General features: G+C 60.0%; 54 protein-coding genes. 24 read left to right on the forward strand and 30 right to left on the reverse strand.

What is annotated here, in order from left to right; genetic code table 11:
* Positions 1-33: 33 nt before the first annotated feature.
* Together clpA and clpS are read right to left on the reverse strand one after the other, a co-directional pair.
* Entirely contained in the window at positions 34-2301 is a 2268-nt protein-coding gene (clpA, locus tag ASB58_RS07845) for an ATP-dependent Clp protease ATP-binding subunit ClpA (protein ID WP_118129923.1), read from the reverse strand.
* Positions 2302-2334: 33 nt separating this feature from the next.
* Positions 2335-2688: an ATP-dependent Clp protease adapter ClpS gene (gene clpS, locus ASB58_RS07850; RefSeq protein WP_407920673.1), complete on the reverse strand. Its 354-nt coding sequence runs from the start codon at positions 2686-2688 to the stop codon at positions 2335-2337.
* A 232-nt stretch (positions 2689-2920) separates the two neighbouring features.
* Between clpS and cspD the strand changes: the two genes are divergently transcribed.
* Positions 2921-3187 carry a cold shock domain-containing protein CspD gene (cspD, locus tag ASB58_RS07855; protein WP_096006009.1) on the forward strand — a complete coding sequence of 89 codons (267 nt, stop codon included), beginning with the start codon at positions 2921-2923 and terminating at the stop codon, positions 3185-3187.
* 99 nt (positions 3188-3286) lie between these two features.
* On the opposite strand, the gene icd is transcribed toward cspD, so the two are convergent.
* The gene (gene icd / locus ASB58_RS07860) at positions 3287-4543 is read right to left on the reverse strand and encodes an NADP-dependent isocitrate dehydrogenase (RefSeq protein WP_096006010.1); all 1257 of its coding nucleotides are present in this window, start codon (positions 4541-4543) and stop codon (positions 3287-3289) included.
* Between the two features lie 330 nt (positions 4544-4873).
* Between icd and ASB58_RS07865 the strand changes: the two genes are divergently transcribed.
* The 10 genes from ASB58_RS07865 to ASB58_RS07910 all read left to right on the forward strand — a co-directional run bounded on the left by ASB58_RS07865 (position 4874) and on the right by ASB58_RS07910 (position 15037).
* Positions 4874-5308 (forward strand): NUDIX hydrolase, encoded by a 435-nt coding sequence (locus ASB58_RS07865; RefSeq protein WP_118129924.1) that lies wholly within the window; start codon positions 4874-4876, stop codon positions 5306-5308.
* Position 5309: 1 nt separating this feature from the next.
* On the forward strand, positions 5310-6434 hold the full coding sequence (mnmA, locus tag ASB58_RS07870) for a tRNA 2-thiouridine(34) synthase MnmA (RefSeq protein WP_118129925.1): 1125 nt from the start codon (positions 5310-5312) through the stop codon (positions 6432-6434).
* Positions 6431-7051, forward strand: a complete 621-nt coding sequence (gene hflD, locus ASB58_RS07875) for a high frequency lysogenization protein HflD (RefSeq protein WP_118129926.1) — start codon at positions 6431-6433, stop codon at positions 7049-7051. Before mnmA ends, hflD begins: the two co-directional genes overlap by 4 nt.
* Complete coding sequence (locus tag ASB58_RS07880; protein WP_235827244.1) at positions 7044-7934, forward strand: DMT family transporter; 891 nt, start codon at positions 7044-7046, stop codon at positions 7932-7934. The genes hflD and ASB58_RS07880 overlap by 8 nt, the downstream gene beginning before the upstream one ends.
* A 36-nt stretch (positions 7935-7970) precedes the next feature.
* Positions 7971-9341 carry an adenylosuccinate lyase gene (gene purB / locus ASB58_RS07885; protein WP_118129928.1) on the forward strand — a complete coding sequence of 457 codons (1371 nt, stop codon included), beginning with the start codon at positions 7971-7973 and terminating at the stop codon, positions 9339-9341.
* Between the two features lie 77 nt (positions 9342-9418).
* Positions 9419-10591: a ribosomal protein uL16 3-hydroxylase gene (locus tag ASB58_RS07890; protein ID WP_118129929.1), complete on the forward strand. Its 1173-nt coding sequence runs from the start codon at positions 9419-9421 to the stop codon at positions 10589-10591.
* Positions 10584-11588 (forward strand): GNAT family N-acetyltransferase, encoded by a 1005-nt coding sequence (locus ASB58_RS20435; protein WP_118129930.1) that lies wholly within the window; start codon positions 10584-10586, stop codon positions 11586-11588. Before ASB58_RS07890 ends, ASB58_RS20435 begins: the two co-directional genes overlap by 8 nt.
* Positions 11585-12406, forward strand: coding sequence for a secretin N-terminal domain-containing protein (locus ASB58_RS07900; protein WP_118129931.1), 822 nt, complete (start codon positions 11585-11587; stop codon positions 12404-12406). The genes ASB58_RS20435 and ASB58_RS07900 overlap by 4 nt, the downstream gene beginning before the upstream one ends.
* A 418-nt stretch (positions 12407-12824) precedes the next feature.
* A complete protein-coding gene (locus ASB58_RS07905) occupies positions 12825-14423 on the forward strand; it encodes an isocitrate lyase (protein WP_096006019.1) in 1599 nt (532 codons plus the stop codon).
* Between the two features lie 149 nt (positions 14424-14572).
* A complete protein-coding gene (locus ASB58_RS07910; RefSeq protein ID WP_118129932.1) occupies positions 14573-15037 on the forward strand; it encodes an acyl-CoA thioesterase in 465 nt (154 codons plus the stop codon).
* 65 nt (positions 15038-15102) lie between these two features.
* Here ASB58_RS07910 and ASB58_RS07915 read toward each other — a convergent pair whose 3' ends face one another.
* The 6 genes from ASB58_RS07915 to ppsA all read right to left on the reverse strand — a co-directional run bounded on the left by ASB58_RS07915 (position 15103) and on the right by ppsA (position 20884).
* The gene (locus ASB58_RS07915) at positions 15103-16065 is read right to left on the reverse strand and encodes an OmpA family protein (protein ID WP_118129933.1); all 963 of its coding nucleotides are present in this window, start codon (positions 16063-16065) and stop codon (positions 15103-15105) included.
* A gap of 90 nt (positions 16066-16155) precedes the next feature.
* Positions 16156-16743: an RNA polymerase sigma factor SigX gene (sigX, locus tag ASB58_RS07920; RefSeq protein ID WP_096006022.1), complete on the reverse strand. Its 588-nt coding sequence runs from the start codon at positions 16741-16743 to the stop codon at positions 16156-16158.
* 36 nt (positions 16744-16779) lie between these two features.
* Positions 16780-17601, reverse strand: a complete 822-nt coding sequence (locus ASB58_RS07925) for a mechanosensitive ion channel family protein (protein WP_118129934.1) — start codon at positions 17599-17601, stop codon at positions 16780-16782.
* Between the two features lie 36 nt (positions 17602-17637).
* Complete coding sequence (locus ASB58_RS07930; RefSeq protein WP_065336142.1) at positions 17638-17892, reverse strand: hypothetical protein; 255 nt, start codon at positions 17890-17892, stop codon at positions 17638-17640.
* A 101-nt stretch (positions 17893-17993) separates the two neighbouring features.
* Positions 17994-18482: a ribonuclease E activity regulator RraA gene (rraA, locus tag ASB58_RS07935; protein WP_096006024.1), complete on the reverse strand. Its 489-nt coding sequence runs from the start codon at positions 18480-18482 to the stop codon at positions 17994-17996.
* Positions 18483-18514: 32 nt separating this feature from the next.
* The gene (gene ppsA / locus ASB58_RS07940) at positions 18515-20884 is read right to left on the reverse strand and encodes a phosphoenolpyruvate synthase (protein ID WP_096006051.1); all 2370 of its coding nucleotides are present in this window, start codon (positions 20882-20884) and stop codon (positions 18515-18517) included.
* Between the two features lie 154 nt (positions 20885-21038).
* Here ppsA and ppsR point away from each other — a divergent pair, with 154 nt between their 5' ends.
* A complete protein-coding gene (ppsR, locus tag ASB58_RS07945) occupies positions 21039-21857 on the forward strand; it encodes a phosphoenolpyruvate synthetase regulatory kinase/phosphorylase PpsR (RefSeq protein WP_096006025.1) in 819 nt (272 codons plus the stop codon).
* A gap of 23 nt (positions 21858-21880) precedes the next feature.
* Here the strand turns inward: ppsR and ASB58_RS07950 are convergent, their stop codons facing one another.
* Both ASB58_RS07950 and ASB58_RS07955 read right to left on the reverse strand, forming a co-directional pair.
* Positions 21881-22915, reverse strand: coding sequence for an AraC family transcriptional regulator ligand-binding domain-containing protein (locus ASB58_RS07950; RefSeq protein WP_118129935.1), 1035 nt, complete (start codon positions 22913-22915; stop codon positions 21881-21883).
* Positions 22916-22919: 4 nt separating this feature from the next.
* Complete coding sequence (locus tag ASB58_RS07955; RefSeq protein WP_118130035.1) at positions 22920-23837, reverse strand: GGDEF domain-containing protein; 918 nt, start codon at positions 23835-23837, stop codon at positions 22920-22922.
* A 317-nt stretch (positions 23838-24154) separates the two neighbouring features.
* Here ASB58_RS07955 and ASB58_RS07960 point away from each other — a divergent pair, with 317 nt between their 5' ends.
* The 7 genes from ASB58_RS07960 to ASB58_RS07990 all read left to right on the forward strand — a co-directional run bounded on the left by ASB58_RS07960 (position 24155) and on the right by ASB58_RS07990 (position 32883).
* On the forward strand, positions 24155-26665 hold the full coding sequence (locus ASB58_RS07960; protein ID WP_118129936.1) for a TonB-dependent receptor: 2511 nt from the start codon (positions 24155-24157) through the stop codon (positions 26663-26665).
* Positions 26666-26721: 56 nt separating this feature from the next.
* Positions 26722-28644, forward strand: coding sequence for a phytase (locus ASB58_RS07965; RefSeq protein WP_118129937.1), 1923 nt, complete (start codon positions 26722-26724; stop codon positions 28642-28644).
* Positions 28645-28700: 56 nt separating this feature from the next.
* A complete protein-coding gene (gene tolQ, locus ASB58_RS07970) occupies positions 28701-29378 on the forward strand; it encodes a protein TolQ (RefSeq protein ID WP_096006029.1) in 678 nt (225 codons plus the stop codon).
* Positions 29379-29390: 12 nt separating this feature from the next.
* Positions 29391-29831, forward strand: a complete 441-nt coding sequence (gene tolR / locus ASB58_RS07975) for a protein TolR (protein ID WP_118130036.1) — start codon at positions 29391-29393, stop codon at positions 29829-29831.
* Positions 29828-30625 carry an energy transducer TonB gene (locus ASB58_RS07980; RefSeq protein WP_118129938.1) on the forward strand — a complete coding sequence of 266 codons (798 nt, stop codon included), beginning with the start codon at positions 29828-29830 and terminating at the stop codon, positions 30623-30625. Before tolR ends, ASB58_RS07980 begins: the two co-directional genes overlap by 4 nt.
* Before the next feature lie 7 nt (positions 30626-30632).
* The gene (locus tag ASB58_RS07985; RefSeq protein ID WP_118129939.1) at positions 30633-32597 is read left to right on the forward strand and encodes a PhoX family protein; all 1965 of its coding nucleotides are present in this window, start codon (positions 30633-30635) and stop codon (positions 32595-32597) included.
* A 127-nt stretch (positions 32598-32724) separates the two neighbouring features.
* Positions 32725-32883 (forward strand): YqaE/Pmp3 family membrane protein, encoded by a 159-nt coding sequence (locus tag ASB58_RS07990; RefSeq protein WP_083725226.1) that lies wholly within the window; start codon positions 32725-32727, stop codon positions 32881-32883.
* On the opposite strand, the gene ASB58_RS07995 is transcribed toward ASB58_RS07990, so the two are convergent.
* A complete protein-coding gene (locus tag ASB58_RS07995; protein ID WP_118129940.1) occupies positions 32818-34068 on the reverse strand; it encodes an ABC transporter substrate-binding protein in 1251 nt (416 codons plus the stop codon). The two genes, ASB58_RS07990 and ASB58_RS07995, sit on opposite strands and share 66 nt — an antisense overlap.
* 158 nt (positions 34069-34226) lie before the next feature.
* On the opposite strand from ASB58_RS07995, the gene ASB58_RS08000 reads away from it, so the two are divergent.
* Positions 34227-34649, forward strand: a complete 423-nt coding sequence (locus tag ASB58_RS08000) for a DUF411 domain-containing protein (RefSeq protein WP_096006033.1) — start codon at positions 34227-34229, stop codon at positions 34647-34649.
* A gap of 13 nt (positions 34650-34662) precedes the next feature.
* On the opposite strand, the gene ASB58_RS08005 is transcribed toward ASB58_RS08000, so the two are convergent.
* The 10 genes from ASB58_RS08005 to iscR all read right to left on the reverse strand — a co-directional run bounded on the left by ASB58_RS08005 (position 34663) and on the right by iscR (position 43030).
* The gene (locus tag ASB58_RS08005; RefSeq protein ID WP_090475081.1) at positions 34663-35016 is read right to left on the reverse strand and encodes a YkvA family protein; all 354 of its coding nucleotides are present in this window, start codon (positions 35014-35016) and stop codon (positions 34663-34665) included.
* 33 nt (positions 35017-35049) lie between these two features.
* Positions 35050-36105, reverse strand: a complete 1056-nt coding sequence (locus ASB58_RS08010) for a GGDEF domain-containing protein (protein WP_118129941.1) — start codon at positions 36103-36105, stop codon at positions 35050-35052.
* 161 nt (positions 36106-36266) lie between these two features.
* The gene (locus ASB58_RS08015) at positions 36267-36683 is read right to left on the reverse strand and encodes a SufE family protein (RefSeq protein WP_118129942.1); all 417 of its coding nucleotides are present in this window, start codon (positions 36681-36683) and stop codon (positions 36267-36269) included.
* Positions 36684-36695: 12 nt separating this feature from the next.
* Complete coding sequence (sufT, locus tag ASB58_RS08020; RefSeq protein ID WP_202974600.1) at positions 36696-37229, reverse strand: putative Fe-S cluster assembly protein SufT; 534 nt, start codon at positions 37227-37229, stop codon at positions 36696-36698.
* A 64-nt stretch (positions 37230-37293) separates the two neighbouring features.
* Positions 37294-37650, reverse strand: a complete 357-nt coding sequence (locus ASB58_RS08025; protein WP_083725238.1) for a HesB/IscA family protein — start codon at positions 37648-37650, stop codon at positions 37294-37296.
* Positions 37651-37660: 10 nt separating this feature from the next.
* Positions 37661-38899, reverse strand: coding sequence for an aminotransferase class V-fold PLP-dependent enzyme (locus ASB58_RS08030; RefSeq protein ID WP_118129943.1), 1239 nt, complete (start codon positions 38897-38899; stop codon positions 37661-37663).
* On the reverse strand, positions 38892-40199 hold the full coding sequence (gene sufD / locus ASB58_RS08035) for a Fe-S cluster assembly protein SufD (RefSeq protein WP_118129944.1): 1308 nt from the start codon (positions 40197-40199) through the stop codon (positions 38892-38894). Before sufD ends, ASB58_RS08030 begins: the two co-directional genes overlap by 8 nt.
* 4 nt (positions 40200-40203) lie before the next feature.
* On the reverse strand, positions 40204-40953 hold the full coding sequence (gene sufC, locus ASB58_RS08040) for a Fe-S cluster assembly ATPase SufC (protein ID WP_096006038.1): 750 nt from the start codon (positions 40951-40953) through the stop codon (positions 40204-40206).
* A 51-nt stretch (positions 40954-41004) separates the two neighbouring features.
* On the reverse strand, positions 41005-42441 hold the full coding sequence (gene sufB / locus ASB58_RS08045; protein WP_096006039.1) for a Fe-S cluster assembly protein SufB: 1437 nt from the start codon (positions 42439-42441) through the stop codon (positions 41005-41007).
* 106 nt (positions 42442-42547) lie between these two features.
* The gene (gene iscR / locus ASB58_RS08050) at positions 42548-43030 is read right to left on the reverse strand and encodes a Fe-S cluster assembly transcriptional regulator IscR (protein ID WP_083725248.1); all 483 of its coding nucleotides are present in this window, start codon (positions 43028-43030) and stop codon (positions 42548-42550) included.
* A 264-nt stretch (positions 43031-43294) separates the two neighbouring features.
* Here iscR and ASB58_RS08055 point away from each other — a divergent pair, with 264 nt between their 5' ends.
* Complete coding sequence (locus tag ASB58_RS08055) at positions 43295-44728, forward strand: aldehyde dehydrogenase family protein (RefSeq protein WP_096006040.1); 1434 nt, start codon at positions 43295-43297, stop codon at positions 44726-44728.
* Positions 44729-44785: 57 nt separating this feature from the next.
* Here ASB58_RS08055 and ASB58_RS08060 read toward each other — a convergent pair whose 3' ends face one another.
* The 5 genes from ASB58_RS08060 to ASB58_RS08080 all read right to left on the reverse strand — a co-directional run bounded on the left by ASB58_RS08060 (position 44786) and on the right by ASB58_RS08080 (position 49301).
* Positions 44786-45370, reverse strand: coding sequence for an exopolysaccharide biosynthesis protein (locus ASB58_RS08060; RefSeq protein WP_096006041.1), 585 nt, complete (start codon positions 45368-45370; stop codon positions 44786-44788).
* A 123-nt stretch (positions 45371-45493) separates the two neighbouring features.
* Positions 45494-46921 (reverse strand): NAD(P)(+) transhydrogenase (Re/Si-specific) subunit beta, encoded by a 1428-nt coding sequence (locus ASB58_RS08065; RefSeq protein WP_118129945.1) that lies wholly within the window; start codon positions 46919-46921, stop codon positions 45494-45496.
* 7 nt (positions 46922-46928) lie between these two features.
* Positions 46929-47243 (reverse strand): NAD(P) transhydrogenase subunit alpha part 2, encoded by a 315-nt coding sequence (locus tag ASB58_RS08070; RefSeq protein ID WP_083725301.1) that lies wholly within the window; start codon positions 47241-47243, stop codon positions 46929-46931.
* Positions 47244-47260: 17 nt separating this feature from the next.
* The gene (locus tag ASB58_RS08075) at positions 47261-48385 is read right to left on the reverse strand and encodes an NAD(P) transhydrogenase subunit alpha (RefSeq protein ID WP_096006043.1); all 1125 of its coding nucleotides are present in this window, start codon (positions 48383-48385) and stop codon (positions 47261-47263) included.
* Positions 48386-48458: 73 nt separating this feature from the next.
* Positions 48459-49301 carry a metal-dependent hydrolase gene (locus tag ASB58_RS08080; RefSeq protein ID WP_118129946.1) on the reverse strand — a complete coding sequence of 281 codons (843 nt, stop codon included), beginning with the start codon at positions 49299-49301 and terminating at the stop codon, positions 48459-48461.
* 183 nt (positions 49302-49484) lie between these two features.
* Between ASB58_RS08080 and ASB58_RS08085 the strand changes: the two genes are divergently transcribed.
* Complete coding sequence (locus ASB58_RS08085) at positions 49485-50897, forward strand: alanine/glycine:cation symporter family protein (RefSeq protein ID WP_118129947.1); 1413 nt, start codon at positions 49485-49487, stop codon at positions 50895-50897.
* A 40-nt stretch (positions 50898-50937) separates the two neighbouring features.
* Here ASB58_RS08085 and ASB58_RS08090 read toward each other — a convergent pair whose 3' ends face one another.
* Genes ASB58_RS08090 through ASB58_RS08100 form a run of 3 tightly spaced genes read right to left on the reverse strand, consistent with a single transcriptional unit; the run spans position 50938 to position 54775 of the window.
* Complete coding sequence (locus tag ASB58_RS08090) at positions 50938-51711, reverse strand: SDR family NAD(P)-dependent oxidoreductase (protein ID WP_118130038.1); 774 nt, start codon at positions 51709-51711, stop codon at positions 50938-50940.
* Between the two features lie 11 nt (positions 51712-51722).
* The gene (cysS, locus tag ASB58_RS08095; RefSeq protein ID WP_118129948.1) at positions 51723-53108 is read right to left on the reverse strand and encodes a cysteine--tRNA ligase; all 1386 of its coding nucleotides are present in this window, start codon (positions 53106-53108) and stop codon (positions 51723-51725) included.
* Positions 53108-54775: a glutamine--tRNA ligase/YqeY domain fusion protein gene (locus ASB58_RS08100; RefSeq protein ID WP_118129949.1), complete on the reverse strand. Its 1668-nt coding sequence runs from the start codon at positions 54773-54775 to the stop codon at positions 53108-53110. Before ASB58_RS08100 ends, cysS begins: the two co-directional genes overlap by 1 nt.
* A 195-nt stretch (positions 54776-54970) precedes the next feature.
* Between ASB58_RS08100 and ASB58_RS08105 the strand changes: the two genes are divergently transcribed.
* The gene (locus tag ASB58_RS08105; RefSeq protein ID WP_096006048.1) at positions 54971-55465 is read left to right on the forward strand and encodes a peptidylprolyl isomerase; all 495 of its coding nucleotides are present in this window, start codon (positions 54971-54973) and stop codon (positions 55463-55465) included.
* A gap of 13 nt (positions 55466-55478) precedes the next feature.
* The gene (locus tag ASB58_RS08110; RefSeq protein ID WP_118129950.1) at positions 55479-56201 is read left to right on the forward strand and encodes a UDP-2,3-diacylglucosamine diphosphatase; all 723 of its coding nucleotides are present in this window, start codon (positions 55479-55481) and stop codon (positions 56199-56201) included.
* The last annotated feature ends 375 nt before the right edge of the window (positions 56202-56576 follow it).

A 56576-nucleotide genomic window follows, 5' to 3' on the forward strand; every position in this document is an offset into this window, starting at 1 on the left:
GGGGCGCGCCGCTCCGTTTAGCGACAGGTGCAATCAAGCCATTTCCGCTTCCGGCACCTCGATTTCCAGCTCACCGTCACGCAGCGTCACATGCACGGTACCGCCCTGCTCTGCCAACTCACCAAACAGAATCTGCTCGGCCAACGGCCGCTTGATCTTGTCCTGAATCAGCCGCGCCATCGGACGGGCACCCATCATCGGGTCATAGCCGTGCTCGGCTAGCCAGTTGCGTGCCTCCTCGTCCACATCCAGCAGCACATGCTTGTCTTCCAGCTGGGCCTGCAGCTCGGTGAGGAACTTGTCGACCACGAACTTGATGCTCTCATGGGTCAGTCGGCCAAACTGGATGATGGCATCCAGACGGTTGCGGAACTCAGGCGTGAACGCCTTCTTGATGATCTCCATACCATCGGTGCTGTGATCCTGCTGAGTAAAGCCGATGGACGCACGGGACATGGTTTCTGCACCGGCGTTGGTGGTCATCACAATGATCACATTGCGGAAGTCCGCCTTGCGGCCATTGTTGTCGGTCAGCGTGCCGTGATCCATCACCTGCAGCAGCAGGTTGAAGACTTCCGGGTGCGCCTTCTCGATTTCATCCAGCAGCAGCACGCAGTGCGGGCTCTTGGTCACCGCCTCGGTCAGCAAACCACCCTGATCAAAACCGACGTAGCCCGGAGGCGCGCCAATCAGACGGGAGACGGTGTGCCGCTCCATGTACTCGGACATGTCAAAGCGCAGCAGCTCAACGCCCAGGCTCTTGGCCAGCTGTCGCGTGACCTCGGTCTTGCCCACACCGGTCGGGCCGGCGAACAGGAAAGAACCCACCGGCTTGTCGGCCGATTTCAGACCCGCGCGCGACAGCTTGATCGCCGTTGACAGCGCTTCGATGGCCCCATCCTGGCCAAAGACCACCAGCTTCAGATCGCGCTCCAGGTTCTTCAGCAGTTCCTTGTCGCTGGAGGAGACGTGCTTGGGCGGAATGCGCGCAATCTTGGCGACAATGGCCTCCACTTCGGCCACATCAATAAATTCCGGACGATTCTCCGGCAGCTGCAGCCGCTGATAGGCGCCCGCCTCATCAATCACATCAATCGCCTTGTCAGGCATATGCCGGTCATTGATGTAGCGGCTAGCCAGCTCCGCCGCCACCTTGAGCGCTTCGTCGGTGTAGCGAATGCCATGGTGCTCCTCAAAGCGGCTCTTCAGCCCTTTAAGAATCTGGATGGTGTCGCTGACTGACGGCTCAACCACGTCAACCTTCTGGAAGCGACGTGCCAGGGCACGATCCTTCTCGAAGATCCCGCGAAACTCCTGGAAGGTCGTGGAGCCGATGCAACGGATCTCGCCGGACGACAGCAGCGGCTTGAGCAGGTTGGAGGCGTCCATCACACCACCAGAGGCGGCGCCCGCGCCAATGATCGTGTGAATTTCGTCGATAAACAGAATGGCCTGCGGGCGCTTTTTCAGCGCCTTGAGCAACGCCTTGAAACGCTTCTCGAAGTCACCGCGGTATTTGGTACCGGCCAGCAACGCGCCCAGATCAAGCGAATACACCACCGCCTCAGACAGGGTGTCGGGCACCTCGCCATCAACGATGCGCTTGGCCAGCCCCTCGGCGATTGCCGTTTTACCCACGCCGGCCTCACCGACCAGCAGCGGATTGTTCTTGCGCCGACGCATCAGGATCTGCGCCACGCGCTCTACCTCAGAGGCGCGCCCAACCAGCGGGTCAATGCGCCCCTTGCGCGCCTGTTCATTGAGATTACTGGCGTAACTTTCGAGCGGGTTGCTGGCGGTAGCGCCTTCACCGCCCTCTTCCTCGATGCTGTCTTGCTCTTCGTTCAGTTGCTCGGCATCGCTTTGCACCTTGGAGATGCCGTGGGAGATGAAGTTGACGATATCGATGCGGGCAATCTGCTGCTGCTTGAGGAAGAAAACCGCTTGACTTTCCTGCTCGCTGAAGATCGCGACCAGCACATTCGCGCCGCTGACTTCACCCTTGCCAGAGCTTTGTACATGGAATACAGCACGTTGCAGTACGCGCTGAAAGCCCAGCGTCGGCTGGGTTTCACGCTCCTGATCCTGCTTGGGAATCAGCGGCGTAGTGGAATCAATAAATTCAGTCAGTTCGCGGCGCAGGCGCTCCAGGTCAGCGCCGCAGGCGTTGAGCACATCCACCGCAGCCTGGTTGTCCAGCAGAGCCAGCAGCAGATGTTCGACGGTCATGAACTCATGACGCTTGTTGCGCGCTTCCTTGAACGCCAGATTCAGGGTGATCTCGAGATCTCTGTTGAGCATGTTGCCACCTCGTATGCGATGCAAATCGCCTTGTTACGCTTCCCGTTCAATCTGACACATCAACGGGTGCTGGCATTCCCTCGCGTATTCATTTACTTCTGCCGCCTTGGTCTCGGCAATGTCACGGGTATAAATACCGCAAACCGCTCTGCCCTCAGTATGCACTTTCAGCATGATCTGCGTGGCACTTTCACGGTTATGTGAAAAAAATCGCTCCAGCACCTCCACAACAAAGTCCATCGGAGTGTAGTCATCGTTAAGCATGATGACCTTGTAGCGTGACGGTGGCTTGAGCTGGGGTTTGCTGGTCTCGACCGCAAGGCCGTGATCATCACCTTGCTCAGGCTCTGCCGGCCCTTGCTGTAAGGTTAGTTGAAAATCCGTCATTGAAAACATCTGCACATTCACTGGTTGGGAGAGCCGATCACCTGCACCGCTTATCGCAAAACTGCGCACTGGGACACAGGATTTCCGGACCTGGCTTGACTTGCTCTGAATCACTGTTAAAAGTGTAAAGGTGCGCGACTGACCAGTCATCAAATACATGCACAATGACCTTGCGGTCAGTCCGGAGCGCGACACACTCACATGAAGTGACAGGCTATCAGAGGGATGCAGTATGGAGAACGGTAAGGTCAAATGGTTCAACAACGCCAAGGGTTATGGGTTTATCGTAGCCGACGGCCGGGACGAGGACCTCTTTGCGCATTATTCAGCCATCCATATGGACGGCTATAAAACGCTCAAGGCCGGGCAACCGGTTCAATTCGACATCATCCAGGGTCCCAAGGGGCTGCACGCCATCAACATTCAATCGCAAGCGGAACACGCTAGCAAGAAAGCGGATGAAATTGAAGGCGCCACTGCCAGCTACGCGCATCAATAACGGCGCCTGACAACGGCGGTGCCAGACACAACAAAGCCGGCGATAGCCGGCTTTGTTGTATGCAATGCCAAAACGGGCTGCAGCGCAGCCCGTCAGCAATTACATGGCACCGATGACGTCGTCGCCAAACTCGGAGCACTTGCGCAGGGTAGCACCGTCCATCAGACGCTCGAAGTCGTAGGTGACAGTCTTGTTGGCGATCGCACCATTGACACCCTTGATGATCAGATCAGCCGCTTCAACCCAGCCCATGTGGCGGAGCATCATTTCGGCAGACAGGATCACCGAACCCGGGTTGACCTTGTCCTGACCGGCGTACTTCGGAGCAGTACCGTGGGTCGCTTCGAACATGGCAACGGAGTCGGACAGGTTGGCACCCGGAGCGATACCGATACCACCCACTTCGGCAGCCAGCGCGTCGGACAGGTAGTCACCGTTCAGGTTCAGGGTAGCAATCACGTCGTACTCGGCCGGACGCAGCAGGATCTGCTGCAGCATGGCGTCAGCGATCACGTCCTTGACGATGACGTTCTTACCGGTATTCGGGTTCTTGAACTGCATCCACGGGCCGCCGTCCAGCAACTCTGCGCCAAACTCGTCGCGCGCCACTTCGTAACCCCAGTCTTTGAAGGCACCTTCGGTGAACTTCATGATGTTGCCCTTGTGAACCAGGGTCAGGGAGTCACGGTCGTTGTCGACAGTGTATTGCAGGGCCTGGCGAACCAGACGCTTGGTGCCAGCTTCGGAGACAGGCTTGATGCCGATACCGCACATGTCGGTGAAGCGGATCTTCTTGACGCCCATTTCTTCGGTCAGGAACTTGATGACCTTCTCGGCTTCCGGCGTACCGGCTTTCCACTCAACACCGGCGTAGATGTCTTCGGAGTTCTCGCGGAAGATGACCATGTCGACGTCACCCGGCTTCTTGACCGGGCTCGGCACGCCTTCGAACCAGCGCACCGGACGTTGGCAAACATACAGATCCAGCTCTTGGCGCAGCGCGACGTTCAGCGAGCGGATACCACCGCCTACCGGCGTGGTCAGCGGGCCTTTGATGGAAACAACATACTCTTTAACGGCGTCCAGCGTTTCAGCCGGCAGCCAGGTGTCCTGATCGTAAACCTGGGTGGCTTTCTCACCGGCATAGACTTCCATCCAGGAAATCTTGCGCTTACCGGCGTAGGCCTTCTCAATCGCCGCGTCGACGACTTTGATCATGACCGGGGAAATGTCGTAACCGATTCCGTCGCCCTCGATGAAGGGGATGATCGGATTATCGGGTACGTTCAGGGAAAGGTCGGCATTAACGGTAATTTTGTCGCCGCTGGCCGGCACCTGGATCTTTTGGTATCCCATCTTTGACTCCGTTTGTGTTGTCGTTGCACTGACAGCGTCGAGGGAGGATAACCCTCGCCGCGCCATTGAATACGGATTTTCAGCGGCGTTATTGTTGTAGTTTTCCTACAGATTGTCACGCACTTTTGTCTACAACTGTCCCGCCTGGCTACTTAACACCCCATTCGGCACACCCATCAGGGGTGATTCAGAAAAAATATGTAGTAACACTACAATTCGCACTACACGCACAACCAATCAGCATCCTAGTCGCTTTCTCCGGCTTTACCAAAGCCAGCTTCACCGCCCGAACGCTTTGCGCTACCCTATCGCACCTGCCGAGGAGTCGCGATGCGCTTTTTACCCCACGTCACCGTCGCCACCATCGTCGAGCATCAGTCTCGCTTCCTGATGGTCGAGGAAAAACGTGACGGACGTATTGTGCTAAATCAACCTGCAGGCCATCTCGAGGCCGACGAAACCCTGTTGCAAGCCGCCAGACGGGAAACCCTCGAGGAAACCGCCTGGCACGTCGAACTGGGGGCCGTCATTGGCATCTACCTGTTTCAGGCCGCCAACGGTGAAACCTATCAGCGCGTCTGCTTTAGCGCCAAGCCTATCAGCCATGACGCAGACAGACCGCTGGACGAAGGTATTATTCGCGCCCGCTGGATGACCCTGGACGAGATTGCCGACAATAGCGCCCAACTGCGCAGCCATCTGGTTGCCGACTGCATTCGCGACTACCTGAACAAACCGCACTACTCACTGGATCTGATTCGCTGACATGTCTACCCAGACCACCACGCCCAACTCCGAAATTCGCGTTATCGTCGGCATGTCCGGCGGCGTTGACTCCTCCGTCTCTGCGGCCCTGCTGCTGGAACAGGGCTATCAGGTTGAAGGCCTGTTCATGAAGAACTGGGACGAGGACGACGGCACCGAATACTGCACCGCCAAGGAAGACCTGGCCGATGCGCAGGCCGTGAGTGACCGGCTGGGTATCAAGCTGCACACCGCCAATTTCGCAGCCGAATACTGGGACAATGTGTTCGAACACTTCCTGGAAGAATACAAGGCTGGCCGCACGCCCAACCCGGACATCCTTTGCAACCGCGAGATCAAGTTCAAGGCGTTCCTCGACTACGCCCTGAGCCTGGGTGCCGACCTGATTGCGACCGGGCATTACGTGCGCCGGGCCGAACGCGACGGCCAGACGGTATTGTTGCGCGGCATCGACAACAACAAGGACCAGAGCTACTTTCTGCATGCCGTCGGCGCCGAGCAGATCGCACGCACGCTATTTCCCGTCGGCGAGCTGGAGAAACCGGAAGTCCGCCGCATCGCCGAGCGCTATGAGCTGGCCACAGCCCGCAAGAAAGATTCCACCGGCATCTGCTTCATCGGCGAGCGCCGCTTCAGCGACTTTCTCAAGCAATACCTGCCAGCCCAACCCGGCGAGATCGAGACCACCGATGGCACCGTGATCGGCCGCCACGTCGGCCTCATGTATCACACCATCGGCCAGCGCCAGGGTCTGGGTATCGGCGGCCTGCAAGGCGCCAGTGACGATCCCTGGTATGTGTTGAAAAAGGACCTGACCCGCAACGTGCTCGTGGTTGGCCAGGGCAACAACCACCCTTGGCTGTTTTCCGATGCGCTGACCTGCTCGTCCATCTACTGGGTCAATGAGCTGGATGTGACTGAGCCGCTGCGCCTGACCGCCAAGGTGCGCTACCGTCAGGCTGACCAAGCCTGCACCCTAGAAAAAACGCCCAACGGCTATCTGGTGCGCTTTGACGAACCGCAACGCGCCGTTACCCCAGGACAATCACTGGTTCTCTACCACAACGATATCTGCCTGGGCGGCGGCGTGATCGAGACCGCTATCGCCAGCGAGGCCGCCGCGTGAGCCAGCTTACCGATCAGGTCATCGCCTTGGGCGCTACCTTTGAAGCCGGGTTACAGGTTGATCAACTGGCGCGCAGTGGCAAGCTGAGCGAAGGCCCCGGCAGCTGTCTGGTGGCCAGCATCCTGAACCGCTCCCCCGATCGCGTAGTGGATGTGTACGGCGGCAGCCCGCACCAGATCCGCCGCGGCCTGCAAGCACTGGAAGCGATGCTGGAGCGCGATACCGCTGCGCTCCAGCGCGATGCCCTGCGCTACGTTATGAACCTGCTGACCCTGCAGCGCCAACTGGCCAAGCGTGACGACATGCTGCAGGTGCTGGGCCAGCGTATCGCCCAGGCAGAACACCAGGTCGAGCATTTCGGCCTGTTGCACGACAACGTCATGGCCTCGCTGGGCAGCACCTACCAGGACACCATCAGTACCCTGCGCCTGCGCATCCAGGTTCACGGCGACATGCGCTACCTGCAGCAACCGGAGGTGGCCAACCGGGTCCGCACCCTGCTACTGGCCGGCATCCGCTCCGCCACGCTGTGGCGGCAGTTGGGTGGGCACCGCTGGCAACTGCTGCTACAGCGTCGCAAGCTGCTGGATGCCACGCGCGCGGTGCTGCGTGGTTGAGAGCGTCCGCCTCGACCAACCGCGCCGCGGCGCCCTGCTGCTGGCCCTTTCCGGGCTGCTGTTCGCCATCATGGGCGTGCTCATTCGCGAGGTCTCGACCGGCGTCAACAACGAGACGGTGGTTTTTGCCCGCAACCTGATTGGCGTTTTCTACTTTCTGCCGCTGATGCTGATCCGCGGCATTGCCCCGTTCCGCACCCGGCGCCTGGGCAGCCACTTTCTGCGCACCTTTTACGGCCTGGGTGCGATGTACTGCTTCTTCTACGCGATTGCCCACCTGCCGCTGGCAGATGCCATGGTGTTTACCTATGCCGCGCCGGTATTCACACCCGTGCTGGCCTGGTGGTGGCTGAAGGAAAGCCTGACCGGACGCATGATGCTGTCTGTCGCCATTGGCTTTATCGGTGTCATTCTGGTCGCCAAACCCACCGGCGCCCTGTTTGACCCAAAAGCGCTGGCGGGTGTCGCTGCCAGCCTGCTCGCCGCCTGCGCCTTCGTATCGATTCGCGCCATGAGCGACAGCGAGCCGGCGACCCGCATCGTCTTCTACTTTGCCAGTTTCTCCACGCTGCTCTCGGCCATTCCGCTGCTATGGGCCTATCAGCCGCTGACGCTGCCGCAACTCGGCCTGCTGACGGCAATCGGCATTGTGGCTACCACCAGCCAACTGGTGATGTCCCGGGCCTATGCCCTGGCTCCGCCGGGCAAAATTGGCCCGCTGAGCTATCTCGCCATTGTCTTTTCCGGCGCCTTCGCCTGGGTCTTGTGGGACGAACTGCCGGGCTGGTCCTCCTGGCTGGGCGCCGGACTGATTTTTGCCGCCAGTCTGCTCAGCCTGTATCTGCCGGCAAAGCCGGGCAAAACGCCGCGCGCTGGTGTATGATTTGGCCCTTTTCCGCCAGCCCTTGACGAGAGAACTATGCAACTGACTTCCCTGACCGCCGTATCCCCGGTTGATGGCCGCTATGGCAGCAAAACCGCCGCCCTGCGCCCTATTTTCAGTGAATACGGCCTGATCCGTTTCCGCGTCCAGGTAGAGGTTCGCTGGCTGCAGTGTCTGGCCGCGCACCCAGGCATCAGCGAAGTTGCTCCGTTCTCCGACGCCGCCAATGCCATCCTCAACCGCCTGGCCGAAGACTTTGACCTGGCACACGCCGAGCGCATCAAGGAAATCGAGCGCACCACCAACCATGACGTCAAGGCGGTCGAATACCTGCTCAAGGAGCAGGCCGAACAGCTCGACGAGCTGAAGCAGGTCAGCGAGTTCATCCACTTTGCCTGCACCTCCGAGGACATCAACAACCTGTCCCACGCGCTGATGCTGCGCAGCGGCCGCGATGAGGTGATTCTGCCGCTGATGCGCCAGGTAGCCGATGCCATCCGCGCACTGGCCAAGCAGTACGCCAATGTGCCCATGCTCTCGCGCACCCACGGCCAGCCCGCCTCTCCGACCACCCTCGGCAAGGAACTGGCCAACGTGGTTTACCGTCTGGAGCGCCAGATTGCCCAGATTGAGAGCATTCCGCTGCTGGGCAAGATCAATGGCGCAGTCGGCAACTACAACGCCCACCTGTCCGCCTACCCGGCAGTCGACTGGGAGGCCAACGCCAAACAGTTCATCGAACAGACCCTGGGCCTGCAATTCAACCCGTACACCACTCAGATCGAGCCGCACGACTACATCGCAGAGCTGTTCGATGCGGTCGCTCGCTTCAACACCATCCTAATCGACTTTGATCGCGATATCTGGGGCTACATTTCGCTGGGCTACTTCAAGCAGAAGACCGTTGCAGGTGAAATCGGCTCCTCGACCATGCCGCACAAGGTCAACCCGATCGACTTCGAAAACTCCGAAGGCAACCTCGGCATCGCCAACGCGATCATGCAGCACCTGGCCAGCAAACTGCCGATCTCCCGCTGGCAGCGTGACCTGACGGACTCCACCGTCCTGCGTAATCTAGGCGTTGGTTTTGCCCACAGCGTCATCGCCTACGAAGCCTCGCTCAAGGGCATCGGCAAGCTGGAACTCAACGCCGCACGCCTGGCTGACGATCTGAACAACTGCTGGGAAGTGCTGGCGGAGCCGATTCAAACCGTGATGCGTCGCTTCGGCGTGTCCAACCCCTACGAGAAGCTCAAGGAGCTGACGCGCGGCAAGGGCATCACCCCGGACGCACTGCTGGCCTTCGTTGACAGCCTGGAAATCCCGGATGATGCCAAGGCCGAACTCAAGGCCCTGACCCCGGCCAGCTATATTGGTAACGCAGTAGCCCAGGCCGAGCGTATCTGACCCACGCCGGCCTACGCCGCCATCCTGCCCCACAGCGCCCGGATATACCGGGCGCTGTCCATTCTGGAGCCAGAAAGATGACCATTGAATTCGACTCGCTGTTTGGTGATATCGGCGTCGACCGCTTCCTCGCTGAGTACTGGCAGCGCAAGCCGCTGCTGATTCGTCAGGCCATTCCCGGCTTCGAAAGCCCAATCGAGCCCAACGAACTGGCGGGCCTGTCGCTTGAAGAAGAAGTCGAGTCGCGCATCATCCTCAAACAGGGCTCACACCCCTGGGAGCTGCGCCAGGGGCCGTTTCCGGACGACACCTATCAACAGCTTCCCGAGCGTGACTGGACGCTGCTGGTGCAGGCAGTCGATCAGTTCGTGCCCGAAGTTGCCGACCTGCTGGCTCAGTTCCGTTTTCTGCCCAGCTGGCGCGTGGACGACATCATGATCAGCTATGCCACACCCGGTGGCGGCGTTGGCCCGCACTATGACAACTACGATGTGTTTCTGCTGCAGGGCCACGGCAAGCGCCGCTGGCGCATCGGCCAGCAGTGCAGCGAGGACAGCCCGCTGCTGGATAACCCGGACCTGCGCATCCTGGCCGACTTCGACTGCCAGGACGAATGGGTACTGGAACCCGGCGATATGCTGTATATCCCACCGGGCGTTGCCCACGACGGCGTCGCCGAGACCGACTGCATGACCTACTCCATCGGCTTTCGCGCCCCCAGCCACGCCGAGATTCTGGTCCATTTCACCGACTATCTGGCCCATCACCTGAGTGACGATCAGCGCTACGGCGATGCCGGTCTCAACCGTCCGTCGGACCCTGCCGCCATTGATCCCGCAGCGATCGACCGTCTGCAACAAAGCGTTCTGCGCCTGGTCTCAGACAAAGAGGCACTGGCAACCTGGTTCGGTCGTCACATGACCGAAGCCAAGTATCCGGAACTGGCGCAAGCGTACGCCGGAGAGCCCGAGCCCTTGGCAGACTCACTCAGTGCCGGCATTGGCCTGGAAACCAACCCGGCGGTGCGCCTGGCGTACTGGGAAGCGGCAGATGGCAGCTTGCGGTTATTTGCCAACGGCGAGCACTGCGCGGTAGGTCCGGCCCTGCTGCCGCTGGTTCAGCTAATCTGTAACCAACGCTACCTGCCAGCCGAACTGCTGCTTGGCTGGACACAGGAAGAAGACGCCCAGCAATTACTGGAACAGCTGGTGGCGAAAGGCTTTTTGTTAATGGAGAGACAGGATGAATGACGTCTTTGTTACCACTGCCGACTGGCGCACAGGCAAAGCCCTGCGCGACATACGTCAGCGGGTATTCATTGACGAACAACAGGTTCCCGAGGACCTGGAGTGGGACGCGCTGGATGAAACAGCCACCCACTTCCTTCTGTATCGAGCAGAGCAGCCGGTCGGCACCGGCCGCCTGCTCGCCGACGGCCACATCGGCCGAATCGCCATTCTTCCAGAGCATCGCGGCGCCGGGCTGGGCGACCAGTTGATGCGCGCCATCATCGAACACGCCCAAGCCCAAGGAATGGATGAGCTGTTGCTCAGCGCCCAGACCCACGCCATTGCGTTTTATCAGCGGCTGGGCTTCAGCGTCTGCTCTGACGTGTATTTGGACGCCGGGATTGATCATCAGGACATGTGCTGGCAAGCCCGCGATCAAGTACAAGCGCCGCTGCTCGACATTGAATTTGTTTCCCCCGGGCGCTTCAGCATCCTCAACCCGGACACAGACTCGGAAGCGCCGGCCCGCTACCCCGACGACGATCCGGCACTGACCCCGCTGAATGAAAGCAATGCCCAGTCGCTGCTAAGCGAGCTGGTAACAGGCTGTCGCCAGCAGTTGCTGGTATTCGCCCCGGAGCAAGCCGCCTGGCTGTTCCAGCGCCGCGACTTCATCCGCGCCTGCGAAGCACTTATTGCTCGCAACCCCAAAACGCAGATACGGTTCCTGCTGCAGAGCGTTGACCCGGCGTTCCTCTCCGGGCACACGCCGGTCGCCCTGGCGCATCGTTTCCCCAGTCTGTGCCAGGTGAAACGCCAGCACCCTGACCTGCCGCTCCAGGCCCACGTACAGGTCATCAGCGACGACCGCGGATTTCTCATGTTGCCCAAGGCGCGTCAGCGCGACGGCTTCGTAAGGCACGACAGCCCCGACCAAGCCAAACGCTGGGGTGATCGTTTCAACGAACTCTGGGCCAGCAGCCAAACCGACCCGGCACTGAGGAGGTTTCTACTGTGAAGTCAGGCATGCTCAAACTGCTGTGCTGGATGACGCTCTCGATCGCCACCCTGATGGCCAACGCCGCCCCAACCACCGAGGTTGTGCCGCTTGGCTACAACATGGCCGAGAATATCATCCCCGCCATCCAACCGATGTTGCAGTCCAACGAGCGCGTGTCGGCCTACGGCAACCAGTTGCTGATACGCGCCGAGCCGCAACGCATCGACGAAATCAAGGCGCTGGTCGCCCAACTGGACACCCAGCCCTCACGCCTGATGATCAGCGTCGCCAATAGCGGCAGCAGCAGTGGCAGCAGCGGCGGTTACCGGGTTGACGGCAGAATCGACACCGGGCCAGCCGACATCATCATTGGCGATCCCAACAACCGCGGCAACAGCGCACGTATCATCAACCGGCGCACCTACGGCAGCAACGACGGCGTACGTCAGATCATGGCCAGCGAAGGCTACCCGGTATTGATTCAAGGCGGGCAAAGCGTGCCGATTACCACGACGACCACCAACGTCTACGGCCAAGTCATCGAGCAAACCCAGTACCAGGACGTGACCCAAGGCTTCTACGCTACGGTGCAACTGAGCGGCGATATGGCGACTATCACACTCAGCGCCAACAACAACCGCCTCAACAGCCGCCGCCAGGGCGTGATTGACGTGCAGCAGGCCGACACCGTGGTCACCGCGCCACTGGGCCAATGGGTCACCGTTGGGGGGCTCGACGACGCCTCATCGGGGCGCGACAGCGACATCGGGCGACGCATCAGCACGCAACGCAGCGACAGCGGTTCGATTCGCCTGAAAGTTGACCGCGTAGACTGACGCGTCACTTGTCGAACGTTGTAGTGCCAACCAAAAAACACTACATGCGGCATTGACTTATCCCAGTCGAAGTCCCATCATTGCCCTCGCTCCCGCTAGCCAGAGACCTCAAGGTCTCCGCTTCGCACCCATACCAACGGTTCGATGCGTGTCTTTACAGCCCACAAGGCCGAATGACGAGGTGGCGACTGGAACCAAGTTGTCCTGAGGGACGGGGAAGCAATTTAAGCTGCACAGTTGACGCCAGCAGGCAAACGCCATTACCGATGGCTTAGCGCTCGCACGACTGTCACCTCCTCTCCTCTTGGCACCATGCCAGTCTCCCCCTTTTCATACTGTCCTTTGAGCGTAACCGCAGCAGCGGAGCATTGGGTCGACAAATCGTGCTGAACCTAACGCAAACTTTGAAGGATTGACCATGTCAGCTTATCAAAACGACATCAAAGCAGCTGCCGAGCTGAAAGAACAAGCAGGTAGTGGCTGGAGCGCTATCAACCCTGAGTCCGTCGCTCGCATGCGCGCACAGAACCGTTTCAAGACCGGTCTGGACGTTGCCAAGTACACCGCGGCCATCATGCGCAAAGACATGGCTGAGTACGACGCCGACTCTTCTGTCTACACCCAGTCCCTGGGCTGCTGGCACGGCTTCATCGGTCAGCAGAAGCTGATCTCCATCAAGAAGCACCTGAAGACCACCAACAAGCGCTACCTGTACCTGTCCGGCTGGATGGTTGCTGCCCTGCGTTCCGAGTTCGGTCCGCTGCCTGACCAGTCCATGCACGAGAAGACTTCCGTTGCCGCTCTGATCGAAGAGCTGTACACCTTCCTGCGCCAGGCTGATGCCCGTGAACTGGACCTGCTGTTCACCGCCCTGGACGCTGCTCGCGAAGCTGGCGACCAGGCCAAGGCTGCTGAAATCCAGTCCCAGATCGACAACTACGAAACTCACGTAGTGCCGATCATCGCCGACATCGACGCCGGTTTCGGTAACGCTGAAGCGACTTACCTGCTGGCCAAGAAGATGATCGAAGCGGGTGCCTGCTGCATCCAGATCGAAAACCAGGTTTCCGACGAGAAGCAGTGCGGTCACCAGGACGGCAAAGTAACCGTTCCGCACTCCGACTTCCTCGCCAAGATCAACGCTGTTCGCTACGCGTTCCTCGAGCTGGGCGTTGACGACGGTGTTATCGTTGCCCGTACCGACTCCCTGGGTGCTGGCCTGACCAAGCAGATCGCTGTAACCAACGAGCCGGGTGACCTGGGCGACCAGTACAACAGCTTCCTGGACGGTGACTACATCTCCAGCGCTGACGACATCCAGAACGGCGACGTTGTAATCAAGTCCAATGGCAAGCTGCTCAAGCCCAAGCGTCTGGCTTCCGGCCTGTTCCAGTTCCGCAAGGACACTGGTGTTGACCGCGTTGTTCTGGACTGTATCACCAGCCTGCAAAACGGTGCCGACCTGCTGTGGATCGAAACCGAGAAGCCGCACGTTGGTCAGATCGCTGACATGGTTAACCGTATCCGCGAAGTCGTCCCGAACGCCAAGCTGGTTTACAACAACAGCCCGTCCTTCAACTGGACTCTGAACTTCCGCCAGCAGGTATTCGATGCCATGGCTGCAGAAGGCAAGGACGTTTCTGCATACGACCGCGCCAAGCTGATGAGCGTTGAGTACGACGAGACCGAACTGGCTCAACTGGCTGACGAGAAGATCCGTACCTTCCAGGCCGATGCGTCCCGTGAAGCAGGTATCTTCCACCACCTGATCACCCTGCCGACTTACCACACTGCTGCGCTGTCCACCGACAACCTGGCAAAAGGCTACTTCGACAAGGAAGGCATGCTGGCGTACGTCAAAGGCGTTCAGCGTCAGGAAATCCGTCAGGGTATCGCCTGCGTCAAGCACCAGAACATGGCTGGCTCCGACATCGGCGACAACCACAAAGAGTACTTCGCTGGCGAAGCTGCTCTGAAAGCGGGTGGTAAAGACAACACCATGAACCAGTTCGGCTAATAGCTGACTGGCTCAGAGCCAACAGGCTCGGTGTCGAAGAAGGGGCTGCCACTGGCAGCCCCTTTTTTCTGTAAAGCATCAAACTGCTCAGGTAGAATGCGCAGCACTTCTGCCCCACTACGGTTCACGCAACAAGGCATTATTCAGTTATGGCACGCCTGCAACTCGACTTTCCCGAGAACCAGTTTTACTTCACCACTCAGCTCACGGTGCGTATCACCGATATCAACTCGGCTAACCACCTGGCAAACGACTCAATGATCTCGATGATCTCCGAGGCTCGTGCGCGCTTTCTGTATCAGTTCGGCATCGAGGAAGTCAGCGAGAAAGGCGTCGGCATCATCGTGACAGATCTGGCCACAACCTACCTGCGCGAAGCTTTCGCTCGCGACGCCCTGATCTTTGAAGTCGGACTGATGGACCTGAACAAGTACGGCGGGGATATCATTTTCCGCATCAGCAAGGCCAGCAATGGCGAGCTGGTAGCGCTGGCCAAGTCCGGCTTCGTATTTTTCCACTTCGCCACCGGCAAGGTTCGCCCCATGCCCGAAGATTTTCGCCTGCGCTTTCCTGGCGTCAACTCGGTAGAGCCCGAGGACGGCACTGACGACTGAGAGTCTGTTTTCTGGACACAAAAAAACCCGGCCATTGGCCGGGTTTTTTCTGCTCGGGAGAAGTGTTACTTCACTTCAACCTGCGCTTCGACTTCAGCTTCTACACGACGGTTCATCGCGCGGCCTTCGTCAGTGGCGTTGTCAGCAATCGGGCGAGCTTCGCCGTAGCCGGCAGAGCTTACGCGGGAGCCGTCTACACCTTCGCTGATCAGAGCTTCACGTACCGCGTTGGCACGACGCTCGGACAGGTTCTGGTTGTAGGAATCGCTACCAACGGAGTCGGTGTGACCTTCAACGGTAGTGGTAACCGAAGGATAGGTCTTCATGAATTCAGCCAGGCTCTGGATGTCTTGACGGAATTCAGGACGGATGGTGTCTTTGTCGAAATCGAACAGCACGTCCAGCTCAACGCGAACCGACTGCATTTCCGGAGCGGGCGCCGGAGCAGGTGCCGGAGCAGGTGCCGGAGCGGGTTCAGCCACTGGCTCAGACTTGGAGCCAAAGTTGATACCCAAGCCTACACCAGCTTGCCATTCGGTATTGCCGTGATCAAAACCATACAGCGCATCAACGCCGGCCTTCACGAAGAAGTTTTCGTTCAGGTAGTTTTTGATACCCACGCCAGCCATCGCCATAGTGGTGCGATCATCAGTGTTGTCGCTATCGGCTTTCAGCTCCTGGTGAGCCAGGCCAGCTGAGATGTACGGCAGGACATTGCCAGTGCCGAAGTGGTAAACAGCTTCAACCTGAGCCAGTTTGCCTTTGACATCTTCACCATTGGCCTCGTCTACTTCGAGGTTTTTGTACTTACCCAGGCCGATGTTCAGCAGCGTGTTGTCGCTGACAAAGTAGCCCAGGCTGCCACCCACCAGGGTGCCATCGTTCAAACCGTACATGCTGTCGGTGAAGTAGCGGTCAGCAAAGGCCTCAACCTCTACCGAGCCGGCTTTGCCAGCAGCCAGCGCAGACATACTGGAGGCAGCAATGGCAGCACCAACAACGAGACCCACAGTGTTTTTCAATTTCATCTTTGAATCCCCATCAAATCCATTAAGACGTTTAGCTTTCGCAAAACTCCGACAGAGTATAGCTGAATAACGCTGATAACTATACAAGCCCTATATGAAAGGACTGTCAATCTGGTTTCGCAACTTTTCCAGTGCACGCTTGTATCGCATCTTTGTTGCGCTCAAGCCCATGTGCATGATGTCGGCGATTTCCTGGAACTCCAATTCCGCGACAAACCTCAACACCAGAATTTCCCTGTCGATCGGATTGACGTGCGCCAACAAGCGGCTCAGTCCTTCCGACCCTTCGGATGTGCTCGCTTCCTGCTCCTCGCCCTCTTCCTGAGGATCGAGGCTGAGCGCATCCATCAGCCGACGCTTACGCTTGTCCTTGCGATACTGGGTAATGCACTCGTTGTAAGTGATGCTATAAAGCCATGTTTTAAACTTGGCCTTACCCTCAAACTGCTTGAGGCCGTGCAACACTTTGAGCATTACTTCCTGGCAAACATCGTCCGCGTCACGCTCGTTACCTAAATAACGAACACAGACGTTAAACAAAGTTCGCTGATATCGCCGCATCAGCTCCTCATAGGCAGTTGTGGTGTGAATTAGTTCACTTTTTGCCTTGAGAACCAGCGCATCATCATCAAGATCGGCTGGGTTATAGCGGCGCGGTGTTCGGCTCTGCGTGGTCAAGGTACCAACATCTTCCGTTATCGGCTAAACCGGCGCTCAGCGCCGCACCCGCTGCTCGATCAGCTCGCGATTGGCAACCGAAATCAGCTGCCCGTCAGCGTTCAGAATCTGGGTTTTGACAGTGCCGATTTCCTCTATCACGCCCTCGACGTCACCCACTGCAATGTCATCACCCGGCTGGTACAGCTCGCGCACATAGATGCCGGCGATCATCTGCGCGACCAGATCGCGACTGCCAAGACCAAGCGCCAGAGCCGCCGCCATGCCAAAGGTGATCAGTACGATGGCGATCACCATGTTCAGCAGCGCCGTCTCGATCTGCAACTGGCCGATAGCCAAAGACACGGTAATGATGACCAGCAGCCCCTGTACAAAGCGGCCAATGCCGTTGGCATACTCCACACCGACACTCTCGGCCGTACCACGTACAACCCCGTTTGCCAGGTGCGACAGCAGCAGGCCACCCAACAGAATCAGCGCTGCACCAACCACTTTGGGCAGATACAGGGTGATGGCATCCAGCGTAGACGAGACTCGGGCCAGGCCGAGCGACTCGGACGCCGACACAACAAAGGTCAAGAGGATGAACCAGTAGGCTACCTTGCCCGTGATGGCCGAGACCGGCATGTTGATGCCGATACGTGCGAGCATCTTATTGACGCCCGTGCCGCTCATCAAACGGTCAAGCCCGAGCTTGGCCAGCCCCTTGCCAAGCACCGCATCGGCAATTTTGGCCACAACCAAACCAAGCAGAATGATGATCAATGCAGCGATCAAGTCAGGAATAAAGGACGCTACCTTGCTCCACAGCGTGGTCATGGCAGCAACGAAGCTTTGGCTCCAGACGTCGAACTCCATGGCAGAACTCTCCAGATTTGACAGATGAACCGCTCGTTAGAGCTCAGGCGATTGGGAATTGTCGGCATCTCGCCGCGTCGGACGCGCATGCTTCAAGCCGCGCGCGCCTCCCTCGGACAGCACCCAGCCCCAGCGGCTGAATAGCTCCAGCAGGTCGCCCGCGGCGCCGTGCAGGTGCGCCCGGTGCAAGACACTATCCAAGCGCTGGTCATCACTGCGCCGAGCATGATTGTCCGTATCGTCTTGCAGCATGGCGCGCAATGCGCGCTCCAGGGAATCGTCGTCTGACATAGCGGTCTCCGGGCAGGTTGGCAGCACTTGAGCACCAGCTATAACGCAGCAAGGGGGAGGTATTGCTACGCTCCCCCTCGCCAACTGGTGCCAGCAGGCCGTTACTCGGGCATGCTCAGCGCCGTGGGTGAAACAATAATGCCGTTGTTATCGGCATAGACGTACTCACCCGGGCGGAAGGTCACGCCGCCAAAGGTCACCACAACGTTGAGGTCACCGATACCGCGTTTGTCGGTTTTCATCGGATGGCTGGCCAGCGCCTGGATACCCAGAGCCGTTTGCGCCAACACATCGACGTCACGGACACAGCCGTAGACAATGATGCCTTCCCAGCCATTTTTGGCGGCCTTCTCGGCCAGCATGTCGCCCAATAGCGCGCGACGCAGGGAACCACCGCCGTCAACGACCATGACCTTGCCGGTACCGTCCTGGTCAACCTGCTCCTTGACGATGGAGTTGTCCTCGTGACATTTCACGGTGACGATCTGACCACCAAAGGAGTCGTGACCACCGAAGTTGCTGAACATCGGCTCAACCACCGCGACATCGGGGTAGGCATCACACAGGTCCGGCGTTACGTAGTGCTGCATGGCATTCTCCTTGAACGTGAAGGTAAACCCGCTTACTTGCCATTCTCGGCGAGGAAGAACCAGGTGTCCATGACCGAGTCGGGGTTCAGGGAGACGCTCTCGATGCCCTGCTCCATCAGCCAGCGCGCCAGATCGGGATGGTCGGACGGCCCCTGACCACAGATGCCGATGTACTTGTTGGCGGCGCGGCAGGCCGCGATAGCATTGCTCAGCAGCTTCTTGACCGCAGCATTACGCTCGTCGAACAGGTGAGCGATGATGCCGGAGTCACGGTCCAGGCCCAGTGTCAGCTGAGTCAGGTCGTTGGAACCGATGGAGAAACCGTCGAAGTGCTCCAGGAACTCTTCCGCCAGCAGCGCGTTGGCGGGAAGTTCGCACATCATGATCAGGCGCAGGCCGTTTTCGCCGCGCTTCAGACCGTTTTCACCCAGCAGCTCGACAACCTGCTTGGCTTCGCCGACGGTACGCACGAACGGGATCATGATCTCGACGTTGGTCAGGCCCATTTCGTCGCGCACGCGCTTCATGGCGCGGCATTCCAGTTCGAAACAGTCGCGGAAGGAATCGCTGATGTAACGCGAGGCGCCACGGAAACCCAGCATCGGGTTCTCTTCTTCCGGCTCGTACAGCTTGCCGCCGATCAGGTTGGCGTATTCATTGGACTTGAAGTCGGACATGCGCACGATGACCTTCTTCGGCCAGAACGCGGCAGCCAGGGTGCTGATGCCCTCAACCAGCTTGTCGACGTAGAAATCGACCGGTGCGCTGTATCCTGCGATGCGCTTCTGCACGTTTTCCTTGACGTCCGGCGGCAGGCTGTCGAAGTTCAACAGTGCTTTGGGGTGCACGCCGATCATGCGGTTGATGATGAACTCCAGACGGGCCAGACCAACACCTTCATTGGGCAGGTTGGCAAAGTCGAACGCACGATCCGGGTTGCCCACGTTCATCATGATCTTGAACGGCAACTCCGGCATGGCATCGACGCTGTTGGTTTTGACGTCGAAGGACAACTGGCCGGAGTAGATCAGACCGGTATCCCCTTCGGCGCAGGAAACAGTCACTTCCTGACCGTCTTTCAGCTCGCTGGTGGCGTTGCCACAGCCCACCACAGCCGGGATGCCCAGCTCGCGGGCAATAATCGCCGCGTGGCAGGTACGACCGCCACGGTTGGTGACGATGGCGCTGGCGCGCTTCATCACCGGCTCCCAGTCCGGATCGGTCATGTCAGAGACCAGTACGTCACCGGGCTGTACCTTGTCCATCTCGGCAACGTCATTGACGATACGCACGCGGCCGGCACCGATGCGCTGGCCAATGGCACGCCCCTCAACCAGAACGGTGCCCTTTTCTTTCAGCAGATAGCGCTCCATGACGTTGGCGCTGCTGCGGCTTTTAACGGTTTCCGGACGAGCTTGCACAATGTACAACTTGCCGCTGTCACCGTCTTTGGCCCACTCGATGTCCATCGGGCGACCGTAGTGCTGCTCGATGATCACCGCCTGCTTGGCCAGGCTGACCACTTCTTCTTCACTCAGGCAGAAGCGGCTGCGATCGGCCAGATCAACGTCGACGGTCTTGACCGAGCGGCCGGCCTTGGCTTCATCGCCGTAGACCATCTTGATCGCCTTGCTGCCCAGGTTGCGGCGCAGGATCGACGGACGATCAGCGGCCAGCGTGGGCTTGTGTACATAGAATTCGTCAGGGTTGACCGCACCCTGTACAACGGTTTCACCCAGGCCATACGCGCCGGTGATGAAGACCACATCGCGAAAGCCAGACTCGGTGTCCAGGGTGAACATGACGCCGGCAGTACCGGTTTCAGAGCGCACCATGCGCTGCACGCCGGCAGACAGGGCCACCAGCTTGTGGTCGAAGCCCTGGTGTACGCGATAGGCAATGGCGCGATCGTTGAACAGCGAGGCAAATACTTCCTTGGCCGCGTAGATCACGTTGTCTACGCCACGAATGTTCAGGAAGGTTTCCTGCTGACCGGCGAACGAGGCATCAGGCAGGTCTTCGGCGGTAGCGGAAGAACGCACGGCGACCGCCAGGTCAGGATTGCCTTCGGAAAGGGTTTCAAAGGCATCACGGATGGCCTTGTCCAGCGCCGGCGGGAACTGCGCATCCATCACCCACTGGCGAATCTGGGCGCCGGTCTGGGCCAGGGCGTTGACGTCGTCGACGTCGAGTTTGTCCAGCGCAGCATTGATGCGGTCGTTCAGACCACTTTGCTCGAGAAATTCCCGATAGGCCTGTGCAGTGGTTGCAAAGCCACCGGGAACCGATACGCCGGCATTGGCCAGGTTGCTGATCATCTCACCAAGCGAGGCGTTCTTGCCGCCTACCCGCTCGACGTCGTCAACACCCAGCTGCTCGAAGGACACTACGTACTCTAACAAGGTGATCTCTCCGTCAATCAATTAATAAATCTGGCGGCAGCAGCATACTGGCCTGCCTGCTGCAAATGCGCCACAATGCCGTTCACCGGGGGACACGCAGGCCAAAGGTCCGGGTCATCCTGTCTACGAGAGACGACATATTAAGGCTTCGTAAATGAAACGCACTGCTTTTTTCATTTCTGATGGTACTGGCATCACCGCCGAGACGCTTGGCCAGAGCCTGCTGGCGCAATTCGAGAACATCCAGTTCACAAAGTTGCTGCGTCCCTACGTGGATACCGTGGAAAAAGCGCGTGACATGGTACAACAAATCAATGCCGCTGCCGAGAAAGATGCGGCCCGGCCGATCATTTTTGACACCGTCGTCAATGACGAAATTCGCCGAGAGCTGGCCAAGTCCCAGGGCTACATGATCGACATTTTCTCGACCTTCCTGGCGCCTCTGGAACAGGAATTGGGCGACGGCTCGTCCTATTCGGTCGGCAAGACGCACTCGATCCAGCACAACACGCACTACAAGGACCGGATAGACGCGGTGCACTACGCCATGGACAACGACGATGGCGCCCGCACCCACCACTACGCCCAGGCGGACATCATCCTGGTGGGCGTATCGCGCTGCGGCAAGACACCCAGCTGCCTGTACATGGCGCTGCAATACGGCATCCGCGCCGCCAACTACCCGCTGACCGAGGACGACATGGAGCGTCTGCAACTGCCCAAGGCGCTGAAAGAGCACAAACACAAGCTGTTTGGCCTGACCATCGATCCTGATCGCCTGCAAGGTATTCGCAACGAACGTCGCCCCAACAGTCGTTACTCCAGCTTTGCCCAATGTGAGTTTGAGGTGCGCGAGGTGGAGAATCTGTTCCGCAAGGAGAACATCCCCTACATCAACTCGACGCATTTCTCTGTCGAAGAGATCTCCGCCAAGATCCTGATGCAGATGGGCATTGAGCGACGTCTTAAGTAATCGCTTTAAGCGTCTGATCTAATTCAACTTTTCAACCAGATTCGCAGGCTGTCAGGAGACTTCCCGGTCAGCCTTTTCAGCAAACGGCGGAAGTTGGTGCGGTCGCTGACCTGTAGATTGGCGGCGACCTGATCGTGGCTGTAGCCACGGCTCTGATAGAGCTCCAGCGCACGCTGGGCGTGAACGCTGTCGAGGATCGACTGGAAGCCTGTTCCGTCACGCTGCAAACGCCGTTTGAACGTCGCGGCGCTGAGCATGAAGTGATCGGCCACCTGTTCCTGACCGACACGGCGACCGCCCTCCAGGTAAAGATGATCAAATACCGCCTCGCTCAGGCTGTCGCTGGCGGGTAGTCCCTGCAGTATCTGTCGCGTCTGCTGCGCAGCGATCTGCTCCAGCATCGCCGAGGCAGCCACCGGCTTGCGTACCACATACTCGCGGGGCAAGCGCATACAGCTGACAGGCGCCTCAAAACGCAGCCGCTCCCCCATATGAACCCAGTACTGCTCGACGTAGTCCGGCTGCGCCCAACCCAGCTGGTATTCCCACGGCAGCGCCTGTCCCACCAGGGAGCGACCCAGGCTGGTCACTGCGGTCATCCCCGCTTCCAGCAAAAACCGCCGATTACGCCCTAACCCAAAAGTCTCTCGCCAGTAAAGGTAGACGTGATGATCATCCAGATGCAGACGCGGTGCCAGCAGAGGGCTGAGCAAGGCGCGGCAACTCGCCAGACGCTCCAGCGCCTGCAACAGCGTATCGGCATGCAGCAACAGATTGCTGGCGGCGCCGTAGTGTCCTGGCAGCAAGCGTTGACCAAGCAGGAAGCTACTATCGGCAGCATCCAGCAAGGTGCGGGCGTTATCGAGCAGGCGCAGATACTGCGCGGCACTCAACCGCGTATCCGGCAGCAACAGGTCTTCGTAAAACAGACCGCTGCCACGCAGCAGTCGATGGCTGTCAATGCCGCGCCCCAGCGCCAGGTCGATCAGACAGGCAGGCTGGTGACCGGCGAGAATCACGCGCGAGTCGATGTCTAGCCAGGTAGCGTCGCTGCTCATCGCCTCAGGCCCGCTTGCGCTGCAACGTCTGCTTGGCGTGCGCCAAGGCCAGATTAGAGCGTTTCAGCAACGACTCCGCGTCATCGTGGCGTGCCATCAAGGCTACGGCTGTCGCCGTCAGCACAATACGCTCGCCCTGTACGCTGCTCTTGCAGGCCAGGTGCGCGATGGATTGGCTCAGCTCCTGCGCGAGCACCTGCGCCTGCGCTTCCAGGGTATTGGGCAGCAGTACGGCAAAGCGGTCACCCGCCAGACGGCAAAGCAAGTCATGTCGACGCAGATTGAGCAGCATCTGCTGACACACCAGTTGCAGCACCCGGTCCCCTTCCTGGTGGCCGTAGCGCGCGTTGATCTGGTTGAAGTCGTCCAGATCGACAATCACCAGCGACAGCGGCTGCTGACTTTCCTCGGCCTGAGGCAGGGCAACGGCGAGCTGGCTGCGTAAATAGCCCGCTCCAGCCAAAGGCGTGACCTTGTCAAACTGCCGGTGTTCGCGAAAATGCCGTTCACGGTTGATCATTTGGGCATTGATGGCCAGTTGCTCACGGTGCCAATGGTAGATACCGACGGTCAGCAAGATGAAGCCGATCGGCATGGGCGCGGATTCCAACCAGTGATCCCAGGTCCAGGCTTCCGGCAGCGCAACAAACTCATCCAGCGTGTCCATCCACAAAGACAGGAATAGGCAGGACAGGCCGACAAACAGCAGGTTGGTCACCCGCCCCGAAGGTCTCCCCTTGAGCATCAGCGCGAGCCACAGCAGCACCAGCAACGCCGACCCACCCTCCCCGGCAATATCTGTCCAGTCCCAGATGGATGCCGGCTTAAGGTCTCCAAGGCTGAGATACAGCAGTAACCCGGCGTTGGCGACCAGCAGCAGCCCGGCCCATTTCAGCCGGTGCAGAAAAAACATTGAGTTCATCAGCATCTCTCGCAAGCACAGGGGCGCCAGCTGACCAAACCAAGATGACGCTTGTATTGCAGCACAGCGGGTCAAATTGGCTCATGCCAGTGCGCGCCTGAGCATCATTTTTCTGCAGCAAGCGGCCAGAAGCCCCGGAACAGAGGCGCCAGGTAGCCTAAAACCGGGTCAAATCAGCTCATTTTCGCCGCTTATTGCGGTCTATCGCCGGCAAATCAGGCCACCCTGGCCAACACTGTCACAGAAACGCCATCTGCCCTGCCTAAGTTCCCCTCCCCAACGGGACACGAAACCCATTTCGCCAGGAGAGGAACCCCATGTCTGCCCGCCATTCACGTTTGCACGCAGGCTTTCGCATCAGCACGCTAGCCCTTGCCATCGCCGGCAGTAGTGCCAGCTGGGCGCAAGCCACCACCGAGGTCATGACCATCATCGGCCAAGCCGCCCAGATGGAACAGGCGCTCGAAGAACAGCGCCTGTCCAACAACACCGAGAGCGTGGTGCACGCCGACGCCATCGGCCGGCTACCCGACGACAACGCCGCCGAAGCGCTGCAGCGTGTCCCCGGCATTTCAGTAGAGCGCGATCAGGGTGAAGGGCGCTTTGTTCGTGTTCGCGGTCTGGGCGCCGACCTGAACAGCGTGACCATCAACGGCACCCTGGTGCCTGCGCCAGAAAGCGACCGCCGTGCGGTCGCCATGGACGTTCTGCCCAGCGAGCTGATCCAATCGCTGTCAGTGGTCAAGACCCTCACCCCCGACATGGACGCCAACTCGCTCGGAGGCACCATTGAGGTCGAAAGCCTATCGGGCTTTGACCACGATGAACTGTTCTACAGCCTATCCACTGAAGCCAGCTACGACGACAACACCGGCGACACCAGCCCCGAGGTTTCCGGTGCCTTCAGCAACCGCTTCAGCGTCGGTGACGGCGTCGACAACCTGGCCATTGCCGCCGCCCTGAGCTGGGAGGACCGCAGCTTCGGCTCCGACAATGTGGAAACCGGTGGCGCCTGGGACTTTGACGACCCGGCCGGCGCGCGCCTCGAGGAGCTCGAAGAACGTCGCTACGACATCAATCGCGAGCGCGCGGGTGTCGGTTTCAACGTCGACTACCGCCCCGACGAAGACACCGAGCTGTATGTGCGCACGCTGTATAGCCGCTTCAAGGACAGCGAAACCCGCCAGGCCAACATCATCGAATTTGCCGATCCGCAGCTGCCCGGTGAGCGCGGCGATGCCGAAGGCAGCCGGGAGATCAAGGACCGCGAGGAAACCCAGGAGATCAAGAGCCTGGTACTCGGCGGCGAGCGGCAGCTGGGTGTCTGGAAGGTCGCCGCCCAGTATGGCTACAGCCAGGCCGAAGAAGACAGCCCGCTGCACACGCCGGGCGCCGTGTTCGAGGGCAACGACGACTTTCTCAACGCTGGCTACAACGACAGCAAGCAACCCAATGTGAGTGTCGATAACGCCTTCTACGATCCAGCCAATTTCACCCTGGCCGAAATCGAACGGGAAAAAGGGCTGACCACCGATACGGAACAGAACATCCGGCTTGACCTGACCCGCGACTGGTTCATGGCTGACCTGCCCTCGCAGCTGCAGTTTGGTGCCAAGTTCAGCACCCGCGAAAAGGACAATAACCTTGATGTCTGGGCCTACGAGGACTTTGACGCCTACGGGTTCACCGACGACCAGCTCAGCCTTGCGCAATTTGTCAGCGGCACCACCCGTCTTGGCCCGAAGATCTCCGCCAGCGCGCTGGAGCGTCTGCTCAGCGGTCTCAATCCGGCCGATTTCTATGATGATGAAGAGTCGCGCATCAACGATTTCACCATCCAGGAGAACATCAACGCCGCCTACCTGATGAACACCGTCGACATTGACGACCTGCGCATCATTGCCGGCCTGCGCTACGAAGGCACGCGCCTGGAGACCGAGGGTACCGGCCTGAATGAGGGCGTATTCGAAAGCGTTGACACCCGCAACAGCTATCACCACTGGCTGCCCGGCCTGCATGCCATCTACCAGCTTGGCGCCAACAGCCAGCTGCGTGCCAGCTGGACCAACAGCGTGGTGCGCCCCACCTTCGGCCAGCTGTTCCCGGGCTTTGTCATTGACGGCAATGAGGCCGAGTTCGGCAACCCCAACCTGAAGCCGCTGGAGTCGAGCAACCTGGACTTGGGTATCGAGCATTACATGGGCCGCGCCGGCGCCGTCTCGGCCTTTATTTTCTATAAGGACATTGAGAACTTCGTCTACGACGCTGACCTGGCAGGCACCGGCGAGTACGCCACCTATGACGAGGCGATGACCTACGTCAACGGTGACAGCGCCACGGTCTACGGTCTTGAGCTGGCCTATGCACAAAAATTCAGCTGGCTGCCGAGCCCCTGGAACGGTCTGCTGGTCAACGCCAATACGACCCTGAGCCGATCCGACGCCGACATCGAACAGTTCAATCCGGATACCGGACGCATGCAGTCGCGCAGCATCGACCTGCCGGGCCAGTCGGATCTGACCGGCAACCTGACCCTCGGCTGGGAGAACGACCGGCTAAGTCTGCGCGTCTCCGCCAACTACAAATCCGATTACCTGGACGAAGTGGGCGATGTGCTGGACAAGCGCTACGACTACCGCGTCGACGACCAGCTGTTCGTCGACCTCTCGGCCAGCTACTTCCTGACCGAGCATCTGCAAGTCTTCATGGCCGCCCAGAACATCACCGACGAGAGCTACTACGTCTACACCGGCGACCGCAAATACAACGCCCAGTACGAAGAGTACGGCCCAACCTACAAGGTCGGCCTGACCCTCACCCACTTCTGAGCGACTGCGGCGGGCCGCCAAACCCGCCGCTACCCGATAGATCAACGAGAATTCCCATGCGTCCAGTAACATCCATTATCGCGGTCGTTGGCAGCACACTGCTGCTGGCTGCCTGCACCGAGCAAGACAGCGGCGAGCGCCCGCAACCGCAGGCAGCAACGACTGCCGCGCCTAGCGAACTGGCCCTGCAGGTCCGCAGCGCCAGCGGCATCAGCGCGCAGCACCTGATCGCTGGCGACCTGGCCGGCAGCCTGGTCATCAACAGCCAGGGCATCCAGCGGCTCGACAGCAATGACAGCCCGGTGGCCGCCGCCCTGCCCGGCTACTACGACACGCTCGCCGTAGCGCAAGACGCTGCAGGCCTGATCGCCGCCAGCCACGATCTGCAGCGGGATCAACCCGTCATTCTGCGCTGGAACGCCGCTGGCGCCGCGTCCGCGCCTGAATACCTGCCGAGCACTGGCTATCCGTTGGAGGATCTGTGCTTTTATCAGGATCAGAGTGACCATCGCTACCTGTTCCTGATCGGCGAAGAAGGCCTGGGGCAGCAATGGTTGATTGGCGAACAGGGCGGCCCCTCGCGCCTGGTACGCAACCTCCACCTGCCGGTAGGCGCCAAGTCCTGTGCGGTAAACAGCGCGCTGAGCGCTTTGTTCATCAGTGAAGAAGAGGTTGGCATCTGGCAATACGCCGCCCACCCCGAAACCGACAGCACTCGCCGCATCGTTGACCTGATCCAGCCGTGGGGCGCGCTACCCGAAGGGCCGGAAGGGCTCGCAGCCAGCCCAGACGGGCTGCTTGCACTGGACACCGGCAGCAACAGCCTGCACCGCTATCGCTGGCAGCAGGAGCAGTGGCAACACGACAGCTGGCAGCTGAGCGAAGGCAGTAAGCCCGAACAGCTATCAGCACGCACGGTGAATGACACACTGCAGCTGTTGATTACGGACGACAGCGGCGTCCAGCTACTCACCGAGCTGACCGGCGTCACCCGCCTTGCCGCCCCAGCGTCACTGCCCGAGGTAGTCGCCCTGGCGCAAACGGAACCCGTGCCCCATGGCGGCGACGCCGCCGACGACCCGGCAATCTGGACGCACCCAAATATCCCTGAACTTGCCCGGGTGCTGGGTACGGACAAACGCGGTGGCCTGGGCGTATACGACCTGCAGGGGCGTGAGCTGCAATACCTGCCGGTCGGCCGCATCAACAACGTGGACCTGCGCAAGGGCTTTACCCTGGGCGAGCGGGAGATTGACCTGGCCGTGGCCTCTAATCGCGACCGCAACAGCCTGGAACTGTTCGCCATTGATCCGGCGAGTGGGCAGGTAAGCGGGTTGGGCGACCTGCCTACCGAGCTGACCGATATCTATGGTCTGTGTATGGCGCAGAGCCCGGAGGGGGCTGTCTACGTCATCCCCAACGACAAGGACGGGCGCTTTATCCAATACCGGCTCGATGGCAGCAGCGGGCTGGTCACCGCCAAGGCTGTTCGCCAGTTCAAGACTGAAACCCAGCCAGAGGGATGCGTGGCTGACGATGCGCGCCAACGCCTGTTCATTGGAGAAGAAGGCGTCGGCATCTGGACCCTTTCGGCCGCAGAAGATCAGCCCACAGAACTGACCGAAGTTGCCCGTCTCAGCAAGCTGCTGCACGACGACGTCGAGGGCATGGCCGTCTACCAGCATCAGGAGCGCCCTTACCTGGTTGTCTCCAGCCAGGGTAACGACAGTTATGTGGTGTTCGATGCCGCGCCGCCCTACACCGCTCGCGGCGCCTTCCGCATTGGCCTGAATGCGGCGGACGGCATCGATGGCGTATCGGAAACCGATGGCCTTGAAGTCAGCTCCGCCGACTTTGGCGCCGCCTGGCCCGGTGGCCTGCTGGTTGTGCAGGACGGCCGCAAGCGTCTGCCCGAAGGCAACCAGAACTACAAGCTGGTGCCCTGGCAGCCCATCGCCGAACTGCTGCAGCTGCCCTGAACCTTCCTATTCAACCGATACGACAAGACCGGCCACTCGCCGGCAGAGAGGCAACTATGAGTGCAACCGATCACAGCATCTGGAGTCTGGTGATGGAGGCCAGCCTGCTAGTCAAAGGCGTTATGTTAACGCTGCTGCTGGCATCCATCGCCACCTGGTTCCTTATCGCTCAGCGCGGCCGCCTGTTCGCACAGGCGCAGGCCGCACTCAAGCAGTTTGAAAATCAGTTCTGGTCAGGTACCGAGCTGGCTCAACTCTATCGCCTTGAAGGCAGCGCCCCCGGTGTTGAGCAGATATTTCGCGCAGGCTTCAAGGAATACACCCAGCTGAACCAACGTGGCAACGGTGAGCCTGAGGCGGTGATGCAGGGCGTACAGCGCGCCATGCGGGTAGCGATCTCCCGGGAAGAGGAGCGACTGGATCGTCATCTGCCGTTTCTTGCCACCGTCGGATCCGTCAGCCCTTATATCGGGCTGTTCGGCACCGTTTGGGGCATCATGAATTCGTTCATCGGCCTGTCCCAGGTCCAGCAGGCGACCCTGGCCACCGTTGCGCCCGGCATCGCCGAGGCACTGATCGCAACCGCCATTGGTCTGTTCGCCGCCATTCCGGCCGTTATCGCCTACAACCGCTTCAGTACCCGCAGCGAGAACCTGCTTGGGCACTACTACAACTTTGCGGACGAGTTCAGCGCCATTCTCCATCGTCGCCTGCACAGCCAGCACGCGGGGTAAGCCGTCATGGACATGCGAGCAACCAGAACCAAGCGCAAGCCAAAGGCAGAAATGAACGTGGTGCCCTACATCGACGTCATGCTGGTGCTACTGGTGATCTTTATGGTTACCGCGCCGATGATGACGCAGGGCGTGCAGATAGAGCTGCCCAAAGTGGCTGCCGAAGCGCTTGAGCCGGACAACCCCGCCTCAATCGTGACCTTGTCGGTCGACGCCGGCGGTGGCTATCACTGGAATCTTGGCGAGAACGTTGAGACCGATAACTACGAGCACAGCGCCGCGACGCTGGACGACCTGACTCACGAGCTGTCCGCTGTCACCAGCACGCAACCGGACACTCAGGTCTTTATCCGCGCCGATGCTGCCGCCGGTTACGGTTTGGTTGTAGCCGCCATGGCGGCGCTGCAGCAGGCGGGCATCAGCCAACTCGGCCTGATTACGGAAGCACCATGAGCACAGCAAGCCCTATTCTGACCGATTCAGAGCACCGCTGCAGCGTGCCCGGCGAGGAACGCAGCAGCATGGCCCTTCCGCTGCTGGCCACCGCGCTGCTGCATACGGCGATTGCGGGCATGCTGTGGCAGGGCTGGGCGCCGGCAAGTCTGCCTCCCGCAGCGCAGACGCCCAGTCTGCGTACCCAGCTCATTACCCTGCCCACACCGCAGCCTGAGCCGGTAGTCGAGCCGCCCGCGACAGCGCCGCCGCCTGAGCCGGCCCCGCCGCCACCAGTGGTCGAAGCCCCTGCCCCCGAGCCGGTAGTGGACGAAGCGGCCGTTGCCCGCCGACGGGTGGCCGAGGAGCAGCGACGGCAGCGCGAGCTGCAGGAGCAGCAAGAAGCGATAGAGCGCGAGCGCAATGAACAACAGCGAGTGGCGGAGGCGGCCGCAGCGGAACAACAGCGCCGCGATGAACTGGCGCGGCAGCAGGCCGAAGCGCGCGCCGCAACAGAGGCTGCAAAAGCCGCAGCCGCGCGGCAGTATCGACCACTCAACAAACCCGAACCTGACTACCCCCGACGCGCCCTGGCGCAGAAGCTGGAGGGAGATTGCACCGTCGAGTACGACGTCACAGCCAGTGGCCGTGTGGACAATCCGCGGCTGGTGGAAGGCGCCTGCGATAGCCCATTGTTCGCGCGCCCTTCGCTGGCTGCCGCCAAGGATTTCATCTATCAACCCCGCCTGGTCGATGGCCAGCCGGTTACCGTAGCCGGAGTGCGTAACACCTTCCGCTACCGCTTGTCACAGTGAGGCATGCATGAGTTGGCCCAACCCGGAATTTCACCGTCAGCTGGAAGCAGTCGACGACCACTCGATCAATCCAACCAGCAGCCATGGCCTGGACAGCGTCGCCCTCAGCCGGCGCACGCTGCTCAAGGGCCTGGGTGCAGCCTCATTGTCGACCCTGCTGCCATCACTGCTCAGCGCGTGCAGTACGGGCAAGAAGCCCCAAGCCACTCTGCTTGGTTTTCAATCAGTTGCAGCACAAACCTCCAGCACATTCGATTCTGTAGTCGTGCCAGCAGGTTACCAGGCCACGCCCTTCTTCAGCTGGGGCGACGCCGTCTTGCCCGGCGCGTCGGACTGGCACAGCGATGCCAGCAACAGCTGGGAAGACCAGCAAATGCAAGCGGGCGACAACCACGACGGCATGCACTACTTCCCCTTTGCCGACCAGCCCAACGAACACGGCCTGCTGGTGGTCAATCACGAATACGTCAACCCGACGCTGCATCCTGAGGGCATGCAGTTCACCGGCGGGCCTGACAATCGCCGGGAGCGGCCCGCCGAACAGGTGCACAAGGAAATAGCGGCGCATGGCCTGAGCATTATCGAAATCCGGCGCAACGCCAACGGCCAATGGCAGCGGGTTGCAGACTCACCGTTCAACCGCCGTATTACGGCATCAACGCCCATGGCCGTCAGCGGGCCGCTGGCCGCTCACCCGGCGATGCGCACCGAAAGCGACCCTACCGGACTCGAGATTCTGGGCACCATCAACAACTGTTCGATGGGCGCGACACCCTGGCAAACCTATCTGGCCTGCGAAGAGAACTTCCACAACTACTTCGTCAACCGCGACGAAGCCGATTACGACGCACGCCCTACCCATAAGCGCTACGGAATCGGCCTGGGCGGCAGCAGCCGCTACTACGCCTGGGAGGCAATCGAGCCGCGCTTCAACGCAACGCCCGACGCCAGCCGTCCCTATCAGGGGCATGTCAACGAACCCAACCGCTTTGGCTGGGTCGTCGAAGTAGATCCATTCGACCCGGATCATACGCCGCGCAAACGCACGGCCATGGGCCGCCTTGGCCGCGAGTGCGCCACCTGCGTGATCGACAACAACGGCCACATGGCCGTGTACTCCGGCGATGACGCGCGCGGTGAATACGTGTACAAATTCGTCCCGCAACAGCCCTACAGGGCTGGTGACAGCGCCCACAACCGCGACCTGCTGGACGCTGGCACACTCTACGCAGCCCAGTTTGACGCCGATGGGCGTGGACGCTGGCTGCCGCTGCACTGGGGTGAACCCGGCCTCACGCCGGAAAACGGTTTCGCGGATCAACACGCAGTTTTGCTCAACGCCCGCGGCGCTGCTGATGCCGTTGGCGCGACCCCGATGGATCGCCCCGAATGGGTCGCGTCACACCCGACGACCCGCGAGATGTACGTCAGCCTGACCAACAACACCGAGCGCGGCAAGACAGACCCGACCGACGCAGCCAACCCCCGCGAGGAGAACGTCCACGGGCAGATTCTGCGCTGGCGCGAGGACGGCGCTGACCCATGGGCAACTGAATTCGAATGGGAGCTGTTCGTCCTGGCCGGCGAGCGCCAGAAAGCGGATGGCAGTGTTACGCCCAATCGCATCGGCAACATCAACGGCGACCTGTTTTCCTCACCGGATGGCATGGCCTTTGACCCGGACGGTCGCCTGTGGATCTTGACCGACGCCGACGAAGAAGCCCCCTACACCGCCGACATTGGCTGCAACCAGATGCTCTGCGCCGACCCAATCAGCCGTGAAATACGCCGTTTTCTGGTGGGCCCGCGTGGTGCCGAGATCACCGGCATCACCTGGACTCCGGACGCCCGCGCCATGTGGGTCAACGTCCAGCACCCAGGCATCAGCTACCCGGCCAGCGACGGCAAAACACGCCCGCGCTCGACAACAGTGCTGATCACCCGAGAAGACGGTGGCGTCATCGGCAGCTGAACAATCGGCCACCAAGCGAGTCACACAAGGAAGCGCTGATCCATTTCATCCGCCCTCTGCGCGCTTTCAGGCCTGAGGGCATGCGGAACCAATCAACGCTTTCTTCAACTACAAAAGGAAATGACACATGGACCTGATTCGCATCCTGATCGCGATTTTGCTGCCGCCCCTCGGCGTATTTCTGCAAGTCGGTTTTGGCGGCGCCTTCTGGCTGAATATCCTACTGACGCTGCTCGGCTACATTCCCGGCATCGTGCACGCCGTTTGGATCATCGCCAAGCGTTGACCTGCGTGCGGTTGAGCGCAGTGTCGCGGCTCGCGCAGCGCTCAACCAGTTGCCGATCGAGAAGTCGTACCCCTTCAGCGCCGGGTTGCATACCTTGCTGAAACGGCAGTAGTCCACCTCGGGGTGCCCTGCGGCCAGGTAGCCCAGATAATCCTGTGCCATCTCCTGATCAAACAGCGCAAACATGCTCTTGCTCATCTCCAGACCGTCCGACTCGGCAAAATCGACACCATTGTGGTAGTCGTACAGCACCACCAGCGCCCAGGCCGCAGCCAGGTGGTGACCACCCACCATGGCATGCAATTCGCCATTGAGCAGCGCCCGCGTGGCCCTTTCGGTCATGTTGATCGTCGATAGCAAAACGTCCTGCCCCGGCACCCGGCCGCTGGCGCGTACCCCATCGCTGGCGCCAAAGGCCATCAGATCGCTGCCGGTCCAGATCAGGCGGGTGTGTGGATAACGGTCAAGCAAAATAGGGGTTTGATAGCGGGCCAGCTCCTGCTGCCAATCGCCATATACGTTCTGCCGCAACCGCACACGGGGGAAACGGCTGACGGCATGCACCATTCCTCGTGTGCGCCGTTGCGAGCTGTCGGTCCCTCGGTCACCGGAGATCGCCACCAGCTCGAGTACGTCATCTTCTGTCCCTGGCCAGCGCGCTTGAGCCTCCTTGATCAGAGCACGCGCACTGAGGAACCCGGCCTCTTCAGCGTCAGGCACCAGGCTGCCAAGCCAGTACTGAAAGCGCTGACGCGGGTACCCCAGCAAGTCACGCTCTTTAGGTTGCACACCGTTGTAGGCGGTAAAAATGGGAATGCCCGCGCCCTCAGCCAGTTCCAGCTGGCCCGGCAACACCTGTTTATCAGCAGTAACCAGCAGGTAGTCAGGCCGTTGCTCGACTGGGCGCTCTGCCACGTCACGCAGCAGACTCAGTTGGGCCAGGTGATCACGTTCAGCGTGCAGCAGCTCCAGCTCAATGCCCAACGAGGCGGCGGCGTGCTGCAGCCCCTCATCGGCATCGCGCCAGAAAGGCTCGTCCAACTTGCCTGGGCTGACAAACACCACATGCATTGCCCAGGAGGGCTGGGCCAGGATCACGCCCAGCAAGAGGATCGCCGAGGTAAACAGGCAACGAGGGCGCCCGTGCGGGCACGCGACGAAATAGGACGGAAAAGAAAGGGTCATGCAGTATTAACACACAATTTGAACTGGCAGCCGGCGTGACACAGGTCACTCGACGAACTAGCCTAGGCGACCGCATAAGATACCAGAAGTGGCCACCCTCTGGGGAATCATCGGTTGATACCCTGGCGCTGCGGTGCCACGCCCCTAAGGAGCCTTGAATGATGAAAACCCTGCTCGCCGGCGGCTTGCTTTTGATCGGTGGTCTAGCCCAGGCCGCCAGCATCGACGTCTACCGTGACCCCAATTGCAGCTGCTGCCACGCCTGGATCGAACACCTGGAAGCAAACGGGTTTGAGGTCACGGACCACGTCACCCAACAGGTTGTGCCACTCAAGCAACAGCTGGGCATCACGCCAGATCTGCGCTCGTGCCACACTGCCGTGTATAAAGACATGTTTATTGAAGGACATGTGCCAGCCAGCGATATTCTGGCCCTGGATGCCGCAGAGAATGTGCGCGGCCTTGCGGTTCCCGGCATGCCGATAGGCTCACCCGGCATGGAAATGGGCGATCGGCGGGACAACTACGACGTGATTGCGGTAGGCAGCGACGGGCAGCGGCGGGTGTTCAACCGCCACTGACCCAAGTGATAGCTCAACGACCTTCGAACACTTCCTCGATGTGCGGGCCGAACCAGCTTTCGGCTCGCTCACGCGCCTGGATCTGCACATCGCGGTCAATATACATGGCGACCATGGCCAGCGCAGATGCAAACACCCCCAGGTCATCGGTAAACCCGACCAGCGGCGTGAAATCCGGAATCGCATCCAGAGGAGCAATAAAGTACGCCAGCACACTGACAATCACTGCCTTCGCCCACGTAGGAGTCTCGGGGCGCCGCGCCGCGTAATACAGGCAAAGGGCCTTCTCCACGACTTCACGGCCTGCCAGGCGGGCATGATTGGACAATTTTTGCCAGAACTCTCGATCAGTAAAAGTCGATTTCATGATGACTGACTCCCATTGGCTGCCAGTAACGGCTCAACCCTGATGGTAATCAGGTCGTCCGGTGGCTGCAACCGCCCGATTGGGTGCGGAGGGCCGGATGACCGTCTGGTCGCGACCCGCGCGCTTGGCGTCGTACATGCACTCATCTGCGTGTTTCAGCCAACCATCACGGTCAACATGGCCCCGTAACAGACTGCCGCCGATCGATACCGTAACAGCAGCCCCGTCCGGACGCTGAAGCTGTTTGCGCACTTGCCGCTGAACATGTTCGGCCATCGCCTCCAGGCTAACCACATCAGTCTTGGGCACCAATAACACGAACTCCTCCCCGCCCAGGCGAAACAGCCTGTCGGACGGACGGCAAACCTCGCGCACACAATCTACAAAATCGATCAGCACCTGATCGCCCGTGCCATGTCCGAAGCGGTCATTGATCTGTTTGAAGTGATCCAGATCGAGGACCAGCAGGCCAAAGTCAATGCCGTAGCGCTTGCTGTCGGCCATGGCAATATCCAGCTCGGCATCCATGGTACGCCGATTCCCGACACCGGTGAGCGGATCAATGGTCGCCTGACGGGCCAGCAGCCGGCGTTGAACCCTTGCCCGATGAGCAAACACGAACGCAAACAGGCCTGACAACAAGCAGGTGACGATAAAGGACGCCATCTGGTAGTGACTCTCGAATACCCGCTCAGGGTTCAGCCAGCCGTAAACACAAATTGCCACCAGCGTACTCATCGTCGCAATCAGGCTTTGCAACGGAGGCACAACAAAAAAGTTGAAGAGAATCAGGACATACATCCAGAACAGGCCGTTGGCACCCAGCTTCACGGAGACCAGAAAGGCACCAGCAGAATAGATCAGCGCGAGAAACTGCCCGGGCCGAATGGTATCCCCTGTGCGCCAGGCATACACCACGGCAAGCAAGGTGCTGACCACCAGAAAGGTATCGGTGGCCCCCACCAGCCAGCTGCCTTCGCCGAGCCGGAAAACCGCGTAGGGGGAGACGCCGACGACAGCCAGCAGGCCGACGAGCGTGATGATGGAGAGCTGAAAGTCGTCCTTCAGCCTGGACCAGAATGTCCGCATGCAGTGAACTCTGCAGTTGTTGTTTTTGTGGTTACAGCGATCATGTGGCAGGCCGCACAACACACTTCAGTCTGCCACTCAGTCGCAACGCGACCATAACCGCAGCCGCAGTCAAGCACAACCATTGATTGCCGCGCGCCATCACTTGGCGCAACGGCGCTTCAGGCTGCGGCGCTGGCCTGAATGCGTTGCACCATCGCGCGCAGGCCATTACCCCGCGTCACACTCAGGTGCTTAAGCAGATTGAGGCTCGAGAAATAGCCCTCGATATCAAAATCACGAATGTCCTCTGCCCGCTTGCCATTGTAGGCAGCCAGCACTACGGCCAGCAGCCCCTTCACAATGAATGCATCGCTGTCAGCATCAAAATATAGCCTGTCGCCCTCGCGGCGGCTTACCAGCCATACCTGACTCTGGCAACCGCGCACCAGGTTGTCCTCGGTGCGCTGATCGGCCTCAAGCTCGGGCAGCTCGCGCCCGAGGTCGATGATGTACTTGTAACGGTCTTCCCAACTATCAAAGAACGACAAGGTATCAACGATATCGTCGCTGGTGATGTCCGTGCCAAATCGGCTCATGTATCGCTGTCCTCAGAAAAACATACCGGTTTCAAGCTGCGCTTCTTCGCTCATCATGTCACGCTGCCAGGGCGGGTCAAATACCAGATCGACCTTCACCTCGTCCACGTTGGGCACCAGCTTGACGCGGTATTCCACGTCGCCTACCAGCACCGGCCCCATACCACAGCCAGGTGCGGTCAGGGTCATTTCGATGGTCACCCTGTGCGCCTGCTGATCCACCGCCACCCGGTAAATAAGCCCCAGATTAACCAGATCAACCGGAATCTCCGGGTCGTAGACGGTTTTCAACGCCTCCCAGACCTGCTCCTCGCAGATCTGATCATCGGCAGGCTCGGGGAAAGACAGCAGCTCCGGCTCAAGGCCCAGCGCTTCTGCATCCGTACCATCAACCCGTACCATCTGCCCGTTGTAGGTAACCGTATAGTTGCCACCCAGCGCCTGGGTAATGGTGACAAAGGTATCCTTGGGGATGGTCAGGGGGGTTCCGTCGGGAACTCGGCGGGCCGGACAGTCAGCCCGTGCCACCACCATGCGACGTTCCATCAGATTTCCTCACAGCAAGACAAAAGGGTGCGACGCAAACCGCCGCACCTTGAACAGCAACGGATCAATCGACGCTGAAGCTTTCGCCGCAGCCGCATTCGTCCTTCACGTTGGGATTGACGAACTTGATCTGCTGGTTGATACCCTCGCGCACCAGATCAATTTCCGTTCCGGACAGCACCTGCAGGCTCTCACCATCGACCAGCAGCTCTACCTGCTCGTCAAGCTGGTAATGCAGGTCACTGGCACCGGCCTGCTCAACCAGGTCAATGACATACTTGAAGCCGGTGCAGCCGCTTTTTTTCACACTCAGGCGCACTGCCTTGCCCTGCTGGCCGCCTAACTGGCGACGGAAATGCGCCAGCGCGGCCGGCGTCACGGTCACTGCCTGTTGTTTGGGGTCGAAAGACTCTACGCTCATCTGCTGACTCCTATAAAAACAGCCGTACTTTTTCCAGTGCGGCAAACAACCGGTCGATGTCTGCCCGGGTGTTGTAAAAGGCCAGACTCGCACGCACCGTACCCGGTATGCCGTACTGCTCCATGATCGGCTGCGCACAGTGATTGCCGGTACGTACTGCCACCCCCTGCTGATCAAGCAGCATGCCCACATCGTTGGGGTGCGCACCTTCGAGCAGGAAGCTCATGACGCTGGTCTTGTTTGCCGAGGTACCAATCAGCCGCACACCGGGTGTTGCCCTGGCACGCTCTTCGGCATAGGCCAGCAGCGCCTTCTCGTGAGCAGCGGCACCGGCTCGGTCGAGCTGGTTGAGATAATCAATGGCGGCACCAAAGGCGATCACACCGGCGATATCCGGGGTGCCCGCCTCAAACTTGTAAGGCAGCTGGTTGTAGGTGGTACCGGCAAAGCTGACCGATTCGATCATTTCACCCCCGCCCTGGTAGGGCGGCATGGCTTCGAGCAACGCGACTTTGCCATACAGCGCACCCAGGCCGGTCGGGCCAAACAGCTTGTGCGCGGAAAAAACATAAAAATCACAGTCAAGCGCCTGCATATCGACCGGCCAGTGGCTGACCGCCTGGGCACCGTCAATCAAGGTCAGCGCACCCGCGCCGTGCGCCAGGCGAATAACCTGCTCCACCGGGTTTACCGTTCCGAGTGCGTTGGAGACGTGACCGCAGGCCACCATCTTGACGCGCTCATCCAGCATGCCCTGCAGTGCGGCAAGATCCAGCACACCATCAGCATCGACCGGAATCGCTTCAACCGTGGCGCCCTTCTCCGCCGCCACCATTTGCCACGGCACAATATTGGAGTGATGCTCCATCGCCGAGACCAGCACCCGGTCACCGGCCTTCAGGTTCGCGCGCCCCCAGCTGGCCGCCACCAGGTTAATCCCCTCGGTGGTGCCACGAGTCCAGATGACCTGACGAGCCTCCGGCGCGCTGATGAACTCGGCGACCTTGATCCGCGCCGCTTCAAACTTCTGCGTTGCACGGTCAGCCAGCGCGTGAGCGCCGCGGTGAACGTTGCTGTTGTCATGCTCGTAGTAATCCACCAGCGCCTGAATCACCGCGCGCGGTTTCTGCGTGGTCGCGGCGTTGTCCAGGTAAACCAGCGGATGGCCGTTGACCTCCTGATTCAGAATCGGGAAGTCGGCACGCACACGCTCGGCGTCAAAGGACTGCGGCTTGACCTGCTCATTCATAACCGATCTGCCCTACCGTCTCGCTGGCCTGCCCAAACAGCGACACCAGGCGCGGCCGCAGATAGTCCTGCACCGCCTGCTCCGGCACCTGGTTGAGCAACTCGTTGATAAAGCCAAAGCTCAGCATGGTGATGGCGTCAGCCTTGGAAACACCGCGGCTCTGCAGGTAGTACATCGAGGTCTCGTCCAGCTGGCTGATGGTCGCACCATGAGCGCAGCGTACATCGTCCGCATAGATCTCCAGCTCGGGCTTGGTATTGATCTCGGCGGTGCGAGAGGTCAGCAGGTTCTTGTTGCTGAGTTCGGCAAGGGTTTTCTGCGCCTGCGGGTGGATATGAATACGGCCATTGAATACCGCCTTGGCAGAGTCACCGATGATGCCGCGGAACACCTCATTGCTGGTGCAGTGGGGCACGCAGTGCTCGACGTTGGTGTGGTAATCGATTACCTGACGGTTGCGCGGCAGATAAATGCCGTTAAGGTCCAGATGAGCGCCCTCACCCAGCATGTTGACCTGGTAGTCGATGCGCTTGAGACGACTACCCTGAGCCAGGGTAAAGCCATGGAAACGCGCATCACGCTGCAGGTTTACGTGCACGCCACCAACGTGCAACAGGTCTTCCTGTTCCAGGTTGATGCGATAGTGCTGCACCTGGGCGTTGTTGCCGACCACGACCTCGGTCAGGCTGTTGACGAAGCCGTTCTGCGCATGCACATCAGAGGCGTAATGCTCGATCAGCTCCGCCTCGGCGTTGTCTTCCAGCACGACCAGCAGGCGCTGACTGGCAGCCACCGGGGTGCGCTGTGGCGTGCTGATATTGACCACGTAGATCGGCTTTTCCAAGCGCTGACCACGCGGCACATGCACCAGCACACCGTCGGCAGCCCAGGCATTGCTCAGGGCGGCAAACAAGTGGCGCTCACTGTCGACGACACGGCCCAGGTGCTGACTGATCAGCGTGCGCTGCTCGTCATCGGCCTCGCCAAACCGCACGACGCCAGCCGGCAACGCGCTGGAGTGCTCACTGCTGAAGCGACCGTTGATAAACACCAGACGGGTAGCATCGAGCTGCAGCTGTTCAACCTCATCCAGCGCATGGCTGTCAGCCGCAGCGCCCCAGCCCAACTGCTGATATTGCTGCAGCGGAGCCAGCGACAGGTACTTCCAGTTCTCGGTCTTGCGCGTTGGCCAGCTTGCCTTCGCCCAAGTGCTGGCGCCCTGCTCGCGCAGGCTATTCAGCCACTCGGGAGACTGCTGCTGTTCTGCCAGCTGCAAGGCCGTCTGTTGAAAATCGCTCATCGGATCAGACTACCTCGCTTTCCAGCCAGCCGTAGCCCTTGGCTTCCAGCTCCAGAGCCAGGCTCTTGTCCCCGGATTTGACGATGCGGCCGCCCGCCAGCACATGCACGTAATCGGGCACGATGTAGTCCAGCAGACGTTGATAGTGGGTGACCACCAGGAAGCTGCGCTTGCCGTCGCGCATGGCATTGACGCCATCGGCAACCACCTGCAGGGCATCGATATCCAGGCCGGAGTCGGTCTCATCGAGAATGCACAGTTCGGGCTCAAGCAGCATCATCTGCATGATCTCGTTGCGCTTTTTCTCGCCGCCGGAAAAGCCCTCGTTGACACCGCGCTTGAGGAAGCTGGCATCTAGGTTGACGCGTTTGCAGGTTTCACGAGCCAGCTTGAGGAAGTCGACCGAGGACATCTCCTCCAGCCCCTGATGCTTGCGCTTGGCATCGACTGCTGCCTTGAGAAATTCCATGTTGCTGACACCGGGAATTTCCACCGGATACTGGAATGCCAGAAACAGGCCTTCGCGCGCACGTTCTTCGGTTTCCATTTCCAGCAGGTCCTGGCCCTTGAAGGTCACCGAGCCGGCGGTAGCTTCGTAGCCAGGGCGACCGGACAGCACATTGCCCATGGTGCTTTTGCCCGAGCCGTTGGGCCCCATGATGGCGTGCACTTCGCCTGGCTTGACCTCGATGGACAGCCCTTTAAGGATATCCTTCTCTTCAACTTTCGCGTACAAGTCTTTGATATTTAGCATCATTTATGCCTAATAAATTACTTTAACCATTGCCGGGCGGCGTCACTGCGCTCAGCCCACGGATCCTTCGAGGCTCACCTCAAGCAGCTTGCCGGCTTCAACCGCAAACTCCATCGGCAGCTCCTTGAACACCTCACGACAGAAGCCATTGACGATCATCGAGACGGCCTTCTCGGCATCCAGCCCCCGCTGCTGGCAGAGGAACATCTGGTCATCACTGACCTTGGAGGTGGTGGCTTCGTGCTCCACGACGGCGCTGGGGTTTTTGCTTTCGATATAAGGGAAGGTGTGCGCCCCGCAACGGTCACCGATCAGCAGCGAGTCGCACTGGGTGTAGTTGCGTGCGCCATCGGCACCCGGGTTGATCCGCACCAGGCCACGGTAGGCACTGTCGCTGCGGCCAGCCGAAATACCCTTGGCCACGATGGTCGAACGTGTGTTCTTGCCCAGGTGGATCATCTTGGTGCCGGTGTCGGCCTGCTGGAAGTTGTTAGTCAGGGCTACCGAGTAGAACTCACCGACACTGTTATCGCCCTTGAGCACGCAGCTGGGGTACTTCCAGGTCACCGCAGAACCGGTCTCGACCTGCGTCCACGAAATCTTCGCGTTGGTGTGCGCGATACCGCGCTTGGTCACGAAGTTGTAGATACCGCCCTTGCCATTGGCATCACCCGGATACCAGTTTTGCACCGTCGAGTACTTGATCTGCGCATCGTCCAGAGCGACCAGCTCAACAACCGCAGCGTGCAGCTGGTTCTCGTCACGCATCGGCGCTGTGCAGCCTTCAAGGTAGCTGACATGAGAACCCTCGTCGGCGACGATCAGCGTGCGCTCAAACTGCCCGGTGTTCATTTCATTGATACGGAAATAGGTAGACAGCTCCATCGGGCAGCGTACGCCCTTGGGGATATAGACAAAGGAGCCATCGGAGAACACGGCAGAGTTAAGCGCGGCGTAGTAGTTGTCCTTCTGCGGCACGACACTACCAAGATACTTCTGCACCAGCTCGGGATACTTGTGTACGGCCTCGCTGATCGGGCAGAAGATCACGCCTGCCTCATACAACTTCTCGCGGAAGGTGGTGACAACCGACACCGAGTCAAACACCGCGTCAACCGCCACCCCGGCGAGCATTTCCTGCTCGTGCAGCGGGATACCCAGCTTTTCATAGGTTGCCAGCAGCTCGGGGTCAACCTCGTCGAGGCTCTTGGGCTTGCTGTCCATGCTCTTGGGCGCGGAGTAATAGGATACCGCCTGGAAGTCGATTTCCGGGTAATGCACGTGGGCCCAGGTGGGCTCTTCCATTTCCTGCCAGGCACGGAAGGCCTTGAGACGCCATTCCAGCAGCCACTCGGGCTCTTCCTTCTTGGCAGAAATGAAACGGATCACGTCCTCATTCAGCCCTGGAGGCAGGGTCTCGGACTCGATGGCAGAGTGGAAACCTGCCGCATAGTCCTTTCTGATAAGGCTTTCGACTTCTTCAGTCACGGTATCACCTCAGATTCTGCAATCACGATCATGCGATCGCCAAAGCTTGATTCAGGCCTGTGCCGGCACGGGCCGACACATGAAAATGGAGAGCTCTGCGGCTCTTTCAGATAATGCGTTCCAGTTCGCTCACAGTGTGACGTGCCCTGGAAATGCAATGATCCTGACGCGAACTGACGCGACGGATGTCTTCACGCGATACCAGCTCCGCCAGCGTAATGTCGTTGAGGAACTGTCGCAGCCGCGCACTCAGGTCAGACCACAGGTGGTGAGTCAAACAGACCTCTCCATCCTGACAGTCGCCCTTGCCAAGGCAACGCGTCGCGTCCATCGAGTCGTTCACCGCCTCAACAATCTGCGCCACGCTGATCGCAGCGGCGCCGCCAGCCAGGCGGTAACCACCACCGGGACCGCGCACACTCTCGACCAGCTTGCCGCGCCGCAGCTTGGCAAACAGCTGTTCCAGATAGGAGATGGAGACACCCTGGCGCATCGAAATATCGGCCAGCGTGATGGGGCCCTGGTCTTCATGCAACGCCAGATCCAGCATGGCTGTAACGGCGTAACGACCCTTGGTAGTCAGTCGCATAGACGCTCTCAAGCGGTTGATTTCACCGCGACACTATGCAATATCCAAGCAATTCAGTCAAGTATTACGCCACCCTTGGCCGGCGCATTATAGAGGCTGCAGCGCCCCTTCGGAAGGCGAACGGCCTCACCCGCGAGACACTTACACAGATACACAACAAATGTCGCCAAATTGCGTGAGTTCGCGCTGGCAGCGATGTTATGGTTTGGCGATTAAAGAAGCGCTGATTAAGTAACACCCGTCAATAACAAGGAGCCATGTGCAATGAGCCACCACCAGCAGTTCTATATCAACGGCCAATGGGTTGCCCCCAAGGGGGATCAGCAACTGGACGTTATCAATCCCGCGACCGAAGAAGCCGTTGCCACTATCGCGCTGGGCACCAAGGAAGACGTTGACGCCGCGGTCGCCGCCGCCCGCGCCGCCTTCCCAAGCTACGCCGAAACCAGCCGCGAAGAACGCATTGCCCTGCTCGAGCGTGTGATCGAGGTTTTCAAAAAGCGCATGGGCGACGTCGCCGAGGCCATCTCCCTGGAAATGGGCGCGCCGACCAAGCTGGCGCAAGCCGCCCAGGCCCCCTCCGGTCTGTCGCACTTCATGACCGCTCTGGAAGCACTCAAGCATTTCGAATTTGAAGAAGAAATCGGCACCACCCTGGTAGTCAAGGAGCCGATTGGCGTCTGCGGCCTGATCACGCCTTGGAACTGGCCGATGAACCAGCTCACCTGCAAGATCGCGCCGGCACTGGCAACCGGCTGCACCATGGTGCTCAAGCCGTCTGAAGTCGCGCCGCTGTCAGCCCTGATTCTTGCCGAGATTCTCGACGAAGCCGGCGTTCCGGCCGGCGTATTCAACCTGGTCAATGGCGATGGTCCCACTGTCGGCGCAGCCATGTCCGGCCACCCGGATATCGACATGATGTCCTTTACCGGCTCCACCGCGGCTGGCCGCCAGGTCATGACCAATGGTGCACAAACCATCAAGCGCGTTGCCCTGGAGCTGGGCGGCAAGTCGGCCAACATCCTGCTTGACGACGTCAACTTCGAGAAAATGGTCGCCCACGGCGTCATGTCCTGCATGAACAACAGCGGCCAGTCCTGCAATGCGCCTACCCGCATGCTGGTTCCCAACAGCCGTATGGATGAAGTTGCCGCCATCGCGCAAGCGGCCGCAGCCAAGGTCAAGGCAGGCGATCCGAAGGCCCCCGATACCGTCATGGGTCCGGTGGTTTCCAAAGCCCAGTGGAGCAAGATTCAGGACCTGATCAGCGCCGGTGTTGAAGAAGGCGCTAAAGTCGCCGCCGGCGGCCCTGGTCGTCCGGAAGGTCTGGACAAGGGCTACTACGTCAAACCGACCGTGTTCACCCACGTCACCAACGACATGACCATCGCCCGCGAAGAGATCTTCGGACCGGTCCTGTCGATCATTGGTTATGAAGATGAAGACGACGCCGTGCGCATCGCCAACGATACCCGTTACGGTCTGTCTGGCTACGTCTCCTCGGGTGATCTGGATCGTGCACGCAATGTTGCTCGCCGCATCCGTACCGGCATGGTTCACCTCAACGGTGCGCCGCTGGATCCGAAAGCCCCCTTTGGTGGTTACAAGGAATCCGGTGTTGGTCGCGAGTGGGGCCACTACGGCTTTGATGACTTCCTGGAAGTGAAGTCCATCTACGGCTACGCCGCCAAGGCCTGAGCCTGACTGTGCCCGGCCGCCGCGGCCGGGCACATCCCCTTTCTCCCCGCCCTCGTATTAAAGCAATTTGCTCAAGACCAGCGTGGCCGCCGTCACGATCAGCGTCACGGCAATCAACACCAGCAAACCATCCCGCGCCACCAGCGCCAGGCCCATGATGGCCAGCGCCAAACCAACAATCGACGATGAGAACGGCACCAGCTCCAGCAGCGGCAAAGCGGCGGCGACCGCCACACAGAGTCCGGCGATCAGAAAGGTCGAGGTGCGATGCAGCATGAAGTCCAGACGCGGCTTGATCAGGCGATCAATTCTTCGCGCGACCGGTGTCACCCAGGCAATTGCCTTGCGCAGACGGGCCTGAGGTACCGCCCGATCCAGAATGAATGCAGGCAGCCAGAAGTTGCTGCGCCCGCATAACATCTGCAGCGCAATCAGCATGACAAAGATACCGGCGAAGATCGCCATGCCCGGGATACCGCTCAGTGGCGAAAACAGCACCACCCCCATGATCAGCAGCAATGGTCCAAACGAGCGACGGCCGATGGAGTCGACCACCGCCCGCATCGAGACCTGCTCCTGCTCGGCGGCGAGCCCGTCTACATGCTTGAGTAACTGCTCCAGATTCTGCGGTGATTCATCCACCTCACACACTCCTTCTGCGGGCGATCTACGCTCAAGCTGACCAGATAGCGCGCTTATTGGTTCCTACAGAATGCAAAAAGGCCCCTGCCCTTGCGGGCAGAGGCCTGATTGGTCGGCAAGGGATCAACCCAGCGACTTGACCGCTTCGATCATCTGAACCATGACTTTCTGGGCATCGCCGTACACCATGGAGGTGTTGTCGAGGAAGAACAGCTCGTTCTCGACACCGGAGTACCCCTTACCCTGACCACGCTTGACCACATAGGCCTGACGCGCCTGGTCCACGTTGAGAATCGGCATGCCGTAGATCGGGCTGGACTTGCGCGTGCGCGCAGCGGGGTTAACCACGTCGTTGGCACCCAGCACGATGGCGACGTCAGCCTGGGCGAAGTCCTCGTTGATATCTTCCAGGTCGAAGATGATGTCGTAGGGCACGCCCGCCTCGGCCAGCAGCACGTTCATGTGGCCCGGCATACGGCCGGCAACCGGGTGAATCGCAAAGCTCACCTCAACGCCCTGCTTCTGCAGCAGCTTCACGAATTCGTACAGCTTATGCTGCGCCTGAGCCACCGCCAGGCCGTAACCCGGCACGATGATGACCTTGTTGGCGTAATACATCGCGATAGCGGCATCGGACGCATCGGCGGACTTCATGGTGCCCTGAATCTCGCCGTCGGCACCGTCATCCTCGCCACCAAAGTCGCTGAAGATGATATTGCTGACCTGACGGTTCATCGCCTTGGCCATCATCAGCGTCAGCAGCGTACCGGCGGAGCCCACAACGGTACCGGCAATGATCATCGCCGGGTTCTGCAGCACGAAGCCCTCAAAGGCGACAGCCAGACCGGTAAAGGCGTTGTACAGCGAGATGACTACCGGCATGTCCGCGCCACCAATCGGCGTGGTGAGCAGCACGCCCAGCGCCAGAGCAACGGCAAAGAACAGCATGATCAGCAGCACCGGCGTGTCAGCCGCACCGGCAATGGCCATGACGCTGATGATCGCACCAATGAACAAGGCACCACCCAGCAAGCAGGCGTTGACGTACTGATGCTTGGCCAGACGCCAGGTCTTGTTCATCCGGCCATCGAGCTTGGCCCAGGCAATCAGCGAGCCCGACAGTGCAACGGCACCGATCAGACCACCAAGGATGGCCAGCACGGTCACCACAACACCGTGAGCCAGAGCGTTGCCTGACAGCAGTTCGGTGGCGGCAATCGCCGCGGCCGCGCCGCCGCCCATACCGTTATACAGCGCAACCATCTGCGGCATGTTGGTCATGGCAACGCGCTTGCCACTGAACCAGGCCCAGCCGGTACCCAGCCCCAGAGCCAGAATCAGCAGAAACAGGTTGGTGCCCAGGTGCGCTTCGGCGCGCGGACTGACATCAAAGCCATAAAGGAAGGCCGCAACCACCGCCACCAGCATACCGCCGCCGGCAACAACGATGCCCGAACGCGCAGTGACCGGGCTGGCCATGCGCTTGAGACCATAAAGAAACAGAAACGCTGCGACAAAGTAGGCCGCGTCAATCAGAAAAGCACTGAACATGGTCTACTTACTCCTTGTCTGCGCCGGGCGCTTTGTTAGTCGGCTTGAACATTTCCAGCATGCGCTCGGTGACCACGTAACCACCCGCCGCGTTGCCCGCGCCCAGCAGTACGCCGACAAAACCGATGACCTGTTCCAGCGTGGAGCCCGCATTCAGCAGGGCCCACATTGCCCCCACCACCACGATACCGTGGATGAAGTTGGAGCCCGACATCAGCGGGGTGTGCAGAATGGCCGGTACGCGGCCGATGATTTCATAGCCGGCAAAGGCTGCCAGCAGGAAGATATACAGGGCTACAAAGCCTGTGATAGTGACGCTCATATCCATTTTTTAAATCCTCAAGCCTGCTCTTCAACAGCAGCGCGCGCTGCATCGTTGCGGATCTCGCCATCGTGGGTCAGCACCGAACGGGCCAATACTTCATCCTCCCAGTCCAGAGACAGCTCACCGTCCTGCACCATCAGGCCGACCAGAGCCAGCAGGTTGCGGGCGTACAGCTCAGATGCGTGCTCGGCCAGATGGCTGGCGATATTCAACGGCGCGACAATGGTCGCCGGGCCGACTTCCACGGTGTCGCCGGGCTGGGTCAGCGGCGTGTTGCCACCGCCTTCAGCGGCCAAGTCAATGATCACGGAGCCACTCTTCATACCCATGATCTGCTCTTCGGTGAGAATCTTGGGGCTTGGCTTGCCAGGAATAGAGGCGGTGGTGATGATCGCATCCGCTTGCTGCACGTGGCGCGTCAGCACCTCTTGCACCTGCTTCTGCTCGTCTTCGGTCAGCTCACGGGCGTAACCGCCCTCACCCACTGCGGAAACACCGGTATCGACGAACTTGCCACCTACCGACTGAACCTGTTCGCGCACTTCCGGGCGTACGTCGTAGCCTTCGATCATGGCCCCCAGGCGCTTACCGGTCGCTAGCGCTTGCAGCCCGGCAACCCCGGCGCCCATGACCAGAATTTTGGCCGGGCGCAGCGAGCCGACGGCGGTGGTCATCATCGGCAGAATGCGATTCAGGTGGGTGGCAGCCAGCAGCGCGGCGTAGTAGCCGGCCAGTGCCGCCTGGGAAGACAGCGCGTCCATTGCCTGGGCACGCGTGATACGCGGGATCAGCTCCATGGCAAAACAGGTGATACGGCGATCGCGCAGCGCCTTGACCACCTCTGGCTCGCGCTGTGCGTAGATAAAGCTGCACAGAATGGAGCCTTCGGGCATCAGCTGAATGTCAGCGAGGCTTGGCGGCTGGACGCGGAAAAACAGGCGGGTCTCGGCCGGCGCAGCGCCGATGGTGGCACCGGCAGCGGTGTAGTCGGCGTCCGGAATACGGGCCGCCTCACCGGCGCCCGGTTCCAGGTGCGGTTCAATGCCGAGCTTTTGCAGCTTGGCAACAACCGCCGGCACCAGGGCCACGCGATTCTCGTGGCGCCGGGTTTCTTTTGCGATGTGTAGTTGTATTGGCATGGTAGCTCCTCACAAGAGATTGCGCGCAAGGATACACCAGTAGCGACGACTCGTCGCCTCAGACCGAGACAATTCAGCAGTTTGTTCGCAACGTATTAGCGGCGTCAAACTCGCGCTGACACTCGCGCATCAGCGCCTCATTATCGTGCTGCCAGGGGTGAAAGTCCTCCCGATAGAAATCACGATAGGCACCCCAGAGGCTGGAAAAGAATCCTCCGCGCCCCCACAGCCAACGCATCCCTCGCCACCAAAGGCGCAGGTCCCACTGATGTCCGTCGCGCTTGAGCATGTGCCAGACACCACGAGTAACATCGCGCAGGAAGAACCAGGTCGAGAACCGCATGGCCTCGCGCAACAACTTGCGATCACCGCACACCTGCATGTACAGATCGAAGGCGACCGCCTTGTGCTCTGTTTCTTCCAGCGCGTGCCAGCGCCAGATGCGCCGCATCGCCTCATCAGAGCCCTTGAACCAGCGCAGTTCGCGCAGCACCGCATCAGCCATGATGGCGGTGAAGTGCTCCATGGCCACTGTGCCGGCCAAACGGCGCTCAGGAGAAAGATGTTTGTTTGCGTAGGCGATGCGGCGACGCACCGGCTGGGTCAGCGCCTCGACGTCATAGCCGAGCGCCTGCAAGCGGTTGTTATATTCGATGTGCTCACGGCTATGATGCCCTTCCTGGCCGATAAAGCCACGAATCAGAGCCTGCTGCTGCGGATCGGTCACCTGATCACGAAAATGCCTGACTGAGTCGATAAAAAAACGCTCGCCATCGGGGAACAGCAACGACATGGCGTTGAAGAAGTGGGTTTTGAAAGGGTCGCCAGCAAGCCAGTGTCGCGGCAGCGGGTCCGGCAGGCCGAAGTCAATGCGGCGGGGTTTGATAGTCAGGTTTTCAGGCGTTACCACAGTCATGACTCACCTCACGTATTGTGCATTTTTATTATCGTCGTTACGTCGAGCACTCCTCCCATCCTCTGCCCTTTCGACACTTTTGACAATAGACATTATCAGATCATCGACTGGCGCCCCGACGCAGGGCCGCTACAGTGACAGTAACAATCTATTTCAAAAGTATTAAAACCTTGGGGGACAACCATGAATGCGATCATTGACGCGCTGAACACGATTTTCTGGGGTTATGTCCTGATCTACGGGCTACTGGCGGTCGGGATCTTCTTTACTATCCGTCTTGGCGCCCTGCAGTTTCTTCACTTTGGCGAGATGATTCGCTCGGTGCTGGGCGCACGGCAGAGTGACAAGTCCGGCATCTCTCCCTTCCAGGCCCTGTGCACCAGCCTCGCCTCGCGAGTCGGCACCGGGAACCTGGCCGGCGTAGCCGTCGCGCTATATCTGGGCGGCGCTGGAGCCATCTTCTGGATGTGGATGGTGGCGCTGGTCGGCATGGCGACCGCGTATGCTGAAAGCACCCTGGCCCAGCTGTACAAGGTGCGCGATGGTGAGGGGCAGTACCGCGGCGGACCGGCCTTCTACCTCTCCAAGGGCCTCAAGGCGCCGTGGGCTGGCAGCATTTTCTCGGTCTGCCTGATCATTTCCTTCGGCCTGGTATTCAATGCCGTTCAAGCCAACTCGATTGCCGACGCGATGGAAGGCGCCTTCGGCTTCAATAAACTGGTCGTCGGCATCGCCATCGCACTGGTGGCCGCGGTGGTGATCTTCGGTGGTCTGCGCTCCATCGCGCGCTTCGCTGAATTCGTCGTCCCCTTTATGGCTGCGGCCTATGTGCTGATGGCTCTGGTGGTGCTCGCGATGCACTATGACGAGGTGCCCGGCGTGCTGGCGACCATTGTCAGAAGTGCCTTCGGTCTCGAAGAAGCCGCAGGTGGCGTGGCAGGCTCGGTCACCGCTGCCATGTTAAACGGCATCAAACGCGGCCTGTTCTCCAACGAGGCCGGCATGGGCTCAGCGCCCAACGTCGCGGCAACGGCCACTCCCAACCCTCACCATCCCTCCTCGCAAGGGTTTGTGCAGGCAACTGGCGTATTTATCGACACCCTGGTGATCTGTACCGCGACCGCGGTGATGATTCTGCTCTCGGGCGTACTGGAACCAGGCAACGGCGTCACCGGTACCCAGCTGACCCAGGCTGCGATGGAAGCCCACATTGGGGATGCAGGCCGCTATTTCATTGCCTTTGCAATCCTCTTCTTCGCCTTTACCTCCATCGTCGCCAACTACTCCTATGCAGAGAACGCGATGATCTTCCTGGGGCTTGGCGGCAAGATGGGGATGCTGAGCCTGCGCTGTGCGGCGCTGGCTATGGTGGTTTGGGGGGCATATCAGGCGGTCGGTACGGTATTCAATGCAGCAGACGCGTCCATGGGGCTCATGGCAACCATCAACCTGATCGGCATACTGCTGCTATCCGGCACGGTGGCCAAGCTGACCAAGGACTATCTGGCCCAGCGCAAAACCGGCGTCGAGCCGGTATTTCGGGCTGACGAGTACCCCGAGCTGAAGGACAAGATCAATTCCGACATCTGGTATTGATTGGCTTGCCAGCCGTTTTAGCCCGCTGCGTTGCAGCGGGCTATCCCTTGATTTCCTGCAACGAATTACCGCCGTCCACCACCAGCATCTGACCTGTCATGTAGCTGCAGCCTTCGCTGGCCAGGAACAACGCCACGCGGGCCACCTCATCCGGCCGCCCCGGGCGCCCAACCGGCGTATGCCTGCCCGCTTCCAGCTCGGCAGGCAGGCTTGACGGCGTGTGAATCCAGCCCGGTGCAATGGCATTGACGGTAATCCCCTGCCCGGCCACCTCGTGCGCAATGGAGCGGGTTAGCCCCACCATCGCGGACTTGGCCGCGCTGTAACCTGCGGTACCAGGAAAGGTCACCAGCGGACCGGTGACCGACGCGATATTGATGACACGCCCGAACCCAGCTGCCAGCATGTGCTCCAGCACTGGCTGACTGACGTGCACACAGGTATTGAGATTCAGGTCAATCTCACGTTGCCAGTGTTCAAAGGCCATACAGTGAAACAGATCACCAATCGGTTGTTCGATACCGGACTGCGACATCCCGGCGTTGTTCACCAGAATGTCGATCCGTCCAAACTGCTTCATGACCTGCTGGACCAGCTCTGCAGCCTGCTCCGGGTGCGTCAGGTCGGCTACCGCAGCCAGACTGCGGCTGCGCTCCGGGTCGAGCTCATTCTGCCGCTGGAAGATCCGGTTGGTCGTGGACGTGAGAACCACCGACGCACCGGCCGCGTAAAAAATCCGCGCGATGGCAAAACCGATACCATCGGCGCTGCCCGCCCCCGTAATCAGAGCGACGCGGCCATGCAGGTTGGTCATGCTGTGCGGCATTATTCCGCCAACCGCCAGGTGGTACCGCCCTTGCCATCCTCCAGCACGATTCCCATGGCGGTGAGTTGATCACGAATGCGATCAGACTCTCCCCAGTTCTTGTCGGCACGCGCCTGAAGGCGTGCTGCGATCAGCGCTTCGACCTCGGCGGCGTCAACCTTACCGGCAGCACCGGCCTGCAGGAAGGCGTCAGCATCCAGCTGCAGCACACCCAGCACTTCAGCCAACTGACGCAGACGCGCCGCCAGCCCGGCGGCTGCGGCTACATCAGATTCTTTCAGGCGATTGACCTCGCGCACCATTTCGAACAACACGGCGCAGGCCTCAGGGGTATTGAAATCATCGTCCATCGCCGCCGCAAAGCGCTCGGCAAAGGCGTCGCCACCGGCAGGAGCGGCTTCGGGCAGACCTTTCAGAGCGTTATAGAAACGCTCCAGCGCACCCTTGGCTTCCTTGAGGTTGTCTTCGGAATAGTTGATGGCGCTGCGGTAGTGGCTGGAGACCAGCAGATAGCGCACCACTTCAGGATGGTACTTTTCCAGCACCTCGCGAATGGTGAAAAAGTTGCCCAGACTCTTGGACATCTTCTCGCCGTCCACACGCACGGCGCCCGCGTGCATCCAGGCTGCTGCGTACTGCTCGCCCGTTGCCGCTTCGCTTTGGGCAATCTCGTTTTCGTGGTGCGGGAACACCAGATCCGGGCCACCGCCGTGGATATCAAAAGTATTGCCCAGGCAGCAGGTCGACATCACCGAGCATTCGATGTGCCAGCCAGGGCGGCCTTCACCCCAGGGAGAAGTCCAGCTCGGCTCACCCGGCTTGGCGGCCTTCCACAGGACGAAATCAAGCGGGTCCTGCTTGGCTTCGTCCACCTCGATGCGCGCGCCGATCTTCAGGTCTTCGATCTTACGACGCGACAACTTGCCGTAGCCTTCGAACTTGCCGACGCGGTAATAAACGTCGCCGTTACCCGGCGCGTAGGCATAGCCCTTGTCGATCAGCGTCTGAATCATGGCAAACATGCCATCGATATGTTGACTGGCACGTGGCTCCTGATCCGGACGCAGCACATTCAGCCGAGCCTCGTCTTCGTGCATGGCCGCGATCATGCGCTCGGTCAGTTGCTCGAAGGTTTCACCATTCTCGTTGGCGCGCTTGATGATCTTGTCGTCGATGTCGGTGATGTTGCGCACGTAAGTCAGGTCATAGCCGCGGTGGCGGAACCAGCGCGCCACCACGTCGAACGCAACCATCACCCGTGCATGGCCGATGTGGCAGAAGTCGTAGACCGTCATGCCGCAGACGTACATGCGCACCTGGTTGCCAACCAGCGGCTTGAAGGCGTCCTTGGTCTTGGTCAGGGTGTTGTAAAGTGCGAGCGCCATCAGCCCCCCCAGGAGTCGCGCAGAGTGACGGTGCGGTTAAAGACCATTGCACCAGCCTTTGAATCGCGTGAATCAACGCAGAAGTAGCCTTCACGCTCAAACTGGAAGCGATCGTCCAGCGTGGCATCAGCCAGCGACGGCTCGGCACGGCACCCAGTCAGCACCTGCAGGGAATCCGGATTGATATTGTCGAGGAAGGTGGTGCCCTCTTCGCCCTTGTCCGGGTTCGCCGCGTTGAACAGGCGATCATACAGGCGTACTTCACATTCGATGCTGCTGCTCGCCGGTACCCAGTGGATAACGCCCTTGACCTTGCGGCCTTCCGGGTTCTTGCCCAGCGTGTCCGGGTCGTAGCTGCACAGCAGCTCGACAATGTTGCCGTCGGCGTCGGTAATGGCCTCATCTGCACGGATCACGTAACTGCCGCGCAGGCGCACTTCGCCACCCGGCACCAGACGCTTGTAGCCCTTCGGCGGATCGACCATGTAGTCCTCACGGTCGATATAGATCTCGCGTTCGAACGGCAGCACGCGCTCGCCGATATCCTGTTTGGGATGACGCGGCAGGCGCAGTTCTTCGGTCTGACCTTCCGGGTAGTTGGTGATGGTCACTTTCAGCGGCTTGAGCACGCACATGGCACGCGGCGCGTTGGCATCCAGGTCATCACGGATACAGAACTCCAGGACGCCCATATCGACCACGCCGTCAGAACGGGTCACGCCAATGCGCTCGCAGAACTCGCGAATGGCCGCCGGGGTATAGCCGCGGCGACGGAAAGCGCTGAGCGTCGACATCCGCGGGTCATCCCAGCCATCGACATGCTTTTCGTCAACCAGCTGCTTGAGTTTGCGCTTGCTGGTCACGGTGTAGTTGAGGTTCAGACGGGCAAACTCGTACTGACGTGGCTGCGCCGGCACCGGCAGATTGGCCAAGAACCACTCGTACAGCGGGCGGTGGTCTTCAAACTCCAGGGTGCAGATCGAGTGCGTGATGCCTTCCAGGGCGTCAGACTGACCGTGGGTGAAGTCATAGCTCGGGTACACGCACCATTTATCGCCAGTCTGGTGGTGATGTGCGTGACGAATACGGTAGATGATCGGATCGCGCAGGTTCATGTTTGGCGCGCTCATGTCGATCTTCGCGCGTACCACTTTGGCACCGTCAGCAAACTCGCCGGCGGTCATGCGCTGGAACTGATCCAGGTTTTCGTCGACGCTGCGCTCGCGGAAGGGGCTGTCCTTGCCTGGCTCGGTCAGCGTGCCACGGTACTCACGGGCCTGTTCAGGTGTCAGCTCGCAAACATAGGCCTTGCCGGCCTTGATCAGCTCGATGGCCCAGGCGTGCAGCTGGTCAAAGTAATCCGAGGCGTAACGCACATCACCGCCCCATTCAAAGCCCAGCCACTCGACGTCGGCCTTGATTGCGTCGATGTACTCCTGCTCTTCCTTGGCCGGGTTGGTATCGTCAAAGCGCAGGTGACAAACGCCGCCGAACTCGCGAGCCAGGCCAAAATTCAGGCAGATCGACTTGGCATGCCCGATATGCAGGTAGCCGTTAGGCTCCGGCGGAAAACGCGTGACAATGCTGTTGTGCTTGCCACTGTCCAGATCCGCTTGAACGATCTGGCGCAGGAAGTGACTCGGAGGGGTAGCGTCGGGCTTGTTCATAAGGTCGGCAAAACTCGCTCAGGTGATGTTTTTCGCATCAGGGATAACTCGGGACAGCGCCGCTATTGCAATAGTCTGCGCATCCCTAGGCCATCATGGCCAAAACCCGTATCATACCCGAAACTTGCAGGTGCCTGAATGCAGCAATGCGGCAGGCGTCTCACCCTATTTGCCCGACTGTCTGAGGATTACCCCATGGTCAAACTGCATACCAACTACGGCGTCATCACCCTGGAACTCTTTGCCGACAAGGCACCGGTGACCGTTGAGAACTTCAAGCAGTATGTGCGTGACGGCCACTATGACGGCACTATCTTCCACCGCGTCATCGGTAACTTCATGATCCAGGGCGGCGGTTTTGCGCCCGGCATGCAACAGAAGGACACCCGCGACCCGATCAAGAACGAAGCCGACAACGGCGTTGGCAACAGCGTGGGTACCGTCGCCATGGCGCGCACGCCTGATCCGCACTCCGCCAGCGCGCAGTTCTTCATCAACGTGGCTGACAACGACTTCCTGAATTTCTCCGCACCCACCATGCAGGGCTGGGGCTACGCCGTGTTCGGCAAGGTCTCCGAGGGCATGGACGTGGTCGAGAAAATCAAAGCGGTACGTACCACCTCACGCGCCGGTCATCAGGACGTGCCAGCCGAGGACGTGATCATCGAGCGCGCCGAACTGGTCGACTGAGACCTCCGCCACGATGCGCTATCTGTTTATCTCGGATCTGCATCTGGAAGCACAACGCCCGGATATCACCCGGGCGTTTTTGCGTCTGCTGGAAACCCGCGCCCCGGACTTTGACGAGTTATATATCCTCGGCGACTTCTTTGAAGTCTGGCTGGGTGACGACACCATCGATGAACTGGGCCAAGACGTTATTCGCGCCCTCTCCCATTTGAGATCACAAGGCACCCGGGTCTACCTGATGCACGGCAATCGCGACTTTCTGCTCGGCAAGCGCTTTTGTCGCGCCGCCGGCTGCACGCTGCTGAACGATCCCACGGTGGTCAAGTTGAACGGTGAAGCGGTACTGCTGATGCACGGCGACAGCCTCTGCACCGACGACCTTGAGTACATGCGCATGCGCCGCTGGCTACGCAACCCTGCCAGCCGCCTGATACTGCGAAATCTGCCCAAGCGCACCCGTTACAAACTGGGCCGCAAGCTGCGCGACGAAAGCCAGAACCGCACCCGCATGAAAGCGGCCGAGATTACCGACGTTAACCTGGGCGCGGTTGCCCACATCATGCGCGAGAAAGGCGTAAAAACGCTGATCCACGGCCACACCCACCGCCCGGCAATACACGACCTGATGATCGACGGCAAACCAGCCCAGCGCATCGTGCTTGGCGACTGGGACCAGGCCGGCTGGGCGCTTGAAGTCGACGAAAACGGCAAGCGCCTCGAAGCCTTCGCGCTATAGAGCCGGCAGCTGGCTGGAAGCTGGAAGGTGTTGATCGGTGGGGTGCTGGGGATCTGCGCCCCGGGGCAGCTTGCGGGGCGCCCTTGTTAGATGGTTTTGGCTGGAGGCCAGAGGCTGAAGGCTGGAAGTTTTGGCTCCGAGTAGACGGCAAGCCGCTCGGCAAAGGTCCTTCCCATAGCCCAGCCACTCACTGAGAATTATGGCTTCCAGCCTCCAGCCTCCAGCCTCCAGCCAACCCTCAACCCTTTCCCCAAAAACAAAACCCCCAACACTTACGCGTCAGGGGTTTGTTTAAACCGAAAAAACCAGCCACTCACGCGGCGGTGGTCTTCCAGTTTTCAGCTTCTAGCTTCCAGCCGCCGGCCCAAGGGCCGG

The sequence above is a fragment of the Pseudomonas abyssi genome, assembly GCF_003444685.1.
Lineage (GTDB): Bacteria > Pseudomonadota > Gammaproteobacteria > Pseudomonadales > Pseudomonadaceae > Halopseudomonas > Halopseudomonas abyssi.

Excerpts from the sequence above, each read along its gene's own strand:
- clpA (WP_118129923.1), bottom strand. The coding sequence starts at position 2,301 with ATGCTCAACAGAGATCTCGAGATCACCCTGAATCTGGCGTTCAAGGAA.
- clpS (WP_407920673.1), bottom strand. The coding sequence starts at position 2,688 with ATGACGGATTTTCAACTAACCTTACAGCAAGGGCCGGCAGAGCCTGAG.
- cspD (WP_096006009.1), top strand. The coding sequence starts at position 2,921 with ATGGAGAACGGTAAGGTCAAATGGTTCAACAACGCCAAGGGTTATGGG.
- icd (WP_096006010.1), bottom strand. The coding sequence starts at position 4,543 with ATGGGATACCAAAAGATCCAGGTGCCGGCCAGCGGCGACAAAATTACC.
- ASB58_RS07865 (WP_118129924.1), top strand. The coding sequence starts at position 4,874 with ATGCGCTTTTTACCCCACGTCACCGTCGCCACCATCGTCGAGCATCAG.
- mnmA (WP_118129925.1), top strand. The coding sequence starts at position 5,310 with ATGTCTACCCAGACCACCACGCCCAACTCCGAAATTCGCGTTATCGTC.
- purB (WP_118129928.1), top strand. The coding sequence starts at position 7,971 with ATGCAACTGACTTCCCTGACCGCCGTATCCCCGGTTGATGGCCGCTAT.
- ASB58_RS07890 (WP_118129929.1), top strand. The coding sequence starts at position 9,419 with ATGACCATTGAATTCGACTCGCTGTTTGGTGATATCGGCGTCGACCGC.
- ASB58_RS20435 (WP_118129930.1), top strand. The coding sequence starts at position 10,584 with ATGAATGACGTCTTTGTTACCACTGCCGACTGGCGCACAGGCAAAGCC.
- ASB58_RS07905 (WP_096006019.1), top strand. The coding sequence starts at position 12,825 with ATGTCAGCTTATCAAAACGACATCAAAGCAGCTGCCGAGCTGAAAGAA.
- ASB58_RS07910 (WP_118129932.1), top strand. The coding sequence starts at position 14,573 with ATGGCACGCCTGCAACTCGACTTTCCCGAGAACCAGTTTTACTTCACC.
- ASB58_RS07915 (WP_118129933.1), bottom strand. The coding sequence starts at position 16,065 with ATGAAATTGAAAAACACTGTGGGTCTCGTTGTTGGTGCTGCCATTGCT.
- ASB58_RS07925 (WP_118129934.1), bottom strand. The coding sequence starts at position 17,601 with ATGGAGTTCGACGTCTGGAGCCAAAGCTTCGTTGCTGCCATGACCACG.
- ASB58_RS07930 (WP_065336142.1), bottom strand. The coding sequence starts at position 17,892 with ATGTCAGACGACGATTCCCTGGAGCGCGCATTGCGCGCCATGCTGCAA.
- rraA (WP_096006024.1), bottom strand. The coding sequence starts at position 18,482 with ATGCAGCACTACGTAACGCCGGACCTGTGTGATGCCTACCCCGATGTC.
- ppsR (WP_096006025.1), top strand. The coding sequence starts at position 21,039 with ATGAAACGCACTGCTTTTTTCATTTCTGATGGTACTGGCATCACCGCC.
- ASB58_RS07950 (WP_118129935.1), bottom strand. The coding sequence starts at position 22,915 with ATGAGCAGCGACGCTACCTGGCTAGACATCGACTCGCGCGTGATTCTC.
- ASB58_RS07955 (WP_118130035.1), bottom strand. The coding sequence starts at position 23,837 with ATGAACTCAATGTTTTTTCTGCACCGGCTGAAATGGGCCGGGCTGCTG.
- ASB58_RS07960 (WP_118129936.1), top strand. The coding sequence starts at position 24,155 with ATGTCTGCCCGCCATTCACGTTTGCACGCAGGCTTTCGCATCAGCACG.
- ASB58_RS07965 (WP_118129937.1), top strand. The coding sequence starts at position 26,722 with ATGCGTCCAGTAACATCCATTATCGCGGTCGTTGGCAGCACACTGCTG.
- tolQ (WP_096006029.1), top strand. The coding sequence starts at position 28,701 with ATGAGTGCAACCGATCACAGCATCTGGAGTCTGGTGATGGAGGCCAGC.
- tolR (WP_118130036.1), top strand. The coding sequence starts at position 29,391 with ATGCGAGCAACCAGAACCAAGCGCAAGCCAAAGGCAGAAATGAACGTG.
- ASB58_RS07980 (WP_118129938.1), top strand. The coding sequence starts at position 29,828 with ATGAGCACAGCAAGCCCTATTCTGACCGATTCAGAGCACCGCTGCAGC.
- ASB58_RS07985 (WP_118129939.1), top strand. The coding sequence starts at position 30,633 with ATGAGTTGGCCCAACCCGGAATTTCACCGTCAGCTGGAAGCAGTCGAC.
- ASB58_RS07990 (WP_083725226.1), top strand. The coding sequence starts at position 32,725 with ATGGACCTGATTCGCATCCTGATCGCGATTTTGCTGCCGCCCCTCGGC.
- ASB58_RS07995 (WP_118129940.1), bottom strand. The coding sequence starts at position 34,068 with ATGACCCTTTCTTTTCCGTCCTATTTCGTCGCGTGCCCGCACGGGCGC.
- ASB58_RS08000 (WP_096006033.1), top strand. The coding sequence starts at position 34,227 with ATGATGAAAACCCTGCTCGCCGGCGGCTTGCTTTTGATCGGTGGTCTA.
- ASB58_RS08005 (WP_090475081.1), bottom strand. The coding sequence starts at position 35,016 with ATGAAATCGACTTTTACTGATCGAGAGTTCTGGCAAAAATTGTCCAAT.
- ASB58_RS08010 (WP_118129941.1), bottom strand. The coding sequence starts at position 36,105 with ATGCGGACATTCTGGTCCAGGCTGAAGGACGACTTTCAGCTCTCCATC.
- ASB58_RS08015 (WP_118129942.1), bottom strand. The coding sequence starts at position 36,683 with ATGAGCCGATTTGGCACGGACATCACCAGCGACGATATCGTTGATACC.
- sufT (WP_202974600.1), bottom strand. The coding sequence starts at position 37,229 with ATGGAACGTCGCATGGTGGTGGCACGGGCTGACTGTCCGGCCCGCCGA.
- ASB58_RS08025 (WP_083725238.1), bottom strand. The coding sequence starts at position 37,650 with ATGAGCGTAGAGTCTTTCGACCCCAAACAACAGGCAGTGACCGTGACG.
- ASB58_RS08030 (WP_118129943.1), bottom strand. The coding sequence starts at position 38,899 with ATGAATGAGCAGGTCAAGCCGCAGTCCTTTGACGCCGAGCGTGTGCGT.
- sufD (WP_118129944.1), bottom strand. The coding sequence starts at position 40,199 with ATGAGCGATTTTCAACAGACGGCCTTGCAGCTGGCAGAACAGCAGCAG.
- sufC (WP_096006038.1), bottom strand. The coding sequence starts at position 40,953 with ATGCTAAATATCAAAGACTTGTACGCGAAAGTTGAAGAGAAGGATATC.
- iscR (WP_083725248.1), bottom strand. The coding sequence starts at position 43,030 with ATGCGACTGACTACCAAGGGTCGTTACGCCGTTACAGCCATGCTGGAT.
- ASB58_RS08055 (WP_096006040.1), top strand. The coding sequence starts at position 43,295 with ATGAGCCACCACCAGCAGTTCTATATCAACGGCCAATGGGTTGCCCCC.
- ASB58_RS08065 (WP_118129945.1), bottom strand. The coding sequence starts at position 46,921 with ATGTTCAGTGCTTTTCTGATTGACGCGGCCTACTTTGTCGCAGCGTTT.
- ASB58_RS08070 (WP_083725301.1), bottom strand. The coding sequence starts at position 47,243 with ATGAGCGTCACTATCACAGGCTTTGTAGCCCTGTATATCTTCCTGCTG.
- ASB58_RS08075 (WP_096006043.1), bottom strand. The coding sequence starts at position 48,385 with ATGCCAATACAACTACACATCGCAAAAGAAACCCGGCGCCACGAGAAT.
- ASB58_RS08080 (WP_118129946.1), bottom strand. The coding sequence starts at position 49,301 with ATGACTGTGGTAACGCCTGAAAACCTGACTATCAAACCCCGCCGCATT.
- ASB58_RS08085 (WP_118129947.1), top strand. The coding sequence starts at position 49,485 with ATGAATGCGATCATTGACGCGCTGAACACGATTTTCTGGGGTTATGTC.
- ASB58_RS08090 (WP_118130038.1), bottom strand. The coding sequence starts at position 51,711 with ATGACCAACCTGCATGGCCGCGTCGCTCTGATTACGGGGGCGGGCAGC.
- cysS (WP_118129948.1), bottom strand. The coding sequence starts at position 53,108 with ATGGCGCTCGCACTTTACAACACCCTGACCAAGACCAAGGACGCCTTC.
- ASB58_RS08100 (WP_118129949.1), bottom strand. The coding sequence starts at position 54,775 with ATGAACAAGCCCGACGCTACCCCTCCGAGTCACTTCCTGCGCCAGATC.
- ASB58_RS08105 (WP_096006048.1), top strand. The coding sequence starts at position 54,971 with ATGGTCAAACTGCATACCAACTACGGCGTCATCACCCTGGAACTCTTT.
- ASB58_RS08110 (WP_118129950.1), top strand. The coding sequence starts at position 55,479 with ATGCGCTATCTGTTTATCTCGGATCTGCATCTGGAAGCACAACGCCCG.